Here is a 56,204-nt window from a genome sequence, read left to right on the forward strand (position 1 = left end):
GCGCGCGTGCTCGGCATTTCCGAAGTCGCGATTTTCTTTCGCGTCACCCTGCCGCTGGCCTGGCGCGGCATCCTGGCCGGCGTGCTGCTCGGTTTCGTGCGCGCACTCGGCGAATTTGGCGCGACCCTGATGGTGGCCGGCAGCATCCCCGGCAAGACGCAGACGCTGTCGGTGGCCGTATATGAAGCGGTGCAGGCGGGCCAGGACGAGGTCGCCAATACATTGGTGCTGATCACCTCGGTGGTCTGCATCGTGGTGCTGCTGGCCGCCGGCAAGCTGGCGCCGGGCCGCATCGTTCACAAGTAAAAGCCATGCAACTCGACCTCGACATCCGCGCCACCTTGCGCTCCGGCAAACGCAGCTTCGAGCTGCAGGTGCAGTGCACGTCAACCAGCCAGCGCATCGCCATGTATGGCCCGTCCGGGGCCGGCAAGAGCATGACCCTGAAAGCGATTGCAGGCCTGTTCACCCCGGACGCCGGCCATATCCGCCTCAATGGCCGTACCTTGTTCGACTCCGGGGCCGGCATCAACCTGGCGCCGCAGCAGCGCAATGTCGCCTACCTGTTCCAGGACTATGCGCTGTTTCCGCATCTGACGGTACGCCAGAACGTGGGCTTTGGCCTGGCGCGCGGCTGGTTCAATCCGCGCGCGCGTGAAAAATTGCAGAAGGTCGAGCACTGGCTCGACGCGTTTCATCTGCAGGAACTGGCGCACCAGTATCCCGACGAGTTGTCCGGCGGCCAGCGCCAGAGAGTGGCGCTGGCAAGGGCACTGGTGTCGGATCCGGCCGCGCTGCTGCTCGACGAACCGTTTGCCGCGCTCGATCCGGCGCTGCGTGTCACAATGCGGAAAGAACTGAGCCAGTGGCAGGAGCGACTGGGCGTGCCGATGATCCTGATCACGCACGATCCGGAAGACGCGCGCATCCTGGGCGAGCATGTGCTGACCCTGCGCGACGGGCAGGTCGACAAACAGCAGGAAACCCTGCACGAGGTGAAAATTGGATAAGGCAGAAATCGGCTTGCAAGGCTCGGTCTGGATGACGGTGGGTGGTGAACACCTGGGTGGCGCCGGGCGCGTGGAATTGCTGGGCGCGATCGCCGAATGCGGCTCGATTACGCAGGCGGCCAAGCTGGTGAAGATGAGCTACAAGGCCGCCTGGGACGCGATCGACGCGATGAACAACCTGGCCGGCGAGCCGCTGGTGGAACGCCTGACGGGTGGCAAGGGCGGCGGTGGCACCCGATTGACGCAGCGGGGACGCCAGCTGGTCGACAATTTCCGCATTATCGAGATCGAGCACGCCCGTTACCTGCGCCAGTTGGGCAGCCAGGCCGAGGGCATCGCCGACGACCTGTTACTGATACGGAGAATGGCCATGAAAACCACGGCACGCAATCAATTCCTGGGCAAGGTGGCGGCACTCAAGACGGGCGCGGTCAATGACGAAGTGATCCTGGAACTGCCGGGCGGCCAGCAAATCGTGGCCGTCATCACCCAGGGCAGCAGCGAAAGCCTGGGCCTGGCGCCGGGCGTGGAAGCGTTCGCGCTGATCAAGGCCTCCTCGATCATCCTGGTGACGGAGATGGCAGGCGCGCGCTTGTCGGCGCGCAACCAGCTGGCCGGCAGCGTCACGCGCGTGCAGACCGGCGCGGTGAACACGGAAGTGGTGCTCGATTTGCCGGGCGGCGGCACGATCGCCGCCATCGTCACCAACCAGAGCGCCAGCGAGATGGGGATAGTCATTGGCAGCGCGGTGACGGCGATCTTCAAGGCGTCGAGCGTGATTCTGGGCGTGCCCGCGTAAAATCGCACAGGTCGGATTGGCGGGGCGCAGCCACGCGTAATCCGACAACATTGTTGGCGCCGTTGGTGATGTCGGATTACGCGCAAGCGCTATCCGACCTACGCCGCTTCACGGTAATTCAATCCTCCAGCCGCGACAGCCAATCGGCCGCCGCCAGCAGCACCTGTTCCAGCTCCAGCACCGTTTGCGCCAGCAGCGCCGGTACCTCGCCATGGCGGCCTTCGTCGATCGCCTGTTCGGTGGCAAACGAGGCACGGATCAGGCGCTTGGTGCCCAGCGTTCCCACCGAGCCGCGCAGGCCGTGCAGGATGCGCGCGACGTCGCTGTGGCGGCCTGCCTGCAGCGCTTCCCCGGCCGTGCGCAGCGGCGCCATGCCCTTGCTCAGCGCGTCTTCCACCATGCGCCGCAGCACTGCCCTGCCCTTGGCGTCTTTGCCCATCACGCGCATCAGCGCGGCCATCGAAAACACTTCCTCGTCGAATACCGGCCGTGGTACTTCGGCGGGCGGCTGCGGCGGCCTGGGCAGGTAGCGGCCGATCACCTCCATCATCTCTTCCACCACCACCGGCTTGGCGATAAAGTCGGTAATGCCGGCCGTCATGCAGCGCTCGCGCTCGGAGGCCAGCACGCCGGCTGTCATGGCGATCACGGGCAGAGTCAGGCGTAATTCGGTACGGATGATGTGGGTGGCGCTGAAGCCGTCCATTACCGGCATCTGCATGTCCATCAGCACGATGTCGTAGCGCGGCGCTTCCGCGCGCAGGCGCTCGACGGCCAGCAGGCCATCGCCCACCACGTCCAGCGTGGCGCCCATGTGCTCGAGGATGCCGCGCGCCACCGCCTGGTTCAAATGATTGTCTTCCACCAGCAGGAAATGCACGCCGGCCAGTTCGGTGCCGGCCTGCTGCAGCGCGATATGCTGCTCGCCGTCCTGCTTGGCATTCAGGGCCTGGTGCAGCGCGTCGAACAGGCTCGAACCCGTGATCGGCTTCATCAGCACCACGTCCGCTTCGGCCGCGCTCGAGATTTCTTCCAGGTGGTTGCGGGCAAACGCGTTGACCATCACCACGATGGGCTGGCGCTGGCCGGTGGCCGCATGGCGGATCGCCTTGGCCGTGGCCAGGCCGTCCATCACCGGCATATGCCAGTCGGCCAGCACCACGTCGTACGGCTGCTGCTGCTCCAGGCGCTCGCGGTACAGCTCGATGGCGGCAAAGCCAGAATCGACTTCGTCGGCGGCCCAGCCCCAGGCTTCGATCAGTTTCACGATCAGTTCGCGCGTGGTGCGGTTGTCGTCGGCCACCAGCAAACGCAACTGGCCCAGCGCCGGCTTGCGCCGCTCTTCGTTCGGCTGCGCCAGCGCCTCGAACGGCACGCTGAACCAGAAGCGGCTGCCCTTGCCTTCGCTGCTGGCGACAGCGATATCGCCACCCATCATGTGGATCAGGTGCTTGCTGATTGCCAGGCCCAGGCCGGTACCGCCGAAACGGCGCGTGATGCTTTGATCGCCCTGCGAAAAGGCGGTAAACAATTGTTCCTGCTGCTGCGGCGTCATGCCGATGCCGGTGTCGCGCACTTCGAAGCGCAGCCAGGCCTGGTCGGCGGTTTGCTGGGCCAGGCCGACCGCCACCACCACTTCGCCGCTGGCGGTAAATTTGATGGCGTTGCCGGCCAGGTTGACCAGGATCTGCTGCAGCCGCTGGGCGTCGCCGACGAGGCGGCGCGGCACGTCCGCATCGACCGCGATGGCCAGCTCCAGCTCCTTTTCGCCGGCGTTCATGGTCATGGTGGTGGCCAGCGTGTTCATCACTTCGTCGAGGTCGAATTCGACCGGCGACAGGTCCATGCGGCGCGCCTCGATCTTGGAAAAGTCGAGCACGTCGTTGAGGATGCCCAGCAGCGATTGGCCGGCCACGCGCACCATGGTCAGGTATTTGCGCTGTTCCGTATCGAGCTTGGTATTGCCGAGCAAATACACCATGCCCAGCACGGCGTTCAGCGGCGTGCGGATTTCATGGCTCATGTTGGCGACGAAATCGCTTTTCGCGCGGTTGGCCGCTTCGGCGCGGTCGCGTTCCTGTTCCAGCTCGGCCGCACGCGCCTCGACTTCGTGCTGCAGGCGGTCGCGCTCGCTCATCAGGCTGTTGAAGGCCGCCGTCAGTTCGCCGATCTCGTCGCGCTGCTCTACCGGCAGCGGCGTGAAGCGCTGGCCGTTGTTGCGCAGCGCCAGCAGGGTGTTGCGCAGGCGCACCAGCGGCGACAGCAGGCGCACCGTCACCCAGCCCAGCACCAGCGCCGCCAGCAGCGAGGCGCAGGCGCTCCACAGCACCAGGCGGTACAGCACGCCGTCGAACGGCTCGAACGCATCGTCGATGGGCAAGGAGGCTGCCAGCAGCCAGTTGACCGATTTCAGGCGCTTGAAACTGTTGACGGCCTTCACGCCGCGGCTGTTGCTGCTGACCATGCTGCCTTCGCCACCGCGGGCGATCAGCGCGCTGGTGGTGGGATTGGCGTTGGGCGCGCGCGGCTGCAGCAGCTTGGCCGGGTCCGGGTGCAGCACATACAGCGGCACCTTGCCCTGGGTCAGGATGAAGTAATATCCGTTCTTGCCCACCTTGGCATGGCGCAGGTCGCCCAGCAGGTTATCCTTGTACAGGCGCAGCACGCCGATGATGATGCCGGCCACCTCGCCGTCCTTGCCCAGCACGGGCGCCACCATCTGCACGATCGGCAGGCCGCTGGTCTTGCCCAGCAGCGGCTCGGTGATCATCGGCTGGCGCGTGCGCATGACGGTCTGGAAATACTCGCGGTCGGCCACCTCGATGCCGCTGCGCCCCGGCACTTCGGGCACGTCGCTGACCACCTTGCCGTGTGCATCTAGCACCAGCACGTCGTCGAACAGGGCCAGCATGGCGCGCTGGGTGTAGTAGTCGCGCAGTTGCGCCGGTTGCTCCATCAGCGCGGCCGGCTGGCGGCGCGCCGTTTCGGTGATCACGTCGAGCAGCATGCCGAGCTTGTCGTCGAGTTCTTCGGCCGTGCGGTCGATCATGGCCGTTTGCTGGCTTAACAATACTTTGGTGAAGTCGTCGCGCATGCGCTGCACTTGTACCAGGGTCACCAGGGCGATCATGGCGACCGAGGTCAGGCTGGTCGCCAGCGCGACTTTTGCTTTGATGCCGAGTGGCTTCATAATTTCCTTTGCATGGCAAGCGGCATAGATGCTCTGAGGAATTCTCCTATCAATAGGTCAACTTGGCAAGCGCGGGCTTGTGGTGCTGATGCAATGGAAATACATGAAGAAAGTCATTCATTGGCCGCATTTCGCCGAAATTGGCACACGGGCCCGGCGGATACAGTAAACTTGTTGTTGTATTTTCTTAAAGGTACTCACCATGATACAAGCGCTATTGACCCCAACCCTGCCCACCGTGAACGTGGAAGCGTTGCGTGCGCGCTGCGCCACCTGCAGCATGCACCAGTTGTGTTTGCCGATGGGACTCGATGTGGGCGACATGGATCGCCTCGACCAGATCATCGGACGGCGCCGCAAGGTGGCGCGCGGCGCCTCGCTGTTCCGCATCGGCGATTCGTTCCAGAACCTGTATGCGATCCGTCTCGGCCACTTCAAGACCTACCAGATCAATCCGGGCGGCGAAGAACAGGTGACGGGTTTCCAGATGGCCGGCGAACTGCTGGGCATGGACGCCATCAGCGCCGACCGCCATCATTGCAATGCGGTGGCGCTGGAAGACAGCGAAGTGTGCGAGATCCCGTTTTCCAGCCTGGAGCAATTGCTGGGCAATATGCCGACCCTGCTGCGCCATTTCCACCGCATGATGAGCCAGGAAATCACGCGCGAGCAAAGCGTGATGCTGTTGCTCGGTAATATGCAGGCCACGCAGCGCTTCGCCGCCTTTATCGTCAACCTGGCGTCGCGTTACGAAGCGCGTGGCTATTCGGGCAGCAACTTCCAGCTGCGCATGTCGCGCGAGGAAATCGGCAACTATCTGGGCCTGACCATCGAAAGCGTCAGCCGCCTGCTGTCGAAATTCAAGAAGGAAGGCTGGCTGCGCGTGTCGAACCGCGAGATCGAGATCCTGCAGCCGGCCAAGCTGAAAGCGATTACGGCCGGCACCGACGTCTGCAAATAATCAGAGCTCGCTGTCGGCGCGCAAGGCAATGCTGCGCTGGGCCGGCCAGGTCCAGATGCCCGACAGGCGCCAGACCCGTTTGTTGTCTTCCACCAGCACCTGCCAGCGGCTGCGTTCGAGCATCGGCAGCGAGACGGAAAAATTGCCGTCGGCATCGGGCTGCACCATCAGGCGGATGTCTTTTTCAGGCAGGGTGGCATGCGCCAGGTGCAGCTGCAACGGCTGCAGGTAGGGCTTGCCGAAGCTGTGCACGGCGCCGGTCAGGCGCGATTGCGCCACGTCGTAGGCCAGGCTGGTATCCATCGCCAGGTCGCTGGCGACCGTATCGCGGCGCAGGTCCTGGTTGATCGCCTTGCCCTGCTTGTAGTAGTCGCCCACTACCAGCGCATCGGGTTGCGTGAAGGCGATATAGCCCATGAAGCTGCCGACCACGACAGACAGGCCGGGGCCGATCATCAGCAGCCACGGCCAGCGGTGCTTGTACCAGGGATCGGCGGGAGGTTGCAGTTTGGCGGTTTTGGACATTTGGATCTCCTTGAAGGTCAGACCCTGTGGGACTCGGCGTCCCCGTCTGACCCCAGCTCTTGCTTCCGGGTTAAAACTAACGTTAATTTGACGCACAATTTTTTTGTACCCCAACGGCGCAATGCCAGGGTCGGACCCACAGGGTCCGACCCCGAACATCGACATCACCTCGGCACAATGAATACCGCGCTTTCGCGCACATGCAGGGACGGCTCGTCGAGCGACTGCAGCTCGATCTGGATCTTGTTCGAGCCCTTCTCGCCCACGCCGTGCGGCACGCGCAGGCGCACCGGCCAGCCCAGCGTTTCGGTGGGCTGCAAGGTCACTTCGTCGCGCGTCAGCAAGGTCAAGCCGGGCAGGCCAGAGACCGCAATCTTGAAGTGCTGGCGCTGTTCCGAGGTGTTCATGATCTGCAGACGGTAGACGTTTTCGATCATGCCGTCTTCCACTTCGCGGCCCATCGAACCGCGGTCGCGGATCACGTCCATCTTCAGCGGCGTGCGCAGGAACAGCGAAGTACAGACGGCAATCACGATCAGCGCCAGGATCGAGGTATAGATCAGCACGCGCGGACGCATGGCCCGCTGGCGGATCTGCTTCGCGCTGAAGTTGTTCTCCATCGCATGGTCGGTGCTGTAGCGGATCAGGCCGCGTGGACGCTCGACCTTGTCCATCACGCTGTTGCAGGCGTCGACGCAGGCGGCGCAGCCGATGCATTCATACTGCAGGCCGTTGCGGATGTCGATGCCGGTCGGACAGACCTGCACGCACAGGGTGCAGTCGATGCAGTCGCCCAGGGTTTTTTCCGTCCCTTCCTTGGCCGCCTTCTTGTTCAGCGCACCGCGCGGCTCGCCGCGTTTTTCATCGTAGGTGATGATCAGGGTGTCCTGGTCGAACATCGCGCTCTGGAAGCGCGCATACGGACACATGTATTTGCATACCTGTTCGCGCAGCCAGCCCGCGTTGCCGTAAGTGGCCAGGCTGTAGAACAGGATCCAGAACCATTCCCACGGGCCGAAGTCAAAGGTGCGCACTTCCTGCACCAGGTCCTGGATCGGCGTGAAGTAGCCGACAAAGGTAAACCCCGTCCACAGCGCGATCGCGCCCCACGCCAGGTGCTTGGCCACCTTCTTGGCGGTCTTGCGCACCGAAGGGCCCTGCCGGTCGAGCGCCATGCGCGCGCTGCGCGTGCCTTCGATCTTGCGTTCGACCCACAGGAAGATTTCGGTGTAGACGGTTTGAGGACAGGAAAAGCCGCACCAGACCCGCCCGGCTATCGCCGTGACCAGGAACAGCAGGTAGGCTGCGATGATCAGCAGGGCCGCCAGATAGATGAAATCCTGCGGCCACAGCACGACGCCGAAAATGTAGAACTTGCGCGTGGTCAGGTCGAACAGCAGGGCTTGCCTGCCGTTCCAGTTGAGCCACGGCAAGCCGTAGAACGCCAGCTGGGTGAGCCAGACGCACACCCAGCGCCAGGTTGCATAGCGCCCTTTGGCCTCGCGAGGGTAGATCTGCTCGCGGGCCGCATACATCTTGATGACTTGGGGTTCCATCACATCACTTCACAGGGACCGCAGGCTGGGGGTTGGACAGGCTCCAGATATACGCCGACAGCACGTGCACTTTCGACTCGCCAAGGAAGTCGCCGAACGCGGGCATGGTGTTGTTGCGGCCCTTGCGGATGGTTTCCATGATGGTGTCGGCGCTGCCGCCATACAGCCAGATCTTGTCGGTCAGGTTCGGTGCGCCAAGCTGCTGGTTGCCCTTGGCGTCGGCGCCATGGCAGGCCATGCAGGCGCCGAATTTCGACTTGCCCAGCACCGATTTGACGGGGTCCGAAGTCGAGCCCGACAGGCTCAGCACGTAGTGGGCCACGTTCTCGATATCCTGCTCCGAACCGAGAGCGGCGCCCATCGGGATCATGATGCCGTTACGGCCATGCATGATGGTGGTCTTGATGATGTCGGGGTTGCCGCCATACAGCCAGTCCTTGTCGGTCAGGTTCGGGAAACCCTTGTTGCCGCGCGCGTCCGAACCATGGCACTGCGCGCAGTAGGTCAGGAACAGGCGCTGGCCGATGGCGTTCGCCTGCGGATCGGCGGCCACCGTTTTCAGGTCCTGCTTCAGGTACTTGTCGAACAGCGGACCGTATTCGGCTTCCGCCTTTTTCAGTTCCTGCTCGTACTGGCCCGACGATTTCCAGCCCAGCTTGCCGGCGTAATTGCCCAGGCCCGGATACAGGAACAGATAGGCCAGCGCGAACACGATGGTGATGTAGAACAGCCACATCCACCAGCGCGGCATCGGCGTGTTGAGTTCCTTCAGGTCCTCGTCCCACACGTGGCCGGTGGTGCCGTCGGCCGGCGCGCCCGGCAGCACCGTCACTTTCGACTGCGAGTACAGCAAAATGCCGCAGCCGATGATGCCCAGCAGTGTCAGCACGATGATGAAGAGGTTCCAGAAACCACTGGTAAAGTCAGCCATGTTTGCGCTCCTCTTGAGCTGCTGCGGCTTGCGCCGGATGGTCGAGCGCCTCGTCGGCGAACGGCAGGCGTGCCGCCGCGTCGAAGTCGCTATTGCTGCGGCGGAAGGTCCACCACAGGATGCCCACGAACGTCGTAAAGGAAACCACCGTCATGACGCTGCTGGCGCTGTCGAACAGATTCTCGATTGCCATGCTAATTCCTCGTTTTGATTAATGTGCCCAGGCCCTGCAGATAGGCGACCAGGGCGTCTTCTTCCGTCTTGTCCTTCAGCTGTTCCGGAGCGGCCTTGACTTCTTCGTCGCTGTACGGATCGCCCAGACGCTGCAGCGCGCGCAGCTTGGGCACGATGTCTTCCGGCACCAGCTTGGTTTTTGCCAGCCATGGGTAGGCCGGCATGTTCGATTCCGGCACCACGTCGCGCGGGTTGTTCAGGTGGGTGCGGTGCCATTCGTCGCTGTAGCGGGCGCCGACGCGGGCCAGGTCGGGACCGGTACGCTTGGAACCCCACTGGAACGGACGGTCGTAGACGAACTCGCCGGCCACCGAATAGTGGCCATAGCGTTCGGTTTCCGCGCGCAGCGGACGCACCATCTGCGAGTGGCAGTTGTAGCAGCCTTCGCGCACATAAATGTCGCGGCCGGCCAGGCGCAGCGGCGAGTACGGTTTCAGGCCGGCGATCGGTTCCGTGGTGCTCTTCTGGAAGAACAGCGGCACGATCTCGACGGCGCCGCCGACGCTGATCACCAGGGTGACCAGGCCGATCAGCAGCCAGGGGTTTCTTTCAATCCATGCATGTGAGAATTTCATTTGCTTTTGCTCCTATCAGGCGTGCGCCGCGTTCAGTTCCGGGATGCGTGCGACAGGCACCTTGGTGCCGCGCAGGGTCATGTAGGTGTTGTAGCCCATGACGCACATGCCGGTCAGGTACAGCAGGCCGCCGGCGGCGCGCACCACGTAGTACGGATAGGTGGCTTTCACGCCTTCGACGAAGGTGTAGGTCAGGGTGCCGTCCGGGTTGACCGCACGCCACATCAGGCCCTGCATCACGCCGGCAATCCACATCGCGGCGATATACAGCACGATGCCGATGGTGGCGACCCAGAAGTGCACGTCGACCAGGCGCGTGCTGTACATCTTCGTCTGGCCGGCCACGCGTGGCAGCAGGTAGTAGATCGAGCCCATGGTGATGAAGCCGACCCAGCCCAGGGCACCCGCGTGCACGTGGGCCACGGTCCAGTCGGTGTAGTGCGACAGCGAGTTGATGGTCTTGATCGACATCATCGGGCCTTCGAAGGTGGCGATGCCGTAGAACGACAGCGAGACGATCATGAACTTCAGGATCGGATCGGTGCGCAGCTTGTGCCAGGCGCCCGACAGGGTCATGATGCCGTTGATCATGCCGCCCCAGCTTGGCGCCAGCAGCACCAGCGAGAAGACCATGCCGATCGACTGGGTCCAGTCAGGCAGTGCGGTGTAGTGCAGATGGTGCGGGCCGGCCCACATGTAGGTAAAGATCAGCGCCCAGAAGTGGACGATCGACAGGCGGTACGAGTAGACGGGACGCTCGGCCTGTTTCGGGATGAAGTAGTAGACCATGCCCAGGTAGCCGGCGGTCAGGATGAAGCCCACCGCGTTATGGCCGTACCACCACTGGATCATCGCATCCTGCACGCCCGTGTAGGCCGAGTAGGATTTGGTAAACGAGGCCGGCATGACGGCGCCCTGCACCACGTGCAGGATGGTCACGGCCAGGATATACGCGCCGAAGAACCAGTTGGCCACGTAGATATGCTTGACCTTGCGCTTGATGATGGTGCCGAAAAACACAATCGCATACGAGATCCAGACAATGGCGATCAGGATGGTGATCGGCCACTCCAGCTCGGCGTATTCCTTGCCGCGCGTGAAACCCATTGGCAGCGAGACGACCGCGCACAGGATCACGGCCTGCCAGCCCCAGAAGGTGAAGGCGGCCAGCTTGTCCGAAAACAGGCGCACCTGGCAGGTGCGTTGTACCACGTAGTACGAGGTGGCGAACAGGCCACAGATGCCGAAGGCGAAAATCACGGCGTTCGTGTGCAGCGGCCGCAGGCGGCCGTAGGTGAGCCACGGTATGTCGAGGTTCAGGGCAGGCCATGCCAGTTGGGCGGCGATGATGACGCCGACCAGCATGCCGATGACGCCCCATACCACAGTAGCGACCGCGAATTGCTTCACGATCTTGTAGTTATAGTTCAGCGATTGATCCACAAAGACTCTCCCTGGAATTACTATTTATGATGGTGGCCAGAGAGTAAGGGTTGGGCCCTCAAAAAACTTTGATGTGGATCAAAATTCCCCAGATGAAACTTGCGTAGTGCGGCAGCAGCAAAATAATTCCTGACCTGGGTAAAAAAAGGCGGCACCGATCCCTGCCAGCGACAGGCAGCGTCGGCGTGACGGCCGCCGTTTCATCATGGCCGGTCAAGCAATCTCGCCATTTCTCACCATCATCGGAGGCCCATCGTGCGCGATGGTGCAGTGCAAAATCCGGCGAGCCAAAATAGTGCAATTTGATATATAAAGTTATTTAATAGTATCTTTACCGTATTAAATTTGCTGGCCCGCTTTTTGCATGGCTGTTAATTCAAAAAGGAGGGAGTCCACATGGCAAATCCACAGGCAATCGTTGATCTCACGCATCAGGTCCGTAAACTCGCCACCAGCAAGATCGGCGACATCAACGACATCAACCGCGAAGCCAATTTCCTGGCACTCAATGCGCTGATCGAGGCGGCGCGCGCGGGCAGCGCGGGGCGCGGTTTTGCCGTGGTGGCAAACCAGGTCAAGCAGGTGTCGCAGCGCATCGGCGAGGTCACCGACAGCCTGAACAAGGAGCTGGTCGGCTCGCTGTCGAGCCTGACCGCGCTCGGCGACGTGATGATCGGCCGCATGCAGTCGCACGAAGGCCAGCGCTGCGCCGACCTGGCCCTGAACATGATCGACATCATCGACCGCAACCTGTACGAGCGCTCGTGCGATGTGCGCTGGTGGGCTACCGACGCGTCGCTGGTGGCATGCCTGGCCGATGCCAGTGCGCAAGCCAGTGTCCATGCGTCGCAGCGCCTGTCCGTGATCCTCGACAGCTATACCGTCTACAAGGATATCTGGGTGCTCGACGCCGACGGCACCATCGTGGCCAGCGGGCGCGGCGAGCAGTATGCTGTGACGGGGCGCAATGTTGCGCGGGCGCCCTGGTTCAAGGCGGCACTGAACACGGCCAGCGGCGAAGATTACATTGCCGCCGACGTGTGCACCGCTTCGCTGCTGCATGGCGCCCAGGTGGCCACCTATGCGACGGCCATCCGCGAAGGCGGCGCGACGCACGGCAAGGTGCTCGGCGCGCTGGTGATCTTCTTCGACTGGACGCCGCAGGCGCAGGCGGTGGTCAAGGGGGTTCGCCTGAGCGAAGCGGAGTGGTCGCGCACGCGCTGCATGCTTCTCGATTCGTCGTTTCGCGTGCTGGCCAGTTCCGATGGCGAAGGCGTGCTCAGCGAAGTGTTTCCGCTGCACCCCGACCAGCGCCGCGCCGGTTTCTACCGCGACGGCGACATGACGGTCTCGTTCGCCGCCACGCCGGGCTACGAAACCTACAAGGGGCTGGGCTGGTATGGGGTGGTGTGCCAGCGGGCGGACACGCCGGCCGGCAGCTATTCGCGCTGATCCGGTCCTGGCGGAGCGGGCTGCGCCGGCGTCGTATCGTCATCCTGCAGCACGCGCAGGCCCGGGCCGACCAGGTCGTCGAACTGGCCGCCGTCGGAGGCCTTGAAAAAAATCCACAGCGCGATAAAGACGACCGCGATGCTGAGCGGAATAAGCAGGTACAGGGACTCCATCAGCTTTTCCTCAGGCGCAGCGCGTTGGCGATCACGACCGCCGAGCTGGCGGCCATGCCGACGCCGGACAGCCACGGGTTCAGAAAGCCCAGCGCGGCGGCGGGAATGGCGGTCAGGTTGTACAGGGTGGCCCAGCCCAGGTTTTCGCGGATGATGCGCATGCTGCGCGCGGCCGTTTGCGCCGTGTCGAGCACCGAGCGCAACTGGCTGGACAGCAGCACCGTATCGGCATGCGCCTGCGCCAGCGCGGCGCCGGAGCCCATGGCGAACGAGACGTCGGCCGCGCTCAGCACGGCGGCGTCGTTGATGCCGTCGCCGACCATCGCGACCACCGCGCCGGTGGCCTGCAGCTGCTGCACGAAATCGAGTTTTTCATCGGGCAGGCATTCGCCGCAGGCGGTGCCGATGCCGAGCTCGCGCGCCACGCTCTGCGTCAGCGCTTCCTGGTCGCCACTGAGCAGCACCACCTGCTTGCCATGGCGCTGGAAATACGCGACCACTTCGCGCGCTTCCGGGCGCAAGGCGTCGCTCAGCAGGAAACGCGCCAGCCATCGATCCTGCGTGCCCAGGTACAGCGGTGTCATGCCGTCTATGCCGATGGCCGTGTCGCCCAGCGGCGCGCCGGCCATGGCCGCTACAAACGCCGCATTGCCAAGGCGATAGCATACGCCGTTGACAACCCCCTCCAGCCCCAGTCCCTGCACCTCCTGCAGCTGCTGCGCATGGCCGTGATCGATGCTGCCTGCCGCCTCCAGAATGGCCTGCGCCAGCGGATGGGCGCTGCCTGTTTCCAGCGCGGCGGCCAGCTGCAGGCAGGCGTGCGCATCGAGCTCGCCCAGGCTGTCGGTCTGTTTCAGGACCGGGCGGCCCAGGGTCAAGGTGCCCGTCTTGTCGAACACGATATGGGTCGCGCGGTGCAAGGTTTCCAGCACATGCGGCTGGACGATCAGCACGCCGCGCCGCAGCAGGCTGTCGGTGGCGGCCGCCAGCGCCGTCGGCGTGGCCAGCGACAAGGCGCACGGACACGACACCACCAGCACCGCAATGGCCACCGGCCACGCCTGCGACGGATCGTGCCAGCTCCAGAAGACAAACACGGCGAGCGCGAAGATCAACAGGCCCAGCACGAACCAGGCCGCCACCTTGTCGGCCCACTGCGCGATCTGCGGCTTGCCGCTGCCGGCCCGCTCGATCAGTTTGAGCAGGTCGGACAGCGTGCTCTCGCGCGCCGGTTTCAAGACGCGCAGCAGCAGCGCGGCGCTGGCGTTGATGGCGCCACCGGGCACCCGCTCGCCGGTCTTGCGGCGCTGCGCCGCGCTCTCGCCCGTCAGCAAGGACAAGTCGAGCGCGCTGTTGCCTTCGATAATCACGCTGTCGGCGGCGATCGCTTCACCGGGTTTGACCAGGATCACGTCGCCCACCACCAGGCTGCCGGCCGGCACCAGCGTGGGCGCGCGGCTGTCGGGAAAGCCGGCCAGCAAAGTAGCCGATGCCGGCAAGGCATGCTGCAGCCGCTCCAGCGCCGAGGCGGCCTTGCGGCGCGCCTGCAGTTCAAAATAGCGGCTGCACAGCAGCAGGAAAATGAACATGGTGGCCGAGTCGAAATACACGTCGCCACGGCCGGTAACGGTGGCCGCCACGCTGCCGAAAAACGCCGCCAGGATGCCCAGGGTGACGGGCACGTCCATGCCCAGCGTGCGCGCGCGCAGGCTGGACCAGGCGCCCTGGAAAAACGGCAGCGCCGAGTAGCAGATGGCAGGCAAGGTCAGCAGCAGGCTGGCCCAGCGCATCAAGGACGCCATGTTCGGGTCCAGCGTGCCGTCCTCGGCCGCCAGGTAGGACGGCGCCACATACATCATCACCTGCATCATCGACAGGCCGGCCACGAACAGCTGGCGGCCCAGCGTCTTGCTGGCCTTCTGCAGCTGCTCGCCATGGCGCACGGCGTCGTACGGATAGGCGGTATAGCCGACCTGGCGCACCGCCTGCAGGATGTCGCCCGGCTCGCACTGCGCTTTGCTCCAGCGCACATACAGGCGTTCGGTGGCGACATTCAGGCTGGCCGCCTGCACGCCGGGCAGGCGCGTCAGCTGGCGCTCGATCAGCCAGACGCAGGCGGCGCAGCGGATGCCCTCGACCGACAGGGTCGCTTCGCAGCTGCTGGCGTCGCGCGCGAATTGCGCATCGTCATTGCTGTACAGGCGCAGCTCGGGTGGCACCATGGCGGCGTCCGCCGCGTTGGCGGCATAGTCGTCACGCTCGCGGTAGTAGCTGCTCTGGCCGATGTCGACGATGGTCTGTGCCACCGCTTCGCAGCCGGGGCAGCACATGGCGCGCTCCAGCTCGTCGATGGTGACGCGCCAGCGCGAGCCCGGTGGTACGGGCAGCCCGCAATGGAAGCAGTCGGTCGATTGTAAAACGGCGTTCATGGGATTCTTTTTTTCATGGATGGGGCGCCACGCACAGGGCGTCGAGCCAGCCCAGCGAGACGCCGTTGGCCGCGCGTAGCAAACCGAGCAGGCCGAAGCCCAGCACCAGCAAGCCGCTGGCGATGCGCACGGGGCGGCGCTGCAATTGCTGGCGCAGGCGCGCGCCCAGCAGGCCCATGCCGAGCAGCGTCGGCAAGGTGCCCAGGCCGAACGCCGCCATGGCGGCCGCGCCATGCACGGCGGAGCCCCCCATCATGGCCGTCAGCAAGGCGCTGTAGACCATGCCGCACGGTACCCAGCCCCACAGCCCGCCAACGGCCAGCGCCTTGAACGGCGTGTCCATCGGCATCAGGGGCGCCAGCAGCGGGCGCACGCGGCGCCATGCCAGGTTGCCGGCCGCTTCCAGCCGTGCCAGGCCGCGCCAGGCATCCATCAGATACAGGCCCAGCGCCACCAGCATCAGGTTGGCCAGCCAGTAGCCGGCTATTTGCAATGACGCCATCCTGACCATGCCGGCGCCGGCCAGGCCGCCGGCCAACGCGCCGGCCAGCATGTAGCTGCCGATGCGCCCGCCGTTATAGGCCAGCACGCGCAGCGCATTGCTGTCCGATACCGTACGCTGCGCGTGGATCGCGATCACCGCGCGTGGAGGCGAAGCCGGCACGCCCACCGACAGCGCGCCGACGATGCCGCCGCACATGCCGATGCAGTGCACGCTGCCGGCCAGGCCGACCATAAACAGCGGCAGGAGACTGAGGGCATTCATCGCTTGGCGTTACACCGTTTTCGAGTAGCGCAGCGGTTGCGGTGCATCCGGCGTGGCGTTGGCGCGCGCCCGCGCCAGATGGCGGTCGAACACCATGCAGATATTGCGGATCAACAGGCGCCCTTTCGGCGTTACCGTCAGCCAGTCTTCCTCGATCACCAGCAGGCCATCGCGCGCCAGTTCGCGCAGCTTGTCGAGCTCGTCGGCGAAGTAACTGCGGAAGATCACCGGATGGGCCTGCTCGATGGTGGCGATCGACAGTTCGAAATTACACATCAGCATCTGGATAATGATACGGCGCAGCATGTCGTCCGTTTCCAGCTTGATGCCGCGCGCGATCGGCAGCACGCCGGCATCGAGTTTTTCGTAATACGCGTCCAGCGTTTTTTCATTCTGGCTGTAGACGGCGCCCACCGAGCTGATGGCCGATACGCCACAGGCGATCAGGTCCGCTTCGGCGCGCGTCGAATAGCCCTGGAAATTGCGGTGCAGCCGGCCTTGCCGCTGCGCCACGGCCAGGTCGTCGGTCGGCTTGGCGAAATGGTCCATGCCGATATACACATAGCCGGCAGCCGTCAGGCGCGCGATGCACAGGCCCAGCATGGCCAGCTTGGTGCTGCTGTCGGGCATGTCGGCGTCCAGGATGCGGCGCTGCGGCTTGAACAGGTGCGGCATGTGCGCGTAGTGGTACAGGGCGATGCGGTCCGGGCTGGCGTTGATCACCTTGCGCAAGGTTTCCGTCATGGTTTCCATGCTTTGCTTGGGCAAACCATAGATCAGGTCGATGCTGACGGAGCGGAATCCCGCGTCGCGCGCGGCCTGCATCACGGCCACCGTTTCGGCTTCCGGCTGGATGCGGTTGACGGCTTTCTGCACGTCGGCGTCGAAGTCCTGCACGCCCAGGCTGATGCGGTTGAAGCCCTGCGCGCGCAGCGAAAACACGCGCTCGCGCGAGACCGTGCGCGGATCGATTTCGATCGAATATTCGCCATCGGCGTCGGCAGCGAAGTCGAAATGCTGGCGCAGGTGCGCCATCAGTTCGTCCATCTGCTTTTCGCTCAGGTAAGTGGGCGTGCCGCCGCCGAAATGCAGCTGCTCGATCTGGTTGATGCCGGCAAACAGCTTGGCCTGCATGGCGATTTCCTGCTTCAGGTAGCTGAGATAGGTGGCGGCCTTGCTGCGGTCTTTGGTGATGATCTTGTTGCAGGCGCAGTAGTAGCACAGCGTGTCGCAGAACGGCACGTGTACATACAGCGACAGCGGACGGCGTCCGCCGCGCATGCGCAGGGCGGCCACCGCTTCGAGGAAATTGCCATAGCCAAAGTCGGCGGTGAAACGGTCGGCGGTCGGGTACGAGGTGTAGCGCGGGCCTGACTGGCTCATCTTGCCGATAATGACGGGATCGAATTCGACCACGGCGTCGAGTTCGTTGGAAGCGGTGCTGAGTAATGTAGGCATGATGGTTCGTTTCTTGTAAAGATCAGGCGGCCAGGCGTTTCAGGCCGGCGCTCTTGCCGGCGGCACCGGCGTTGGCGGCGCCGCGTCCGGTGCTGGCCGGGATGACGCGGCGCGCTGGCGGCATCTTGCCGAAATTGAACAGGCTGACGGCCTGCGACAGGCTGGCCGCTTCTTCCGACAGCCGGGTAGCGGCGGCCGCCGCCTCCTCGACCAGCGCCGCGTTCTGCTGCGTCACCTGGTCCATGTGGGCAATCGCGTTGTTGACCTGGTCGACGCCGATGCTCTGTTCGCGCGAGGCGATCGAGATTTCCTGCATGATGGCGGTCACCTGCTGTACCGAGCTGACCACCTGTTCCATGGTGGTGCCGGCGCGGTTGACCTGCAGCATGCCGGCGCCGACCTTGCCGACGGAAATATCGATCAGCTGCTTGATGTCTTTCGCCGCCAGCGAGGAGCGCTGCGCCAGGTTGCGTACTTCACCGGCCACGACGGCAAAGCCGCGGCCCTGTTCGCCCGCGCGCGCCGCTTCCACGGCGGCGTTCAGGGCCAGGATATTGGTCTGGAAGGCGATGCCTTCGATCAGGCCGATGATGTCGACGATTTTCTTCGACGAGGTGTTGATTTCATCCATGGTGGTGATCACGTCGGCGACGATTTCGCCGCCCTGCACCGCCACTTTCGAGGCGGCCACGGCCAGGTCGCTGGCCTGCACCGAGTTGTCGGCGTTCTGCTTGACGGTCGAGGAAAATTCCTCGATGCTCGACGCCGTCTCTTCCAGGCTGGCCGCCTGCGATTCCGTGCGGCCCGACAGGTCCATATTGCCGACCGCAATCTGCTTGGTGGCCACGGCCATGGTTTCGACATTGATGCGCACGTCGCGGATGGTGGCGATCAGGTTGCTGTTCATCTGCTGCAGCGCGCGCAGCAGCTGGCCCACTTCATCGGTGCTGTCGGTTTCAAAACTGCCCGACAGGTCGCCGGCGGCAATCGCGCGCGCGCCGTTCAGCGCCTTGTTCAGCGGCTGCAGCACCGAAGTGCGCAAGGTGTACCACAGGAACACATTGATCAGGAAACCGACCAGGGTGGCGCCGAAGATGCCGTAGTTGGTTGCCGCGCCGCCGGCCGCAAACAGGGTGATCGCGCACACCAGCAGTTGCAGGCAGTTGACGGCACTGGTGGCCATCCAGATGCGCAGATTGAGCGACATATGGGTCAGCTTGTGCAGCACATGGGCCAGGCCCGGGCGCACGATCTGGCCATGCTTGATGACGATGCGCCCGCCTTCCTGGTTGCGGATCGCGTGATACGCCTCTTCGGCTGCCTTGACCTGGTCCTTGTCGGCTTTCACGCGCACCGACATGTAGCCGACCGTCTGGCCCGCCTCGCGGATCGGCGTGACGTTGGCGCGCACCCAGTAGTAGTCGCCATTCTTGCAGCGGTTCTTGACCAGCCCGGTCCAGGGCGTGCCGGCCTGCAGCGAGGCCCACATGTCGGCAAACGCTTCTGGCGGCATGTCGGGGTGGCGCACGATGTTTTGCGGCGCGCCCAGCAGCTCCGCTTCGCTGAAACCGCTGACCTGGCTGAAATACGGATTCACATACACGATGTTGCCGTTCAGGTCCGTTTTCGAGACGATCGCCTGGTCTTCGAGGACCAGGGTTTCACGGTTGGTAACTGGCAAATTCTGGCGCATGACGGCTTCCCGGACAGGTGCGTCAACGGCAAGTTGGACGCGGGTAAATGAACAAAGCTTGCAGGATTGCAAGAACGTGGATCAGTGTAAGGAGTCGCCGCTGCAAATTTATTGATATAGATCAAAATCCACAAAATTGAAGCGGCTAATTTGGCGGCGCACCGGCAGGGCTAGTCACTTCTGCCGGTGGCACAGTTGGTCGTCATGCCAGATTGACTACAGCTTTTGCTATGGTACGTAGCGGGTGCTCAATCCATCCCTGCCGTCAGCGGCCGCAAGTGACCCACCGCGTAGCCCTGCGCATAATCGACGCCCAGTTCGCGGATGACGGCCAGCGTGTCGTCGTTCTCCACGTATTCGGCCACCGTTTTCAGGCCCATCACGTGGCCCACCTCGTTGATGGCCTTGACCATGGCGCGGTTGATGGCGTTGGTGGCGATATCGCGCACGAACACGCCATCGATCTTCAGGTAGTCGACCGGCAAGGCTTTCAGGTAGCCGAACGAGGAAAAGCCGGCGCCGAAATCGTCGAGCGAAAAACGGCAGCCTAGCGCCTTGAGCTTGTGCATGAACACCTGCGCCTTGGGCAGGTTGGCGATCACCGCCGTTTCCGTGATTTCAAAGCAGATCTGTTCTGGCGCGATCGCGTAGTGCACCAGCTGCTCGGTGATATAACGCTGCAACCCGGTATCGGCCAGCGACATGCCCGACAGGTTGATCGAATACAGGGCCGGTGCGCGGCGCACGCTGTCGATCAGCGCCTCGACCGGCGGCAGGCTGTCGCGCACGGTCTGGATATGGTGGCAGACGGCGCGGATCACCCAGCGGTCGATCGAGATCATCATGTCGTAGCGTTCGGCGGCGGGGATAAAGGCGCCGGGCAAAATCAGGTCGCCCTTGCCGTTGCGGATGCGCAGCAGCACCTCGTCGTGGCTTTCCGGCTCGTCATGCAAGTGCACGATGGGCATTGCGTACAGGCGGAAATACTGCTGCTCGAACGCCTCGTTCAGGCGCGAAATCCACAGCATTTCGCCGTGCCGCTGGGCCAGCATCACATCGGCTTCCTGGTACACGTGGATGCGGTTGCGGCCCTGCTCCTTGGCCAGGTAGCAGGCCTGGTCGGCGGCAATCAGCAGCTCGCTGAGCGACTTGCTGTCCTGGTTGATTTCCACCATGCCGATGCTCACGCCCAGCTCGTAGCTGCGGTTGTCCCAGGCGAAGTGGAAATCGCGGATCGACTGGCGCAGCTGCTCGCCGATCTGGCGCGCATGCTCCATCGGACAATGCGGCAGCAGCACGCCCAGTTCGTCGCCGCCCAGGCGCGCCAGGATGTCGCTGTCACGCATTTGTGACTGCAGCAGCTTGGCCAGCAGTTGCAGCAGCAGGTCGCCGGCGCTGTGGCCGCAGGTGTCGTTGATGACCTTGAACTGGTCCAGGTCCAGGTACAGCAAGGCGTGTACATGGCCCTGCTCCTTGGAGGCGTGCAGCGCGTCGGCCACCAGGTGCTCGAACTGGCGCCGGTTGATCAGGCCGGTGAGATGGTCATGCGTGGCCTGCCACGATAATTGCTGGGTCAGCTTGCGTTCATGGCTGACATCGCGAAACACCACCACCGCGCCGAGGATCTCGCCGTCGCGCGACCAGATCGGCGCGGCCGTATCCTCGATGGCGAGATGGCGTCCGTCGCGCGTGACCAGTTCGGTATGCATGGAGGCGCCGATGGCCTGGCGCTGGTGCAGGCATTTGATGGCCACGTGTTCCAGCGCCAGGCCCGTATGCTCTTCTACCAGCGGCATGGTTTGCCAGATATCGAGGCCCAGCGCCAGCTGCGTGGTCCAGCCTGTCAATTGCTCGGCCATCCGGTTCAGGTAGCGCGTCTTGCCCTGCGGGTCGGTGGTGATCACGCCGTCGCCGATCGAGCTGAGCGTCACTTCGGCCAGTTCCTTGCGCTCGGCGATCATGATCTCGCGCAACTGGTGCTCGGTAACGTCCCAGATGATGCCCAGCGTGCGGTCGGGCTCGCCGCTGGCGTTCGTGAAGACATGGGCCTTGGCGGCCAGCCAGTGTTCGCTGCCATCGGGCCAGACCACGCGGTACTGCAGCGCATAGCCGCCGCGCCGCTCCACGCCGTCCTGCAGCACCTGCACCACGTGGTCGCGGTCATCGGCATGCACGCAGGCAAGAAAGGCGGGAAATGACTGCGTCAGCGCCCGCTCTTCCAGTCCCAGCAGGGCGGCGCCCCTGGCCGACCAGTTGACGGTGCCGCCAGTCACCTGGCCGGCGACAATGTGCGAATCCCAGATCGACATGTGCGCCGCTTCCAATGCCATATGTAAACGTTTTTGCTGGTCGCTCATGGTGTCTCCGGCCCTAAAAACCAGATAGACAAGCGCGTCGCGACTTGGTTCCCGGCGACCTGACGCAGCGCTAAGGCTGCGTTTCGGCGGCGCTGCCCGACGGGGCAGACAGGGCCATGTCGCGCACGTTCTTCTGCACCGCCACCGCCGCAAACAGACTCAGCAGGAAGGACATGGCATAGAAACCTTTTTCGCTGTTCTGCAGGCTGGCGTTGAACAGGCCCACCGTCAGCAGCAGCAAGGCCAGCAGCACGGAGATCCAGCACAGGCCGAAGTAGATGCCGGTGACGGCGATGCCTTCGTGGCGGTCGCGCACGGATTTTTGCAGGGAAATGGCGGCAAACAGGCCATACATCAGCAGGGTGAAGTAATAGCCTTTTTCATTGAGCGCCATGGCGGCGTTCCACAGGCCGCTCAGATAGGTGATGGCACCGATCAGCAGGGCGGCCCACGAGGCGCCGACAAAGGCGCTGCTGGGGCGTTGGACGGGCGTGGTATGCATGCGGTCTCCTTGACGGGGGTGCGCCGCCAGGCATGCCCGGCGGCGGCAGTCGCGGTTGCGGCTGCCGCCCCATCAGACCAGAAAGTTCATTTGACCGGCTTGACCATGCGCAATAAAGCCTGGGCGCCGCTGACCACCGCCAGCACCAGGGCGCCGGCGATCACGCCGACGATGGCGTTGACCACGCTGGGCAGGATGGCCGCCAGCACGCCGCCGGCCACGGCCACGCCGCCCACCGCGTGTTCCATCTGGTGCAGCATGCCGCTGGCCCACGGCCAGCCGTGCGTCAGGATGCCGCCGCCGACCATGAACATGGCCAGCGTGCCGACCACCGACAGGAATTTCATCAGCTTGGGCGCGGCCGCCACCAGCATGCGGCCAAAGCCGCGCACGCCGTTCATCAGTGCGCCGGCGCCCTTGCGCGCGGACAGCCAGAAGCCGGCGTCGTCGAGCTTGACGATGCCGGCCACCAGGCCATACACGCCGACTGTCATGATGATGGCGATGCCGACTACCACCGTCACCTGTTCGGCAAAGGTGGCGGTGGCCACGGTGCCCAGCGCGATCACGATGATCTCGGCCGACAGGATGAAATCGGTGCGCACGGCGCCCTTGATCTTGTCTTTTTCCAGCGCCACCAGGTCCACGTTCGGGTCGCGCAGCGCCTCGGCCAGCTCGGCCTTGTGGCTGTCGTCGGGATGCAGGAACGGATGGGCGATCTTTTCAAAGCCCTCGAAGCACAGGTAGGCGCCGCCCACCATCAGCAGCGGCGTGATGGCCCACGGCGCAAACGCGCTGATGGCCAGCGCGGCCGGCACCAGGATGGCCTTGTTCTTCAGCGAGCCGACGGCCACCGCCCACACCACCGGCAATTCGCGCTCGGCGCGCACGCCCGATACCTGCTGGGCGTTCAGGGCCAGGTCGTCACCGAGCACGCCGGCCGTCTTCTTGGCCGCCACCTTGGTCATCAGGGAAACATCGTCAAGGATGCTGGCGATATCGTCGAGCAGGGCAAACAGGCTGGAGCCGGCCATCTCAATACCCTCCCGTGCTGGTGGAGGGGATGGGCGCAAATAAAATGGAGGAAAGGTTCATCATGTTCTTATTGGTTGGGATGGTTGGGATGCCGTGTTGAGGGTTGACATGATCTTAACCCAAGCCCGGCCGGCACGGCCGCACGCAGCGCGGTAAAATCGCCGTCTTCCCTCTTTTCTGGATTTCGCATGAGCTTTGCCACCTGGTTCACCTTTGTCGTCGCCGCCTGCATCATCGCCGTCTCGCCCGGCTCCGGCGCCGTGCTGTCGATGTCGCATGGCCTGTCGTACGGGGTGAAAAAGACCAGCGCCACCATCCTCGGCCTGCAACTGGGCCTGCTGGTGGTGCTGTTCATTGCCGGCGCCGGCGTCGGCTCGCTGCTGCTGGCGTCCGAAGTGGCCTTCAATATCGTGAAAACCGTCGGCGCGCTGTACCTGATCTGGCTGGGGCTGTCGCAATGGCGCGCAAAAGTGGCCGTGGCGGGCGACCTGCATGCCGAAGCCGTGCTGCCGTCGCTGCAGCGGCGCGTGCTGACGGGTTTCCTGACCAATGTGACCAATCCCAAGGGCATTATCTTCATGGTGGCGGTGCTGCCGCAATTTATCAGCGCCAGCGCCCCTGTGCTGCCGCAGTTGCTGATCCTGGCCGTCACCATGTGCACCATCGACCTGATCGTCATGCACAGCTACGCCTTCCTGGCGTCATCGATGCAGCGCTTCTTCCGTGACGCCAAAGCCGTGAAGAAACAGAACCGCTTCTTTGGCGGCCTGTTGATGGCGGTCGGCGCGGCGCTGTTCTTTGTCAAACGCGGCGCGCATGCATCATGATGTAGCATTTGCAATTGTTTGTAAGCCGGCTTGTGATGCGGCGCAAATCGGCTTGTAATCAGGCTTTCCGCCCTGTTTGTTCCTTTCACTGGAGCGCTGCCATGCGTCCGACCTTGCTGCACACCGTGTTTGCCTTCGTGCTCACTTCCGCTTGCCAGCTGGCGCTGGCCGACCCGCCCGAGCGCGTCGGGCGCATTTCCACCGTCGAGGGACAGGTGCTGGTGCGCGCCGGCGACGGCGAAGCCGGGGAAGCGCTGCTGAACTGGCCCATCGCCACCGACAACCGCATCACCACCCTGCGCAATGGGCTGGCCGAATTTCGCGTCGGCGGCGCCGCCGTGCGCCTCGATGGCGACTCCGAGCTGGAAGTGACGGAACTCGATGACGACAGCTTCAAGTTGCATCTCGGTCATGGCAGCGTCAGCGTGCGCGTGCGCGATCAGGACGCCCTGCAAGGCCTGGAGCTGACCACGGCCCACGCGCGCGTGATCCTGACGCAGCCCGGCTGGGTGCGCGTCGACGCCGGGCGCATGCCGGGCACCAGCGTGGTCAGCGTGCTCGAAGGATCGGCCGATGTCGACGGCAGCACGGCCAGCGTGACACTGCGCGCCGGCAAGCGCGCCGAGCTGACGGACGAGGAATTGCGCACCGGCCCGCTGCAGCGCATCGCTTTTGACAGTTGGCCCGAAACGCTGCCGACGCTGCCGTCGGCCTCGCCGGCGCTGCGCTATGTGACCGAAGACGTCACCGGCTATGAAGAGCTGGACCGCTTTGGCGCCTGGCAGGAGGACGCCGAATACGGCCCGCTGTGGCTGCCGCGCACGGTGCCGGCGGGCTGGGCGCCGTACAGCGACGGCCGCTGGAGCTGGATCGCGCCGTGGGGCTGGACCTGGATCGACAATGCGCCGTGGGGGTATGCGCCATCGCACTACGGCCGCTGGGTACTGGTCGGCAAGCGCTGGGGCTGGACGCCGGGACGCGAACGCGCGCGCGGCGCCTGGGCGCCGGCGCTGGTGGGCTGGGTCGGCGGCGACCACGGCCCGCGGCCGGGCCAGGCGCATGGCCAGCGTCCCGGCCCGGGCGTGGGCTGGTTCCCGCTGTCGCCGCGCGACCGCTATGTGCCCGGCTACCGCGTCAGCCCGGACTACGAGCGCCGCGTCAACCGCATCGCCGACGGCCGCCGCCCCGGCGCCGGTGAACGCGAGCGGCGCGAAGGCCTGACGATGCTGCCGCAGGAGCGCTTCGGCGAGCGCCGCACGATCAATGTACCGCGCGGTTCGCGCGTGACGATGCCGGCGCCGCAAGTACACAATCTGCCGCTGACCACGGCGCCGCCGCCGAACGCCAGCTGGCAGCGTCCGCAAGGGCCCGCCGACGTGCGCCGCAACGACGGTCCTGTCCGCACCTGGCGCGGCGATGTAACGCCCCGCCCGGGCCGCCTGCAGACCGACGACGGGCAAGCTGCGCCGGTGCGTGAAGTCCGCGAACCGCGCGAGCCGCGCGAAGCACGCCGTCCGGCCATGCCCGAGCGCCCGCCCGTGCCTGCCATGCCCGTGTCGCCGCCGGCGCCGGCCATGCCTGCCTTGCCGCCGGTGCGCGATGCAATCGGCCAGCCCGACCGCATGCCGGGCTGGCGCGGCGAGCAGCGTCCACGCAATGACCGGCCCGACCGGCCTGAGCGGATTGAACGTGCCGAGCGCCTTGACCGTCCCGAACACCGTCCGCAGCCGCAGCAACCGGCTGCTGCACCGGTGGTGGTGCCGGCCGCGCCTGCACCGCGGCCCGAGCGGCCAGACCGTCCTGAGCGAGCCGATCGTCCTGAACGCGTCGATCGTGCCGAACGCCGCCCGCAGCCGCAGCAGCCTGCGCCTGCCCCGGTTGCCGCGCCACCGGCGGCGCCAGCGCCAGCGTCCCGGCCAGCCGCCGAGGCGCGTGCCGAGCGCAGCAATCCGGGCCGCGAACGCGCCAACCAGGGGCGCAACAATGGCCGCACGCAGGAGGCCGAACACTGAGCACTACCGTCTGGCGGCGATTTATCGAGCTTCATCCCCTCAAACCGACAGTTCGTCACATGCCGCAAGTAAAGCACCGGTGATTTCTCTACAGTAGCGTCATTGCAGAACAGCGCAACGCCGCACGGCGAGACAGCACCGATTTTTCCGGCTATTTTGTCCCAAACGAAATAGTTTTAGCCCGCTGACAAAGCGGGCTTTTTTTTGCCCTGCCGGCGGCCGGGCGGCGCCGGCTTCGCCCGCTGCCGAATTTCGCTACAATACGCACTTATGCAGGCGCTGCGCGCACCATGGCGCGCCGCCCGCCCTGACAGCTTCTGTATTGGAACCAGCATGCAAACCATCCCTCCCAGCGAATCGCTGATCGAATATCCGAGCGACTTTCCCATCAAGATCATGGGCCCGACGCACGTCGACTTCGCGCCGACCATCACTGCGCTGGTGATCAGCCATGATCCGACCTTCCATGACGGCCGCCTGGAAGTGCGTCCTTCAGGCAAGGGCAATTACACGGGCCTGACCGTTACCGTGCGCGCCGTCAGCCGCGAGCAGCTCGACGCCCTGTACAACGCGCTGTCGGCGCATCCGATGGTCAAGATCGTGATGTAATTGTTGTCAGTGCCGGCACTGCCGCCTGGTCGCGCGTTGCCAGGATGACGGCGGCAAATGCCGCGCTGGCGCCGGCCGTGATCCACAGCAAGGGCTGCGCGCTGCCGTCCGACAGGGCCGCCAGCAAGGCGCCGCAGGCGGACGTGATTGCCATCTGGATAAAGAAGAACAGGCCCGAGGCGCTGCCCGCCTGGGCGCCATACGGCTGCAGCACGGCCAGCTGGCAGGCGGGGATCGCCATGCCGACCGACACCATCACCAGCAGCATCGGCGCCACCAGCGACGCCAGCTGCTGCGGCGCCAGGCTGCCAGCCACCAGCAGGCTGGCCGCACCGGCCAGGTTCAGCGCCACGGCCAGCGCCAGCATGCGGTCCGGGCCATGGCGCGGCGCCCAGCGCCGGAACAGCGTCGAGCCGGCGATATAGCCGCTGACCGTCAGCGCAAACACCAGCGCATAGGCCAGCGGCGACAGGCCCATGCCCCGTTGCAGCAGCACCGACGATTCCGCAATGAACGGAAAATAAGTGCAGTACACAAACCCGATGGCCAGCGCATAGCGCAGGAAATACCAATCCCTCAGCAGGCGCCGGTACAGCGCCGGCACCGGTTGCGCCGGTGCCGCTTTGCCCGGCCGGGTTTCCGGCACATACGCGGCGATCACTGCCAGCGACAGCAAGCCCAGTCCACTCAGCACGCCGAACACGGCGCGCCAGCCGAAGGCGGCGTCCAGCACGCTGCCGGCCAGCGGCGCCACGATGGGCGACAGGCCCATGCCCATCGAGATGCGGCCCAGCATGCGCGCCTGGGTGGCGGGATCGAAACGGTCGCGCACCATCACGCGGCCGATGATGGTGCCGCTGCAGCCGCCGAATGCCTGCAGCAGGCGCGCCGCGATCAGCACAGGGGCGTCCGGTGCGCAGGCGCACGCGATGCTGGCCAGCACATAGATCGCGGTGCCGGCCAGCAGCACCGGACGGCGTCCGTACCGGTCGATCAGCGGCCCACAGACCAGCATCGAGGCGGCCGAACCGGCCAGGAACACGCTCAGCGTCAGCTGCAATTGCGCATCGCTGGCATGCAGGGCGTCGGCCATGGCGGGCAGCGACGGCAGGTACATGTCGATGCCGATGCGCGACAGGCAGACCAGCAACAGCAGGATGGCGCTCCAGGCCCACAGTGGCGGGGATGTTGTTGTCGGCATGTTTTCCACGGATAGCTCAGGCGGTACGCCGGGTTGGCGCACCAGAACGGTGAGAATAAAATGGTTGTGGTGTAATGCGAAGAGCCGGTTACGCAAAATTCCATTGGACCACTTGGACGCTATTTATGCCGCGAGGAAAAACACCGCTGGCGCTGGACTTGCCGCGCCCCACCAGCTGGCTCGATCATCCGGGCGTCAGCAAACAGGATGGCGCGTATGAGGCATTGCGCGCTGCCATCCTGAACAAGACCTTGCCGGCCGGCAGCCGCCTGCCGTCGAGCCGCGCCCTGGCCGCGCGCTGGGAACTGTCGCGCGGCACCATCGAAACCGTGTTCGACCGCCTGCACGCGGAAGCCTATGTCACGCGCATTCCCGGCTCCGGCACGCGCGTGTGCGCGGTGGTGCCGGAACGCTTCCTGATGGCTGGCCTGGATGCGCCCGGCCATCCCTCGGTGGCGCCACCGCCTGCCGCCGACACCGGCGTGCGCGACGGTCTGCCGTTCGTGGCGCGCCGCGCCGACGCCAGCCTGTTTTCCACCGCGTCGTGGTCGCGCTGCGCCGCCCGGGCCTTGGCCGCCGCCACGCCCGCCCAGCTGTGCAGCGCCGATCCGGCCGGCGCGCCGCAATTGCGCCGGCAGATCGCCGACTACTTGGCCAAGTACCGTGGCATCCGCTGCGATCCGCACGATATCGTGGTGACCACCGGCATCCGCCATGCGCTCGACCTGATCGCCCGCAGCATCGTGCGCGACGGCGACAAGGTCTGCCTGGAAGACCCGGGCTACCCGATGGCGCGCGCCCTGTTTGCGCTGGCCGGCGCGGTGCCGGTCGATCTGCCGGTGGACGCCGAAGGCATCGATTGCCAGGCCTTGCAGGTGCACACCGATGCCAGCCTGGTGTATGTGACGCCGGCGCACCAGTCGCCGCTGGGCGTGACCATGTCCGTCACGCGCCGCCTGGCGCTGCTCGACTGGGCCAGTGACAGCGGCGCCTGGGTGGTGGAAGACGATTACGACAGTGAATTCAATTACCAGAGCGCGCCGCTGGCGGCCCTGAAGTCGCTGGACCAGTACCAGCGCGTGATTTATTGCGGCAGCTTCAACAAGACTCTGTTTGCCGGCCTGCGCATCGGCTTCATGGTATTGCCGCCCGGCGTGCGCCCGCTGCTGCTGCGCACGCTGCAACTGACGGGCCGCTCGGTCGGCATGACGGAACAGCTGGCGCTGGCCGACTGGATGGAAGAAGGCGCGTTCGTGCGTCATCTGCGCCAGGCGCGCCTGGCCTACAAGGAGCGGCGCGACCTGCTGCTGGCCTGCCTGGAGCAGCAGGCGCCGGGCCGCTACCGCATCAGCGGCCAGCAGGCCGGTTTTCACTGCGTGCTGTGGCTGCCGCCGGGCAGCGATGAAACGGTTTTTTGCGCACAGGCGGCGCAGGCCGGGCTGGCCTTGCAACCGCTGGGCGAATTGTGCCAGCAGGCGCGCCTGGCACCTGCCGTGCTGATCGGCTATACGGCCTTGAGTCCGGCGCAGATCCGCCTGGCCGCGCCTGTGCTGGCGCAGCTGTTGTTGCACTCGGGTAACGATAATCTCGCCATTCCCGCCGCTACTACCGGGCTACGCTGACCCCAATGCCGGGCTGGCGGTATAATCACGGCTTCGCCGCAGCGTCCACCAGGCGCCGGCAGCCGACCACAGAATCTGTCATGACCACCACCCGAACCGAAGCGGCCCTGATCCGCGAGCTGGGCCGCGTCGATTACGAGCCGACCTTTGCCGCCATGCGCGCGTTTACCGATGCGCGCACGACGGAAACGCGCGACGAACTGTGGATCGTCGAGCATCCGCCCGTGTTCACGCTGGGGCTGGCGGCCGACCGCGGCCATCTGCTCGCTGGCGCGGACGCAATCCCGGTAGTGCAGACCGACCGCGGCGGCGAAGTGACGTTTCACGGCCCGGGCCAGGTGGTGATTTATTTGCTGATGGACCTGCGCCGCAACAAGCCGGGCGGCAAGCTGTATGCGCGCCAGTTCGTGCATAAAATCGAGCAGGCCATCATCAATGTGCTGGCGGCGTATAATCTTGCAGGCGAGCGCATCGATGGCGCGCCCGGCATCTATATCGCCGGCGGACCCGACAAGGGTGCGAAGATCGCCGCGCTGGGCTTGAAAGTGCGCGGCAACGGCTGCACCTACCATGGCGTATCGCTCAATGTGGCGATGGACCTGGCGCCGTTTTCCTGGATTAACCCGTGCGGCTATTCCGGCCTGAAAACGGTCGACATGCGCAGCATGGGCGTGGACGCGCCGCTGGCCGACGTGCAACGCGCGCTGGCCCGTGAACTGACCGTATTACTCGATGTACAGCAGAGCGCCGCAGGCGCGCCTCAGGCAGCGGATGCCTGAGCAAACAAACCAACACCGCCCGTCAAGGGCTTGCAGCCATGACTTCTGAGACCATTTCCAGCACCGCCCCCGTCGCCGCAGCCGCTCCCGTCTACAATCCGAGCGAAAAGCAAAAAGGCGCCAGCAAGACCTCGCGCATCCCGATCAAGATCATTCCGATCGAGCAAGTCGAGCGCCTGAAAAAGCCGGACTGGATCCGCGTCAAGGCCGCCTCGGCCTCGACCCGCTTCTATGAAATCAAGGATACGCTGCGCGAAAACAACCTGGTCACCGTGTGCGAAGAAGCGAGCTGCCCGAACATCGGCGAATGCTTCGGCAAGGGCACGGCCACCTTCATGATCATGGGCGACAAGTGCACGCGCCGCTGCCCGTTCTGCGACGTCGGCCACGGCCGCCCTGATCCGCTCGACAAGGAAGAGCCGGCCAACCTGTCGAAAACCATCGCCAAGCTGCGCCTGAACTATGTCGTCATCACCTCGGTCGACCGCGACGACCTGCGCGACGGCGGTGCCGGCCACTTCGTCGAGTGCATCCAGCAAACGCGCGCCCTGTCGCCGAACACCCGCATCGAAGTGCTGGTGCCCGACTTCCGTGGCCGCCTGGAAAAAGCGCTGAATTTGTTCAAGGACGGCCTGCCGGACGTGATGAACCACAACCTGGAAACGGCGCCGCGCCTGTACAAGGAAGCGCGCCCCGGTTCCGACTACATGCATTCGCTGAAGCTGCTGAAAGACTTCAAGGCCATGTACCCGGACGTGAAAACCAAGTCCGGCATCATGGTCGGCCTGGGCGAAACGGACGAAGAAATCCTGCAAGTGATGCGCGACATGCGCGAGCACGACATCGACATGCTGACCATCGGCCAGTACCTGGCGCCATCGAACAGCCACCTGCCGGTCCGCCGCTACGTGCACCCGGACGTGTTCAAGATGTTCGAGGCGGAAGCCTACAAGATGGGCTTTACCCACGCCGCCGTCGGCGCCATGGTGCGCAGCTCCTACCATGCGGATGAGCAGGCGCATATGGCTGGGGTGGAGTCGGCGCTGAACAATTAAGCACCAGCCGCAGCGAGATCGAGCCGCCCCGCGCAAGCCGGGCGGCTTTTCTTTATAGAAATGTAAAGCAGAAATATTAGCTGGCAGTCTATACTCGGCTGGCCAAAAAACTATGGAGTTGTCATGGAAGTACGCATCGAACCATCGTGGAAACAGCGGCTGCAGGCCGAATTCGAGCAGCCCTGGTGGACCAGCCTGGCGGCGTTCGTCAAGGAAGAATATGCGGCCGGGCCGTGCTTCCCTCCCGGCAAAGCCATCTTCCGCGCGTTCGACCTGGCCCCGTTCGAGCAGGTCAAGGTGGTGATCCTGGGGCAGGACCCGTACCACACCCCGGGCGCGGCCATGGGGATGTGCTTTTCGATACCGGAAGGCACACGCCCGCAGCCGAGTCTGCAAAATATCTTCAAGGAATTGAAAAGCGATGTGGACGTACAGCGCACCAGCACGGATTTGAGCGACTGGGCCGAGCAAGGCGTGTTCCTGCTCAACAGCGTGCTGACCGTGCGCTCGGGCGCGGCCGGCTCGCATGCGGGCAAGGGCTGGGAAAAGCTGACCGACAGCGCGATCCGCCATCTTTCCGAGGAGCGCGAAGGCATTGTCTTTATTCTGTGGGGCGCGTATGCGATCGCCAAGCGCGCGCTGATTGACGAGGGCAAGCACAAGGTATTGACGGCGCCGCACCCGTCGCCGCTGTCCGCGCACCGCGGCTTCTTTGGCAGCAAGCCGTTCAGCCAGGCCAATGCCTATCTGCAGGAACACGGCCAGCAGCCGATTGCCTGGGGCTGAATCGACGGCAACCGACAGCGGCAGGCGTTGCTCCCTGCCGCTGTCTTCGCACGTAACTTTTAGAAACTCGTGGACAGTCCCGCATACAGGCTGCGGCGCGCGCCATACTGCGGGGCACCGACGCCCACGCCGGAACCGTCGCGCAGCAGGTACGATTTGTCGAACAGGTTGATCAGCGCCAGGCGCCCTTCCACCTTGCCAACCGGCGTGTTTTTCCACGTATGCGTCAAGGTCGTGTTAACCGTGAAGTAGTGCGGCAGGTGGCCCGAGTTCGGCGCCGCGTCGTCCGGCGTCATGCGCAGGCCGCTGCCGTACAGGAAGTCAGCACTGACTTGCGAATCGCCAAAGTGATAGTGGCCGCCACCGGACATCGTGTAGGTCTGGTCATGGTCGAGATACACATAGTTGTTTCTGATGTAAGAGATCTCGTCCGCACCGAACAGGGCCTGGCCGGAATTGATATTGCGGCCCTGCGCCTTTTGCGTGCTGGCGTTCAGGAACACGCCCCAGTTTTTCTCGCTGTAGATGGCCGACAATTCCAGGCCCTTGGCATACCCTTGCGCGTAATTGAACGGCGTCAGTATCAGCGCCTGGCCGAACTGGCCTTCGTCGAGCAGGTTGCTGATTTTCTTGTAGTAGGCGTCGGCCGTCAGCGTCAGCTTGGAGTTGACCTGGTGGCTGATGCCCACGTCATAGTAATGCGTGCGCTCGGCCTTGACGTTGTCGGAGGTGGCAATTTCCGGCGCATTGGTGGTGTTCGCATACAGGTCGATGCTGCCCTGCGCGGCCAGTTCCTGCGGTGGCGGCGTGAAGTAGCGCGAATAGCCGGCGTGCACGGCGGTGCCTGGCGCCATCTGGTAGGCCAGGTTGACGCGCGGGCTCCATTGCTGCTCGCTGGTATACGCCGACACCTTGTCGTAGCGGGCGCCGTAGTTCAGGGTCAGCGGCTTGCCGATATGCCATTCGTCCTGCAGGTAAAAGCTCGACAGCGTGCCGGTCTTGCCGCTGTTGTCGATAATCGAGATCGGCGTGGCCGAGGTCTGTCCGTTGTCGTCTGCCGGGAACACGGCCACCGTATTGTCGCTGCCGGTTTTCTGGCGCGTGTAGGCCAGGCCCGCGCGCACCGTATGGTCCTGCTGCAATTTGTAGCTGACATCGAACTGCGCACCGGAGGCGCTGTTCGAGCGGCGCGAGTCCGAAGCGACGCCGTTATAGATCAGGTCGCCAATCGAATCGGGCGTGAAGTGCAGCTGCGAATACTGGTGGAAGGCGGACACCTGGTAGTTGAGGTCGCCCAGGCTTTTCTGCAGCGACAGCACCACGAAGCGGTTCACCTCGCGCTGGTTTTCATCGAGCTGGGACGACGGCAAGGTGGCGCTGCCGGCCTGCGCATCGCTGCGGCCAGCCAGCGTGAAGCCGGGCGCCTGGTCCGGATTGTTCGGAATCTGGAAGCGGCCGTTGTAGGTGCCGAACATGGCGCCCAGGCGCGTATTGTCATCGAGGAAGTACGACAGGTTGCCGAACGATTTGTTCTGGCGCGTCTTGTCGTGCAGCGCGTTGCGCGTGTCCTGCGGATTTTCCACGCCCAGCGAATTGCCCAGGTAGCTGCCGGACAGGTAGTAATTGAACTTGCCGACGCTGCCGAAGAACTCGGCGCTTGGTTCGATATGGTTGTGGCTGCCGACCAGGATGCCGATCCGTCCGCCGGGCGTCAGCCCGCCTTCCTTGGTTTCGATATCGACAATGCCGGCCGTGCGCAGCCCGAACTGGGCCGGCAAGGCACCCGTCATGAAATCGGTCTTGTCGATCAGGCGCGTGTCGATCGACTGGCCAAAGCCGCTGATGCTTTCGGGCAGCTGCACGCCATTGATGCGGTATTGCACGTTCGCATGGTCATCGCGCACGTGCAGGGCGCCCGAGCCTTTCGAGTCCTGCGACACGCCTGGCAGGCGCAGCAGCACTTCATTGAACGGCGTATTGTCGCCCTGGCCCAGCATGCCGATCATGTGGCTGTCGATGCTGTAGATGGTGGTGCCCACTTTCGGCGACAGGTCGATGCGCGCGCTTTTCAGGTGGGCCGAGGTGACTTCGACCGTCTGCATCTCTGGTGGCGCCGCCTCGGTGGCGGTGTCGGGTGTGGCATCGGCCGCATGGGCGGAAATGGTAAACAGGCTGGCAATGGCGAGCGACAGCGCGCTCAGGCGTGGAGTGTGTTGCATGGTAAACCTCGAAATAGTAAACGCCAGGCGGCACGGCACGATTCTGTGGACGTGCGGCATGCAGCCTGCAAAAGAAAAACGGCGTGGGAACTACAGCGAGGTGGATGGCGGGCCGCGCACGGGCGGCAACAGCAGGGTAATAACGGGAGCGGGCAGTGCCGGCAGCACCGCCAGCAGGCGGTACGGCAGCAATTGCGCCGGCGGTTCGACCAGCGCCGGCGGCACGGCAATGTCCGCCACCTTGTCGATGGCGGTGGCGCACAGCGCGCACTCTTCCGCGTCGAGGCTGGTCTTGTGCAGGTGCGAGGCAGCCGTCGACAGCAGGAACACCAGCGCCAGCGCACTGAACAGCGCCACGCACAGTTGCCACGGCGTGCGCGCGAGGGCGGACGTCCTGGTGACTGGCTTGCGGGTGGGCTGGCGGGTAGACATGTGGCGCATAGTAGCAAGAAACACGCTGGCTTGTCAGCGTCTGTTGCAATTGATTTGCTTCTGGTGCAACGCCGGTGGCCTACCCACAACAGGGAAAGTTGCTATCATCATAGTGTTTTCACACCCTACAAGAAAGACAGAGACAGACCATGAGCAATCCAGACATTACCCTCGACGTATTGAACCAGCGCGGCATTGGCCGCCTGCCCGGCCACCTTGGCATCGTCATCACCTCCGTCGGCGACGGCAAGGTGACGGCCGAGCTGCCCGTGCTGCCGCACCTGCTGGCGCCGAACGGCTACCTGCACGCCGGCAGCGTGGTGACGCTGGCCGACACGGCGTCCGGCTATGGCTGCATCGCCAACCTGCCCGAAGGCGCGAACAATTTCACCACCATCGAGCTCAAATCGAACCACCTGGGCACGGCCCGCGATGGCACCATCGTGTGCACGGCAAAAGTCGAGCACAAGGGCCGCAATACGCAGGTATGGGATGCCGTGGTGACGAGCAAGGAAACGGGCAAGACACTGGCGCTGTTTCGCTGCACGCAGATGATTCTTTATCCTAAATAAACCCGGGGTCAGACCCCCTCGACCGTTGGCGCTAGCCTCTGCGTTTGCGGTATTGAGGGTCCGATCCCGGCAGTTGCGCCGTGCGGGTTACAACCTTACCCAATTACCCTTGTACAAAATCGGCCCGGTCGGTCCATTCGGATCGGGCGAGCCGCCGCGCGGCTCCAAGGTCACGGCCAGCAGCGCCACATCGCCGCCGATCGCGCGCTCGGACAGGGCCAGCTTCACGCTGCCCTTGTCGGCCAGGAGGCCCAAGGAGCGCGGGTTGCCGCTTTTCGGCACGGCCCACAGTTCCAGATCGCGGTCAGCAGGCACCGGGGCATTGCCCACCATGCGCACTTCCAGCGTGTCGTGGCGGCTGTCGGCCGTCAGCAGCAGGGCCGTCTGCGATTTCTCGTCCATTAACGTGGCCACATGGCTGATTTGCGGCGCGTTCACCAGCTGCGTCGACAGCACGATCACCAGCAGCGCGGCGATCGCGCTCGAGGCCAGGCCCAGCGAACGCCAGAAGGAGACCGACTCGCGCCACCGTGTCCAGCCGCCCTGTGGTGTCAGGTGCAACCGTTGCTCGATCTGCTGCCAGACGCGCTTGGGCGGCGCCACCGGCGTGGCGAATTCCGCCATCGGTTCGAGGCGCTGGCGCCATTCGGCCGTGATATTGCGCAGGTCGGCGTCGTTGTACAGCCAGCCCTCGAAACGGCGCCTTGCACCGCCCTTCAGCGTGCCCAGCACGTATTCGGACGCCAGCTTCTGGCGCAATGGGTCGTTGCCGCGGATATTCATGGCGCCTCCCGTTTGGCCAGGCAGGTGCGCAAGCGCTCCAGGCTGCGCCGTATCCAGGTCTTGACGGTGCCGATCGGCAGCGACATCTGCTGCGCCACTTCGCTGTGCGACAGGTCGTGGAAGTACGCCAGCGCGACCACCTGCCGGTGCAGCCCTTCCAGGGCCGACATGCAAAACGCCAGCGCTTTCGCATCGCCGCTGATCTGCAGCGACTCGATCGGCGTGGCCTGGGGATCCCGTAGTGCGTTCATGACTTCGCCATCAAATTGTTCCGCATCGATTTCAACCGTGTCGTCGCTACGCCGCAGCACATCGAACGCCTTGTTGCGCACGATGGTGGCCATCCAGGTCATCGGCGCGGCCAGATGACTCTGATAACCGGCGGCGTTGTTCCAGATGGCGACGAAACCCTCCTGCAAGGCTTCTTCAGCGAGCTCTTGCTTATGCAATATACGCAGCGCGAAGCCAAACAGTTTCGATGAGGTAGCGTTATAGAGGTGGCGGAACGCCTTGGCGTCCTTGTTGCCGGCCGCAAGCAGCCAGGCTTTCAGTTGTTGCGGGTCGAGCGATGAGGCGTCAGGAGACACGGCTAACCTTCACAAGGTGAACGGGATTCACGAAATGGAAGGTTATATCAATCAGGCAATCATTTGCAACAACGTTATGTGTTGTGCGCGGATGTTTATCCCGCGATGGCCGTTTCCAGCAGTTTGTGCAGTTCGGCAAACTCGGGTTTGCCCACATAGCGCTTGAGAATCTTGCCCTGCTTGTCGAGCACGAAGGTGGTCGGCGTCATGGCCACGTCGCCATAGGCCTTGGCCGCTTCGCCCGTCACGTCGAGCGCGACCTTGAACGGCAGCTGGCGCGTCTGCGCAAAGTTCAGCACGTAGTTGGCCGGATCGTATTGCATGGCCACTGCCACGAATTCCAAGCCTTGCGACTTGTATTTGTTGTAGGTGTCGACCATCTCCGGCATTTCCGCCACACAAGTGGTGCACGAAGTGGCCCAGAAATTGACCATGACTACCTTGCCGCGCAGGCTGGCGGACGAGATCTTTTCGCCGTCGATGGCGTGGAAGGTGACGTCCGGTGCGCTCTGCTTGTTGTTCAGCGACAGATAGCCGGCTGCGGCCACGCCGGCGACCAGCACGGCAATCAGGGCAGGCTTGATCCAGGACTTCGAGCTCGATGTTGACATAGTTTTACACACCAGATACGTAACGATGGGGCCATTATAGCCCCATCATCACATGCTTGCCGCAGGTCGGATGGCCCAGGGTTTTATTGCGCGGCAGGAGCGCCGGTGCGCGCCGGCGCCGCCTGGAACTGCTTGAGTTCCTCTTCCGAGATGTAGTCGAGCAGCTTGACCACTTTCTGCACGCCGCCCACGCCGCGCGCCACATCGGCGGCCACGGTGCCTTCGCGCTGGGTCACGCGGCCCATCAGGAACACGGTGCCGCTTTCGGTAACGACCTTGAACGAGGCGGCCGAGATGGTTTTCATGTCGACCAGGCTGGCCTTGACCTTGGTGGTGATCAGCGCATCGTTCGAGCGCGAGGTATAGCTGGCCGGGCCGGCGATGACCAGTTCGTTGTAGACGGACTGCACGCCATCGATGGTGCGCACTTCGCGCTCGGCCGCAGCTTTCATCGCTTCATCGCGCACTTCGCCCGACAGCAATACGCGGCGGTTGAAACTGGTGACATTGACATGGCCGACATCGCCCGTAATGGCGGGCATGCGTGCCTCGCCTTTTACGGCGATCGCCTTGTCTTCGGTCTGGGCGCCCAGGGTGCGGCGGTCTGCCGCGGCGACACCGCTCATCACCGCGCCACCGACCATCAGTTCGATGCAGCCTGTCAGCGAGGTGAGCATGGCGCCGCACAGCAGGGCGGTCGCCAATGGGCGTTGTACGCGTTTCCAGCCTGGGCCAGTACCGAATTTAGTCATTCACGTCTCCTCCGAATAGTGCGACGTCGATGCCGTCGCAAATGCAATGTATGGTGGTCAGATGGACTTCCTGGATGCGCGCCGTGCGTTCGGCCGGCACGCAGATATGCACGTCGGCATCGGTCAGCACTTTGCCGATCGCGCCGCCGTCCTTGCCCGTCAGCGCCACCACGCGCATTTCGCGCTCGAGTGCCGCCTCGACCGCCGCCAGCACGTTGCCGGAGTTGCCCGAGGTGGAAATGGCCAGCAGGATATCGCCGGCCTGGCCGAAGGCCTGCACCTGTTTCGAGAAAATCTCGCGGTAGCTGTAATCGTTGGCGACCGCCGTCATGATCGAGGTGTCGGTGGTCAATGCCAGCGCCGGCAGCGGAAAGCGTTCACGCTCGAAACGGCCGACCAGTTCGGCGGCAAAATGCTGGCAGTCGGCGGCGGAACCGCCATTGCCACAGGCCAGGATTTTGTTGCCATTCGACAAGGCGGAAAACATCAGCTCGATCGCCTGCGCAATGGAAGGGGCCAGCACCGTGGCGGCCTGGATCTTGAGTTCGGCACTTTCGTGGAAGTGCGAGAGGATGCGTTGATTATTCATAGTCTGCCGATTATAGTGCAGGCGCGCGGCGAGGCGGACAAGCGCTGTTAAAAATGCTTACATATCGAGGATGTTTTTCAGCCATTCCATGCGCTTGCCATCGATGACGACGGCGTCGAAGCGGCACGCTGGCAGGCTCTTTTGCGTCAGCAGCCAGGTCTGCGCGGCGCGCACCATGCGCCGCTGCTTGGTGGGCGTGATGCTGGCCAGGGCGCCGCCAAAGTTCTGGCTGCTGCGCTGGCGCACTTCGACAAACACGATGCTTTTGCCGTCGCGCATGATCAGGTCCAGCTCGCCGCCCTGGCACAGGAAATTGCGCTGCACCAGTACCAGCCCCTGCAGCAGCAGATAGGCCAGCGCATCGTCTTCGGCCAGCCGCCCCAGCGCACGCTTGTCCTGCGGGGTCCGCGGCATGGCGTTTCTCTTACTGCGCCAGTGGCAATGCCGCAGGCTGCGGCAGCTCTTTCGGCGGCCAGGTGCCCAGCACGCCCTGCTGGTACGTGGCGGCCTGCTCGGTACGCTCGAAACGAATCTGCCCGGCTTCCTGGCGCACAGCCAGGCGGCCCGTCACGCCATCGAGCGTAAACGGCGCGTTCGGACGCAGCGCCACTTCGCGCGCCACGCGGAAGGCGTCGATGCCCAGCGCATACAGGCGTTCCATGTCGGCCGTCAGGCGTCCGTCGGCCGGTTGTGGCGGCTGCGGATAGACCATCACCTGCGGATGGTCGCGCTGCACCTGCCATGGCAGGTCGAGCAGGCGCGCGCCGTCCAGCTCCGGGCCGCTGGCGCCGCGGCCGATGCCGGGGTTCAGCGACGAGGTGCCATACAGCGGCAGGTCGGGGCCGATCGCCACGCGCAGCTGGCGCGCCTGGTCGGCGTCGAGCGCGGCAAACAGCAGCGCCGGCGGATTGGTGCCGAGGCGCGCGCGCAATTGCACCATTTCGGCGTCGCTCAGGTAGCCATTGGTGGCCGTCAGGTCGACCTGGTCGGCGCTGCCGCCCTGGCGCAGCCATTCCTGTTTGAAGGCGGTGCTGGTGCGGCGCTGCGAGGCCGAGCCGGCCGACAGAATCAGGGCATTGGCGCGCGGCTGCTCGCTGGCGGCCCAGGCGGCGACCTGCCGCGCTTCCGCTTCGATCGACAGGCCCATTACCAGCAGCTTGGCCGGCAGGCGCGCTTCGCCGCGGTTCTCGGGATGGTTCAGCGCGATCGTCGGCTTTTTCACCAGGTCGCTGTTGGCCACCGCCGTGACGGCCGAGCGCGACAGCGGGCCGACGACGATATCCTGTTCCTCCTGCGCTTGCGCAAACTTGTTGAGCACGTCGGCGCTACCGTCACCCGTATCGATCACGGTCACCTCGAAGCCGCTGCGGTCGCGTTCGTAGGCGGCCATGAAGCCGGCGCGCAGCAGCGATGCCGCCGGGCCCAGGGTTTCCGAGCGCAGCGGCAGCAGCAGGCCGATATGATGCTGCTTGCCGTCGGACGGCGCCGGCGCCGTGGCGGCCGGCAGGTCCTGCGCGGTGCCGGTGGCCGGCTTGCCCGTGATCGGCGCGACATTGGCCTTGCCGCTGTCGTCATACGAGGTGATGTCGGGCACGGCCACGGCGAAGGTCACAGGCTCGGGCACGGGCGGTTTCGGCAGCGGCGCGGGCACCGGTGCGGGTGCCGGCAGGGAGCGCGGCGGCGGTACTGCCCTTGTGTTTGATTCAATAGGCGCGCACAATTGCCCGGGCGCGTCGCAAGGCGTGCTGCAAGCGCTCAGCATGCCGGTCGCGGCACAAACAAGCAGTAACTTCACACTATTAGCAAGCATTTAACCTCCAAAATGACCGTACAAGAAATCAGTTCCATCGCCAGCCTGCCCATCATGACAGAGGCCGCGCACCAGGTCTATCCTATCGCAACATTGTATGTAGTGGCCACGCCCATCGGCAATGTCACCGACATCAGTCTGCGCGCCTTGCACTTGCTGAGCCTGGCTGACGCCGTCGCCTGTGAAGATACCCGCAATACGGCGCACCTGCTGACGCGTTTTGGCCTGAACAAGCCGTTAATTGCTGCTCATCAACATAACGAGCGCGAAGTGGCGCAAACCCTGATCGCCCGCCTGCATGCCGGCGAGCGCATCGCGCTGGTCTCCGATGCGGGCACCCCGGCCGTGTCCGACCCCGGCGCACGCATCGTCGACGCCGTGCGCGCCGCCGGCCTGCGCGTGTTGCCGCTGCCGGGCGCCTCGGCGGCGATTACCGCCATTTCCGCCAGCGGCCTGCTGAACGACCAGTTCTATTTTGTCGGCTTCCTGCCGGCGAAATCGAAGCAGCGCGAAAACATGCTGCACAGCCTGCGCGGCGTGACCGCCACCATGGTCTTCTATGAAGCGCCGCACCGCATCCTCGACTGCGCCACGGCCCTGGCCGAGGCATTCGAGCCGGCGCGCCAGGTGGTGTTCGCGCGCGAACTGACCAAGCTGTTCGAAGAAATCCACCGCTGCCCCCTGTCCGAGGCCGAAGCCTGGATCCGCGCCGACGCGCACCGCGAAAAAGGCGAATTCGTGATCCTGCTCGAAGGCGCCACCGAAGCGCAGGACGCGGAAGACGTGGAAGCCGAGCGTATCCTCAATATTTTACTGGCCGAATGCAGCGTCAAGCAGGCCGCCAACCTGACGGCGCAAATTACAGGGCGCAAGAAAAACGCCTTGTATGAGCGGGCGTTGCAGTTGAAGGGACAGGAGTAAGTCCACCCAACATGGGCATGATCGTACCCATATTGGGTAGGTTGTCAGGCCCCTACCACTTGCAGCCGCTATCTTTTTTATCCAACAGCATCATCACGGGCGCCAGCAGCCCTGCCCCTGCATAGGCGGTACGGCAGTCGCCGCGCTTGCCACTGGCGATATCGCGCGCCAGCTGAGTTTCCGTCTGCAAAGGTTTATCGGGAATCTGGCCAACTGCCGTGCCGACCCTGGACGGGTCGCGCTCGCCGGCCACCTTGCGCGCTGTTGACAGTGCCGCTGCCATATCGAATTTCGGTGTTTCGGCGGCCGGCGTCTCGGCTGGCGTAATTGCGGGCGCCAGCTTGATGGCATTCGGGCCCGGTTCGGCTGGCGGCGCGACGGATGGCCTGGCCCTGGCGCTGCTGGCGCTGGCCGCACGCACCGGCTTCGGTTCGCGCTTCGGCTCCACCGTGGCAACCGGCGGCGGTGGCGGCTTGATCGCCAGTGGCCGTATCCATACGGCGACCGATTCCACCCTGGGGCCGGAATCGGGCAGCGCTGGCGGCCTGGCGTCGCGCCAGCCGTACAGCAACGCCACATGCAGCAGCAAGACGCCGGCGCCAAGCAGCAGGCGGCGCCGGTGCGCCGGGCCACGGTAATCATCAGAAGAATAGACCAAGGGTAGTGCCGTCATGTTTTCGCATCCTGTGAGAGAAAACTGGCGCTCAGTGTCGCATACTTTTTTGGCATCAAAACAGAGATGGCGGCCAGCGGCGTAAATTATTTTCGCGAAGTTTTGCCGGACCCTTGACCGAATTGAATATGGTCTGTATTATCTTGGTCTTCGGAGTGTGGCGCAGCCCGGTAGCGCACCTGGTTTGGGACCAGGGGGTCCAAGGTTCGAATCCTTGTACTCCGACCAAATATGTAGAAAAAAACCCGAGAGTTACGGCTCTCGGGTTTTTTTTCGTCCGTACAATTCATGCGTGTTGGCCATGGTGATGTCGGGTTACGGCCTGCGGCCTGACAATTGGGGTAATCTGGGCGGTGTGGGTGATGTCGGGTTACGGCCTGCGGCCTAACCCGACCTACGAAAGCCGCGTAGGTCGGATTAGGTCCGACGGGCCGTAATCCGACACCATTGCTGGCCAAAACCCCGGTGACGCCAGATTATGCCGCCGCCCGCTTCGCCGCCAGCGCATTGCCCGCCCGGCTCGATCCCTTGCGCCCCAGCTGCTGCGAAATGAACTGGCCCGCGTCGACCACCAGGTCCAGGTCGATGCCGGTGGCGATCCCCAGCCCGTTCATCATGTACAGCACGTCTTCGGTGGCGACATTGCCGGTGGCGCCCTTGGCGTACGGGCAGCCGCCCAGGCCGGAGACCGACGAGTGATAGATGGCGATGCCCAGCTCCAGGCTGGCGTAGATATTCGCCAGCGCCTGGCCGTAGGTGTCGTGGAAGTGGCCGGACAGGCCGTCCACGTGAAACGCCTCGATGGCGCGCGCCATCACTGCCTGGGTTTTTCTCGGCGTGGCCACGCCGATGGTGTCGGCAATATCGATTTCGTCGCAGCCCAGGTCGCGCATGCGTTTCACCACGTCGGCCACGGCGTCGAGCGGCACCTCGCCCTGGTACGGGCAGCCAAACGCGCAGCTGATGCTGCCGCGCAGGCGCAGGCCATTGTCTTTTGCCGCTTTTGCCACCCCTTCGAAGCGGGCGATCGACTCGGCGATCGAGCAGTTGATGTTCTTTTGCGAGAAGGCTTCGGAGGCCGAGCCGAAGATCACCACTTCATCGGCCCTGGCCGCCAGCGCTGCCTCGAAACCCTGCATGTTGGGCGTCAGCGCGGAGTAAATTGTGCCGGCGCGGCGCGCGATGCCGGCCATGACCTCGGTGCTGGTAGCCATCTGCGGCACCCATTTCGGCGACACGAACGACGCCGCTTCGATATTCGCAAACCCCGCTTGCGTCAGCCGGTCGACCAGTTCGATCTTGACGGCGGCGCTGATGGTGTCCTTTTCATTTTGCAGGCCATCGCGCGGGCCCACTTCGACGATCTTGACCTGTTTCGGCAGATGCGGTTGGCTGTTCATTTCAGTATCCTTGCAAACGGTTGACGGTGCCGGCGACAAGTTCGCCGGCCTGCAGGCGGCGCATCTTGGCGGCGATCTGTGCCACGCTTTCGCGGCGCAGCGTATTGGCGGAAATATGCGGCGTAATGGTAATGCGCGGCTCCTGCCAGAACGGGTGCTGCTGCGGCAGCGGCTCGTTGCGGAACACGTCCAGCGTGGCGCCGGCGAGATGGCCCGAACGGATCAGGCTCAAGAGATCCGGCTCGGCCAGATGCGCGCCGCGCGCCACGTTGATCACATACGCGCCCGGCAGCAGCATCGACAGCCGCGTGCGGTCCAGCAGGTTGTGCGTGTCGGGTGTCAGCGGCAGCAGGCAAATCAGCAGACGCGTGCCGCGCAAGAAGGTTTCGAGTCCCTCCTCGCCCGCAAAGCATTCGACGCCATCAATGCGCTTCTGGCTGCGGCTCCATCCGCGCAGCGGAAACTCGAACTGCGCCAGCGCATCGAGCACGCGCGTGCCCAGCACGCCCAGGCCCAGCACGCCGACGGGAAAATCGACCTTGTCGAACGCGGGCAGCGGCTGCCAGATGCCGGCGCGCGCCTGCGCCTCGTAATCGTCGAAACGGCGGAAGTGGCGCAGCACGGCGTGGCTGACATACTCGGCCATCTGCACGCCCATGCCCGCATCGTCGAGGCGCACCAGCGGGATATGTGCCGGCAGTGCGTCGCCGAATTTCAACAAGGCATCCACGCCGGCGCCCATATTGAAAATCGCTTTCACCTTGACCAAGGCATCGAGCATGGCGTCTGGCGGCCGGAACACGACCGCGTAGTCGCAGTCCGGCGCAGCTTCGCCCTCGCGCCAGGCGATCACCTCGGCCTCGGGCAGCTGTCCGGCAAACTCGCTGATCCACTCCGCTTCCTTGCCGTCCAGGCGTTGCAGCAGTATGCGCATGGCGGCCTCCTATGCCGCGGCCTTGAAGGCCAGCAGCGGCGCGCCATCGGCCACCTGGTCGCCCACCGCATACAGCACGTCTTCCACCAGGCCGTCATGCGGCGCGGCGATGGTGTGCTCCATCTTCATCGCTTCCATGATCACCAGCGGCTCGCCTTTTTTCACGTCCTGGCCTTTGTTGACCAGCACCGCGACGACCTTGCCGGGCATCGGCGCAGTCAGGCGCCCGCCTTCGGCTTCCGCTTCGCCCGCATGCGCCATCGGGTCGTTGTAGTGCAGCGTGTAATGCGCGCCGCCGGTAAATACGTGGAACTGTTCGCCGTCGCGGTGCACGGTGCCATGCACGGCGCGCTCGCCCAGTTTCACATGCAGTTCCTGGCCATCGCGCGCGCTCAGGCTCAAACGCTGGCCGTTGAACAGCCAGCCGTCCTGCCGGTAGGCGATGCGCACCGCATAGGCCTTGCTCTCGCCGGCCAGCGCGAAGTCGTCGGCGAACGACAGGGTGCGCCCCAGCGTGCTATTGAGACGCCAGCCCAGCGCATCGCCCCACGGGCCGCTGCCATGGCTGGCGGCGGCTTCCTGCGTCAGCAGCGCCACCGCCGCCAGGGCCAGCGCCGTATCGGGCGCCGCCTGCAGGACCGGGAACAGCGCTTCCTGGTTGCGTTCGATCAGGCCCGTATCGAGGTCGGCGTTGCTGAACGCTTCCCCTTCGACCAGGCGCTTCAGAAAGGCGATATTGCTGGCCAGGCCGACGATCTGGTATTCGGACAGCGCCTGCGCCATGCGTGCCAGCGCCTCGCGGCGGTCCGCGCCCCAGACGATCAGCTTGGCGATCATCGGATCGTAGAACGGCGAAATCGCGTCGCCCTCGCGCACGCCCGAATCGATGCGCACGCCGGCCGGCATGCTGGTGCCACCGAGCTCGAACGCCACGGCTTTGGGCGAACGCATATGGCGCAAGGTGCCGATCGACGGCAGGAAACCCTTCTCCGGATTTTCCGCATAAATGCGCGCTTCGATGGCGTGGCCGTGGATCGCCAGCTCATGCTGTTTTTTCGGCAGCGGTTCGCCAAACGCGACACGCAACTGCCACTCCACCAGGTCGGTGCCGGTGATCATTTCGGTCACCGGATGCTCGACCTGCAGGCGCGTGTTCATCTCCATGAAGTAGAACGAGCCGTCCTGGTTGGCGATGAATTCCACCGTGCCGGCGCCCACGTAGCCGACAGCTTTTGCGGCGGCGACGGCCGCCTCGCCCATGGCCGCGCGGCGCTCGGGCGGCATGCCGGGCGCCGGTGCTTCTTCCAGCACTTTCTGGTGGCGGCGCTGCACCGAGCAGTCGCGCTCGAACAGGTAAATACAATTACCCAGGGTGTCGGCAAACACCTGGATCTCGATATGGCGCGGGCGCGACAGGTATTTTTCGGCCAGCACCTTGTCGTCGCCGAAAGAGCTGATCGCTTCGCGCATGCACGAGGCCAGCGCGGCCTTGAAATCATTCGAATTGTCGATCACGCGCATGCCCTTGCCGCCGCCGCCGGCCGAGGCCTTCAGCAGTACCGGGTAGCCGATCTGGTCGGCCTGCGCGTGCAAAAAGTCCGCATCCTGTTCCTCGCCGTGGTAGCCGGGCACCAGCGGCACGTTGGCCTTTTCCATCAGCGACTTGGCCGCCGATTTCGAGCCCATGGCGCGCATGGCGGACGCCGGCGGGCCGATAAATACCAGGCCGGCTGCCGTACAGGCATCGGCAAAGTCGGCATTTTCGGACAAAAAGCCGTAGCCGGGATGAATCGCCTGCGCGCCGGTAGCCAGCGCCACGGCGATGATCTTGTCGCCGCACAGATAGCTTTCCTTGGCTGGCGCGGGGCCGATCAGGACGGCTTCGTCGCAGACTGCCACATGCCTGGCATTGGCATCGGCTTCCGAATAGACGGCGACCGTACGGATGCCCATGCGGCGCGCGGTAGCGGCCACACGGCAAGCGATTTCGCCACGGTTGGCGATCAGGATTTTTGTGAACATGGTCTCTCTCTATTCTCTCAAAGGTGCAGCGGTCTCTTGATGGACCTGGTCTGCTGGCTTGTCGGCTTACGCGCGGGGCGCCAAGCCGACCTACGGATGGGATGCTGGCTATCGTAGGTCGGGTTAGCCGGCACGGCGTAACCCGACATGACTGCGATCAGCAGCCGCACTTCTCTTTCTGTACCGATTCGAGCATGGCGCCGCGCGTCTGCAGGCCCAGTTTATTGAGCAGCGTGCGGTCGTCTTCCGCTTCCGGGTTGTCGGTGGTCAGCAGCTTGTCGCCGTAGAAGATGGAATTGGCGCCGGCCAGGAAGCACATCGCCTGCACCGCTTCGCCCATCTGGCGGCGGCCAGCCGACAGGCGCACGCGCGCTTTCGGCATGGTGATGCGGGCGACCGCAATCGTGCGCACGAATTCAAACGGGTCCAGCGCTTCGAGGCCGTATAACGGCGTGCCTTCCACCTGCACCAGGTGGTTGACCGGCACCGATTCCGGATACGGATTCAGGTTGGCCAGCTGGGCGATCAGGCCGGCGCGCTGCAGGCGCGTCTCGCCCATGCCGACGATGCCGCCGCAGCACACTTTCAGGCCTGCTTCGCGCACGCGGCCCAGGGTGTCCAGGCGGTCCTGGTATTCGCGGGTGGAGATCACGTTGTCGTAGAACTCGGGCGCCGTGTCCAGGTTATGGTTGTAGAAATCGAGGCCGGCGTTTTTCAGGCGGTCGGCCTGTCCCTCTTCCAGCATGCCCAGGGTGGCACAGGTTTCCAGGCCCAGGGCCTTGACCTTGCTGACCATCTCCTCGACCTTTTCCATGTCGCGATCCTTCGGGCTGCGCCAGGCGGCGCCCATGCAGAAACGCGTGGCGCCGTTGGCCTTGGCCTGGCGCGCGGCGTCCAGCACGGTGTCGATATCGAGGATTTTTTTCGCTTCCACGCCCGTGTCGTAGCGGGCCGCCTGCGGACAGTAGCCGCAGTCTTCTTCGCAGCCGCCGGTCTTGATCGACAGCAGGGTTGCCAGTTCCACGTCGCCGTCCGGGAAGTTGACGCGGTGGGTTTGCTGGGCCTTGAACATCAGGTCGTTGAACGGCAGGTCGAACAGGGCCAGCACGTCGGCGACGGGCCAGGTGGCCGCTTCCGGCACGGTGATGCGCGCGGTTGGGCGGTGCAGTTCGACGGTCTTTGCTGCTTCTTGAATGAATGACATCGTGATTCCTTGGTTTTCAGTTACTTCAATTGTTTTGTATCAGTTGTTCGTTTGCTGCGCCGGCCAGTTCGGCAGGCCGGTGAAATCGAGATACGAGGCCGCTTCTTCGGCGCTCGCTTGCGCCAGGCGCGGCACCTTGCCCAGCAGCGGCGCCGGGATGCGTTCGATCAGTGCATCGATATTTTCGTCGATAAAGCGCATTTCCACTTCGAGCGTATTGGCGACCCAGCCGATCACCTTCAAGCCGCGCGCCTCGATCGCTTCGAGCGTCAGCAAGGCCTGGTTGATGCAGCCCAGGCGCATGCCGACCACCAGGATCACGGGCAGGTCCAGCTGCTGCGCCAGGTCGGCCGTGTCGAAAGTGTCGGACAGCGGCACGCGAAAGCCGCCCACGCCTTCGACCACCACCGCGTCCGAGGCGGCCGCCACTTCCAGGTAGGCGGCCAGAATCGGCACCGACTCGATCGTCACGCCTTCGAGCGCGGCGGCGATATGCGGCGCGGCCGGTTCCCTGAACATGTAGGGCGTGGTCAGATTGCGCAGCAGCGTGACATTGCCGGCCGCCTTCAGACTGTCGGCGTCTTCGTTATGCAGCTCGCCATCGCGCAGTTCCGCGCCGGCGGCTACCGGCTTCATGCCGCAGGCGCGCACGCCGCGCTGCACCAGCGCGTGCAGCAGCGCCGACGAGGTCAGCGTCTTGCCGATTTCCGTGTCGGTGCCGGTGACAAAACAGGCAAAGCGCGACGGCAGGCCGGCAGCCACTGGCGCCGGCTCCAATGCCGGCTCCAGCACCGCTTCCACTTCATTGACTTCGGCCGTACCGATGACGATGGGATCATCAAGACTCATGGCGCGTCCTTTCCAGGTTGTTGACTGCATTGATCAAGAGTGCCACGTCCTGCTCCGTGTGGCCGGCCGACAGCGTCACGCGCAGGCGCGCCGTGCCCACGGGGACGGTCGGCGGACGGATCGCGCCCACCCACAGGCCTTCGCGGTACAGGCTGGCCGCGATGTCCATCATGGCGGCATTCTCGCCGATGATCACGGGCTGGATCGCGGTGCTCGAGGCCAGCGGCTGCCAGTGCCGCAATTGCAGGCCGCCGTTCCATTGTGCCACCAGCGCGGCCAGGTGCGCGCGGCGCTGCCGGCCTTCCTCGCCGGCGATGATGTCGACGCTGGCCAGCAGCGCATGCGCGACTGCCGGCGGCGCGGCGGTGGTAAAGATATACGGGCGCGCCTTCTGGATCAGCGTTTCGATTACGGCTTCATGCGCGCAAACAAACGCGCCGCCCACGCCGGCCGACTTGCCCAGCGTGCCCACATACACCAGGTTGGGCGAATGCAGGTCAAAGTGCTCGAGCGCGCCGCGTCCGTGCTCGCCCAGCGCGCCAAAGCCGTGCGCATCGTCGACCACCAGCCAGGCGCCATATTGTTCGCACAGCGCCAGCAGTGCGGGCAGCGGCGCGGTGTCGCCATCCATGCTGAACACGCTGTCGGTAACAACGATTTTTGTGGCCGCCGTGCTGGCCGCCAGCAGGCTTGCCAGCGCAGCGAGATCCGCGTGCGGATAGACGCGGGTGGCGACGCGCGCCAGGCGCGTGCCGTCGATCAGCGAGGCGTGATTGAGCGCTTCCGAAAAAATCTCGGTGTCCTTGTCGCCCACCGCCAGGCCCGTCAGCACGGCCAGGTTGGCCATGTAGCCGGTGCAGAAATACAGCGCGCGCGGCGATTCCAGGTTGACGCCGACAAACTCCGCCAGCCGCTCTTCCAGCAGCGCATGCGCGCGGCTGTGGCCGCTGATCAGGTGCGAAGCGCCGCTGCCGGCGCCATACAGATCGGCGCCTTCCTTGAGCGCGGCAACGATCTTCGGATGCGAGGCCAGGCCCAGGTAATCATTGCTGCAGAAGGCCAGCATCGCGCGGCCATCGACCGTGATGCGCGGCGCGCACGGCGTCTCGACCGTGCGGCGCCGGCGGATCAGGCTGCGCTCTTCCAGTGTGCTTAACTGCTGCCGCAGTCGCGTGATCAGTTCCATCTCACGCTCCCATCACGTGATTGAAGACTGTCAGCATCTGCGTGCCCAGGCCATCGATCTGCTCGTCGTCGAGGATATACGGCGGCATCAGGTAGACGGTGGAGCCGATCGGGCGCATCAAGAGTTCATGTTCCAGCGCGGTGGTGAAAAAGCGGCGTGAAAAATCGGGCGACGCATCGATGGCGTCAAACGCCCAGATCATGCCCTGCTGCCTGAAGTGCTGGACCTTGTCGTGCTGCGCCAGCGGCGCCAAAGCCTGCGTGATTTTATCGGCGCGCAAGCGGTTGGTGGCCAGCACATCGTCTTCCTCGAAGATGGCCAGCGTTGCCAGCGCCGCGCGGCAGGCCAGCGGATTGCCTGTGTACGAGTGCGAATGCAGAAAGCCGCGGCGCACGTCGGTGCTGTAAAACGCCTGGTAGATCTCCTCGCGCGTCATCACCAGCGACAATGGCAGATAGCCGCCGCTGATGCCCTTTGAAAGACAGACGAAATCGGGCCAGATACCGGCCTGTTCGCACGCAAAGAAGGTGCCGGTACGGCCGCAGCCGACGGCGATTTCGTCGAGGATCAGGTGCACCTGGTAGCGGTCGCACAGCGCGCGCACCAGCGACAGGTAGAGCGGGTCGTGCATGGCCATGCCGGTCGCGCACTGCACCAAGGGCTCGATGATGATGGCGGCGATTTTGCCGGCTTTTTGCTGAAACAGCTGTTCCACTTCGGCCGCCGCGCGGCGCGCCACGTCCTGGGCCGTTTCGCCCTCGCCCGCCTGGCGCAAGTCCGGCGACATCACCGTCTGCGTGGCGCGCAGCAGCGGACCATAGGCATCCTTGAACAGCGCCACGTCGGTGACGGCCAGCGCGCCGACGGTCTCGCCGTGGTAGCTGCCCTTCAGGCAGACGAATTCCTGTTTGTCACTCTGGCCGCTGTTGCGCCAGGCGTGAAAACTCATCTTTAAAGCGATTTCCACGGCCGAGGCGCCGTCGGACGCATAAAAGCTGTGACCGAGCACGCCGCCCGTCAGGGCCGACAGTTTTTCCGACAGTTCGATCACAGGTTCATGTGTAAAACCGGCCAGCATGGCGTGCTCGAGCCGGTCCAGCTGGTCCTTCAGTTCCGCATTGATGCGCGGATTGGCATGGCCGAACAAATTCACCCACCAGGAGCTGATGGCGTCCAGGTAGCGCCGGCCTTCGTGGTCGTACAGCCAGGCGCCGCGGCCATGGCTGACGGGGATGAGCGGGACGGACTCATGATGCTGCATCTGCGTGCACGGATGCCACACGCTGCGCAAGCTGCGTTCGACCCAGCCCGATTGTTTTTCTGATTTCAAAACTGCTCCAATGATTTTCTTAGTCCATGCGCTAGCCCATGAGCCAACCCGGCTTGCGCTTGTCCAGGAACGATTGCACGCCTTCGCGCCCCTGTTCCGAGGCGCGGATCTGCGCGATGCGTTCGGCGGTGTCGGCCAGCAGCGCATCATCGACCGGCAAGCCGGCGATCTCGCGCACCAGCGTTTTCGCTTGCGCCACCGCGTGCGGGCTGTTGCCCGTCAGTGATTTCAGCACCTCGGCGGTTTTCGCGTCCAGTGCGTCGGCCGTGACAGTCTCGTGGACAAAGCCGATGCGCAGCGCTTCCTGTGCAGAGAAGCGCTCCGCGGAGATAAAGTAGCGGCGCGCCGCCTGTTCGCCCATGGCCTTGATGACATACGGTGAAATGGTGGCGGGGATCAGTCCCAGCCGCACTTCGCTCAGGCAGAATTGCACGTCTTCCGCAGCCAGAATGATATCGCATGCGGCCACCAGGCCCATGCCGCCGGCATAACAGTCGCCCTGCACCTTGGCCACCACGGGCTTCGGGCATTCGTAGATCGTGCGCAGCATCTGCGCCAGCTGCAGCGCGTCGGCCTGGTTTTCGGCATGCGTATAGCCGGCCATTTTCTTCATCCAGTTCAGGTCCGCGCCGGCGCAAAACGCGGGGCCATTCGCGGCCAGCACGATGGCGCGCACCATCTCGCTGCGGCCCAGGCCTTCGAACGCGCGCGCCAGTTCGGCGATCGTGGTTTCATTGAAGGCGTTGCGCACGTCCGGGCGATTCAGGGTCACGGTGGCGACATTGCCTTCGATGACCAGTTTCAGGGTTTCAAATTCCATTGTTGCTCTCCCTTACATCCGGAACACGCCGAACTTCGTCTCGGGAATTTCCGCGTTGAGCGCGGCCGACAAGCCCAGGCCCAGCACCATGCGCGTGTCGGCCGGGTCGATCACGCCATCGTCCCACAGGCGCGCAGTCGCGTAGTACGGGTGGCCCTGGTGCTCGTATTGATCCTTGATCGGCTGCTTGAAGGCGGCTTCCTCTTCGGCTGACCATGCGCCGCCCTTGCCCTCGATGCCGTCGCGCTTGACGGTGGCCAGCACCGACGCGGCCTGGTCGCCGCCCATCACGGATATGCGCGCATTGGGCCACATCCACATGAAGCGCGGCGAGAATGCGCGGCCGCACATGCCGTAATTGCCGGCGCCAAAACTGCCGCCGATAATCACGGTGAACTTCGGCACGGCAGCCGTCGCCACGGCAGTCACCATCTTGGCGCCATTGCGCGCGATGCCTTCGTTCTCGTATTTGCGGCCCACCATGAAACCGGTGATATTTTGCAAAAAGACCAGCGGGATCTTGCGCTGGCAGCACAGTTCGATGAAGTGCGTGCCCTTCAGCGCCGACTCGGAAAACAGGATGCCGTTGTTGGCGATGATGCCAACCTTGATGCCATGGATATGCGCAAAGCCGCAGATCAGGGTGGTGCCGTAGCGCGCCTTGAATTCGTCGAATTCGCTGGCGTCGACGATGCGGGCGATCACCTCGCGCACGTCGAACGGCTTGCGCGTATCGACCGGAATCACGCCATACAGTTCCTGCGGCGGGTAATGCGGTTCAATCGATTCGCGCAGCGCCATCTGCTGCGGCTTGGTGCGGTTCAGGTTCGAGACGATGGTGCGCGCCAGCGACAGCGCATGCAGGTCGTTCTGCGCCAGGTGGTCGACCACGCCGGACAGGCGCGTATGCACGTCGCCGCCGCCCAGGTCTTCGGCCGTCACCACTTCGCCGGTGGCCGCTTTCACCAAAGGCGGGCCGCCGAGGAAAATCGTGCCCTGCTCCTTGACGATGATCGACTCGTCGCTCATGGCCGGCACGTAGGCGCCGCCGGCCGTGCAAGAGCCCATCACCACGGCGATCTGCGGAATGCCCTTGGCCGACAGGTTGGCCTGGTTGTAGAAGATGCGGCCGAAATGGTCGCGGTCCGGGAACACGTCGTCCTGGTTCGGCAGGTTGGCGCCACCCGAGTCGACCAGATAGATGCACGGCAGGTTGTTCTGGTCGGCGATTTCCTGGGCCCGCAAATGTTTTTTGACCGTCATCGGGTAATAGGTGCCGCCCTTGACGGTGGCGTCGTTACAGACGATCACGCATTCCTGGCCCGAGACCCGGCCGATGCCGGTGATGATGCCGGCGGCGGGCGCCGCGTCAATACCATTGGCATCCTGGTACATGGCGTAGGCCGCCATCTGCGAAAACTCGAGGAACGGCGTGCCGGGATCGAGCAGCATCTGCACGCGGTCGCGCGGCAGCAGCTTGCCGCGCGCCAGGTGCTTGGCGGCAGCCGCTTCGCCGCCACCGGCCGCGATCTTTTCCACCTTGTCGCGCAAGTCGTCGACGATGGCTTGCATGGCGGCCACATTGGCCTTGAAATCGTCGCTGCGCGGATTGAGTTTGCTTTCGATGTGCGGCATTGCTGTTCCTTTTTATTATCGCCCGGTCTCTCGGGTCGCGCTATTCGGGAAAACTGCCGTCGAGATACAACCAGCGCACGGTGCCGCCAGTGTCGGCTTCGCGCACGAAGCGGCTCACTTCATGCAGGCGGTGCGCGCGTCCCCCGACCTTGTAGCGGGCCACGAATTCGACGGTATCGCGGTTGGTCACTTCGGCGTGTTCGGCAGATTCTGCTTTACGTTGACGTAAACGTAAAGCAGATTTTACCTCAAGTCCCAGCCACCGGACTTTTTCTTCTTCGGCAAATAAAGCATCGGGCGGGCAGGTGCTGGCGTGCCAGGTAGCGCGCAGATACGGCTCGTCGCGCAGGGTAAACGCCGTATAGCGCGAGCGCATCAGGGTTTCGGCCGTCGGCGGCAGGGCGGCGCCCGCAATATACGGGCCGCAGCAAGTGGCATAGGCGCCGCCGCCGCAAGGGCAGGCAGCGGATTTCGAAGGTGTGGACATGCGGTAGGCGGCAAGAGCGGAAAGTTCCGCAATTATCCGCCATAAGAGACAGGCGCGTGGCCGCTAGCGTCGCGGCTGCAGGAAGTCCAGCGCGAACGGTGGCGCCTTGCCGGCCATCAGGTCGGCCAGGATGCGCGCCGTGCCGGCCGCAAAGGTAAAGCCCAGTGGGCCGTGGCCCACGTTCAGCCACAGATTATCGTATTTGCTGGCGCCGACCAGCGGCGCGCTGTTCGGCGTGGCGGGCCGCAAGCCGGCCCAGGCCGTGGCCTGCTCATAGTCGGCCGCCTGCGGCATCGCTTCGCGCGCCAGCCGCATCAAGCCGGCGATGCGGGCCGGATCGATGCGCGTATCGGCGCCCACCATATCGACCATGGCCGCCACCCGCAAGGATGAGCCAATGCGCGCATACAGTACCTTGCGCTCGAAATCGGTAATGCTGATCTCGGGCGCGCGGTCCTGCGCGCGGATCGGCGCGGTCAGGCTGTAGCCCTTCAGCGGATACAGCGGCAGGTAGATGCCGGCGGTGGCCGCCAGGTCGCGGCTCTGAATGCCGGCGGCCAGCACGTAGTGGTCGGCCGCCAGCTGGCCCAGGCTGGTATTCACACCGGCAATCTTGCCGTTGCGCAGCACCAGGCCATGCGCATCGCCTTTGAGCAGCAGCGAAAAATTCGGATGCTGGCGCAGCCGCGTTTCCAGCGCCAGGCAGAACGCATGGCAGTCGGCCACCGCTTCGCCTTGCGTCAAGATGCCGCCCGCCAGCGCGCCTTGCAGCTCGGCCAGCGCCGGTTCGCGTTCGACCGCCTGCGCCGGTGTGAGCACCACGCGCGCTTCTTCCGATTCCGGACGGGCCACGGCGCGCTGGAAAATGTCGGGTGAACGGTAGACGATCAGCTTGCCTGCATCGCGCCAGGCATACGCTTCAGGCGGCACGGCCAGTTCCAGCTGGGCCATGCCGGCGCGGCTCAGCTCGCCCAGCTCCAGCAGCTTGGCCGTGGTGCGCGCATTGCTGGCCGCATTGCAGTTGCGCAGGAAACTGGCCATCCAGCGCCACTGGCGCCAGTCCGCCTCGGGGCGGAAACGCAGCGGCCCGTCTTTCCGGAACAGCCATTGCAGCGCTTTCAGGGGCACGCCGGCGTCCGCCAGGGGGGCCACATAGCGGTAGCTGAGCTGGCCGCCATTGCGGTAACTGGCGGCAATTGCGACCTGCTCATTGCGTTCCAGGACCGTGACCCTGTAGCCGGCTTCGGCCAGCCACCAGGCCGACGTCAGGCCGACGACGCCGGCACCGATAATGATGACTTGTTGCTGCTGCATGGTGCCTCGCTGCGTAGGTACTCCCATGGCATGGGAGCATTCGGTGAGAGCTTAGAGGCTGGCCATAATCGGGGCCAATGAAACATCATGGTGCAGCCATAACTTACAGGAATGCACTACTTTGGTGCGCATTGCTCAATATTGACAATGGCGCCATGGTAGAGCGCATCGAGCACCGCCGCCTCTGGCCGCGACAGCGCCGTCTGCCGGCCGCGCTGCTGCGCTGGATCGCTGCCGGTACCGCCAATCAGGTAAATCATGCCGTTCTTGTTGGCAAAGTCGAGCACGAAGCCGGACAGCAAGCCATATGCGTCGCCCAGATGTCCCACGGCCGAAAAGGCGGCGCCCGCCACCAGGCCATTGCCGTGTGCGCCATCTGGATCGAATTGCTGGTTGCCCAAACCCCAGGCGCGAAACAGGCCCTGGCCGCTGTCGCCATTGCTGCCGTCGGCCGCCAGTTGCCATTGCCGGGTAAACATCAGCGCGATACTGGCGGGTTGCAACAATTGCTGGCCATGATGGCGTCCGCCGGCCAGCAGCATCTGCATGACCTTGCCCAAGTCCGTCGCCGAGATGCGCAATCCGCCCGTCGGGCTGAAGATGGTCGCGTTGCTGCCAATCACATAATTGTCGAGGCCCGCCGGCGGCACGGGTGCCTGCAGATGCATATCATCGGTTTGCGCAATCCAGGGGCCGTCCGGCTGCCAGGTTTCGCTGTCGACCGGGCGCTTGCGGTACAGCGTGGCCATGTCGTTCAGCTCGGCCGGCGAAAACTCGGCCGGGTTGTAGCCGCCGCGCAGTCCCATCGGTGCCAGCAGCAAGCGCCGCATCAGGCGGTCGAATCGTTCGCCCGTGACCTTTTCCATGACGGTGCCGATTACGCCCCAGTTCAGATTGGCGTAGCTGAAATACTGGCCCGCTGCGGCGTTGCCTGCCCACATGGCGTTGCCACCAGCCGTAAACACGTCGCGCAGGCTGCGGTCGGGGCCCCAGAAGTAGCCGCCCGCATCGCGCAGCGAGGAGGTATGGCTGAGCAGGCTGCGCAGCGTAATCGCCTGTCTGGGGAAATGCGGGTTGCGCAGGGAAAAGCCCAG

52 protein-coding genes and 1 tRNA gene (2 of these 53 cut by a window edge) are annotated in these 56,204 nt (G+C 64.4%); 15 read left to right on the forward strand and 38 right to left on the reverse strand.

Translation table 11 applies throughout. The features are described from left to right. The 3 genes in view from modB to RTQ46_RS08665 are tightly spaced (at most 31 nt apart) and all read left to right on the forward strand, a layout consistent with a single transcriptional unit that may run on beyond the window. Positions 1 to 306 carry the 3' portion of a molybdate ABC transporter permease subunit gene (modB, locus tag RTQ46_RS08655; RefSeq protein WP_312435904.1) on the forward strand. The gene continues 366 nt to the left of window position 1, outside the view, so the window shows 306 of its 672 coding nt (coding positions 367-672); the start codon falls outside the window, past its left edge; it ends in the stop codon at positions 304 to 306. A 5-nt stretch (positions 307 to 311) separates the two neighbouring features. Continuing rightward, entirely contained in the window at positions 312 to 1,010 is a 699-nt protein-coding gene (locus RTQ46_RS08660; protein WP_312435906.1) for an ATP-binding cassette domain-containing protein, read from the forward strand. Between the two features lie 31 nt (positions 1,011 to 1,041). Beyond that, positions 1,042 to 1,809 carry a TOBE domain-containing protein gene (locus RTQ46_RS08665; protein ID WP_312435999.1) on the forward strand — a complete coding sequence of 256 codons (768 nt, stop codon included), beginning with the start codon at positions 1,042 to 1,044 and terminating at the stop codon, positions 1,807 to 1,809. 118 nt (positions 1,810 to 1,927) lie between these two features. On the opposite strand, the gene RTQ46_RS08670 is transcribed toward RTQ46_RS08665, so the two are convergent. After that, positions 1,928 to 4,999 (reverse strand): response regulator, encoded by a 3,072-nt coding sequence (locus RTQ46_RS08670; protein WP_312435907.1) that lies wholly within the window; start codon positions 4,997 to 4,999, stop codon positions 1,928 to 1,930. Between the two features lie 202 nt (positions 5,000 to 5,201). On the opposite strand from RTQ46_RS08670, the gene fnr reads away from it, so the two are divergent. Then, positions 5,202 to 5,960, forward strand: coding sequence for a fumarate/nitrate reduction transcriptional regulator Fnr (fnr, locus tag RTQ46_RS08675; protein ID WP_312435909.1), 759 nt, complete (start codon positions 5,202 to 5,204; stop codon positions 5,958 to 5,960). On the opposite strand, the gene RTQ46_RS08680 is transcribed toward fnr, so the two are convergent. The 6 genes from RTQ46_RS08680 to ccoN all read right to left on the reverse strand — a co-directional run bounded on the left by RTQ46_RS08680 (position 5,961) and on the right by ccoN (position 11,224). Continuing rightward, entirely contained in the window at positions 5,961 to 6,485 is a 525-nt protein-coding gene (locus RTQ46_RS08680; protein ID WP_312435910.1) for a FixH family protein, read from the reverse strand. A 164-nt stretch (positions 6,486 to 6,649) separates the two neighbouring features. Then, on the reverse strand, positions 6,650 to 8,041 hold the full coding sequence (gene ccoG / locus RTQ46_RS08685; RefSeq protein ID WP_312435911.1) for a cytochrome c oxidase accessory protein CcoG: 1,392 nt from the start codon (positions 8,039 to 8,041) through the stop codon (positions 6,650 to 6,652). 4 nt (positions 8,042 to 8,045) lie between these two features. Further along, positions 8,046 to 8,972: a cytochrome-c oxidase, cbb3-type subunit III gene (ccoP, locus tag RTQ46_RS08690; RefSeq protein ID WP_312435912.1), complete on the reverse strand. Its 927-nt coding sequence runs from the start codon at positions 8,970 to 8,972 to the stop codon at positions 8,046 to 8,048. Further along, a complete protein-coding gene (locus RTQ46_RS08695) occupies positions 8,965 to 9,165 on the reverse strand; it encodes a cbb3-type cytochrome c oxidase subunit 3 (protein ID WP_312435913.1) in 201 nt (66 codons plus the stop codon). The genes ccoP and RTQ46_RS08695 overlap by 8 nt, the downstream gene beginning before the upstream one ends. A gap of 1 nt (position 9,166) precedes the next feature. Then, entirely contained in the window at positions 9,167 to 9,781 is a 615-nt protein-coding gene (gene ccoO, locus RTQ46_RS08700) for a cytochrome-c oxidase, cbb3-type subunit II (RefSeq protein WP_312435914.1), read from the reverse strand. Positions 9,782 to 9,796: 15 nt separating this feature from the next. Beyond that, complete coding sequence (gene ccoN, locus RTQ46_RS08705) at positions 9,797 to 11,224, reverse strand: cytochrome-c oxidase, cbb3-type subunit I (protein ID WP_312435915.1); 1,428 nt, start codon at positions 11,222 to 11,224, stop codon at positions 9,797 to 9,799. A gap of 396 nt (positions 11,225 to 11,620) precedes the next feature. Here ccoN and RTQ46_RS08710 point away from each other — a divergent pair, with 396 nt between their 5' ends. Beyond that, positions 11,621 to 12,676 (forward strand): methyl-accepting chemotaxis protein, encoded by a 1,056-nt coding sequence (locus RTQ46_RS08710; protein WP_312435917.1) that lies wholly within the window; start codon positions 11,621 to 11,623, stop codon positions 12,674 to 12,676. Here the strand turns inward: RTQ46_RS08710 and ccoS are convergent. From ccoS to RTQ46_RS08750, 8 genes are all read right to left on the reverse strand, one after another. Beyond that, positions 12,664 to 12,849 carry a cbb3-type cytochrome oxidase assembly protein CcoS gene (gene ccoS, locus RTQ46_RS08715; RefSeq protein WP_312435918.1) on the reverse strand — a complete coding sequence of 62 codons (186 nt, stop codon included), beginning with the start codon at positions 12,847 to 12,849 and terminating at the stop codon, positions 12,664 to 12,666. The genes RTQ46_RS08710 and ccoS overlap by 13 nt on opposite strands. Then, the gene (locus RTQ46_RS08720; protein ID WP_312435920.1) at positions 12,849 to 15,278 is read right to left on the reverse strand and encodes a heavy metal translocating P-type ATPase; all 2,430 of its coding nucleotides are present in this window, start codon (positions 15,276 to 15,278) and stop codon (positions 12,849 to 12,851) included. Before RTQ46_RS08720 ends, ccoS begins: the two co-directional genes overlap by 1 nt. A gap of 13 nt (positions 15,279 to 15,291) precedes the next feature. Next, positions 15,292 to 16,044, reverse strand: a complete 753-nt coding sequence (locus RTQ46_RS08725; protein ID WP_312435922.1) for a sulfite exporter TauE/SafE family protein — start codon at positions 16,042 to 16,044, stop codon at positions 15,292 to 15,294. A gap of 9 nt (positions 16,045 to 16,053) precedes the next feature. Then, positions 16,054 to 17,502 carry an oxygen-independent coproporphyrinogen III oxidase gene (gene hemN, locus RTQ46_RS08730; RefSeq protein ID WP_312435924.1) on the reverse strand — a complete coding sequence of 483 codons (1,449 nt, stop codon included), beginning with the start codon at positions 17,500 to 17,502 and terminating at the stop codon, positions 16,054 to 16,056. A 22-nt stretch (positions 17,503 to 17,524) separates the two neighbouring features. Then, positions 17,525 to 19,195: a methyl-accepting chemotaxis protein gene (locus RTQ46_RS08735; protein ID WP_312435926.1), complete on the reverse strand. Its 1,671-nt coding sequence runs from the start codon at positions 19,193 to 19,195 to the stop codon at positions 17,525 to 17,527. A 248-nt stretch (positions 19,196 to 19,443) separates the two neighbouring features. Then, a complete protein-coding gene (locus tag RTQ46_RS08740; protein ID WP_312435927.1) occupies positions 19,444 to 21,552 on the reverse strand; it encodes an EAL domain-containing protein in 2,109 nt (702 codons plus the stop codon). A gap of 70 nt (positions 21,553 to 21,622) precedes the next feature. Continuing rightward, positions 21,623 to 22,054, reverse strand: coding sequence for an inner membrane protein YiaA (yiaA, locus tag RTQ46_RS08745; protein WP_312435928.1), 432 nt, complete (start codon positions 22,052 to 22,054; stop codon positions 21,623 to 21,625). Positions 22,055 to 22,140: 86 nt separating this feature from the next. Continuing rightward, a complete protein-coding gene (locus tag RTQ46_RS08750; RefSeq protein WP_312435930.1) occupies positions 22,141 to 23,088 on the reverse strand; it encodes a DUF808 domain-containing protein in 948 nt (315 codons plus the stop codon). 189 nt (positions 23,089 to 23,277) lie between these two features. On the opposite strand from RTQ46_RS08750, the gene RTQ46_RS08755 reads away from it, so the two are divergent. The 3 genes from RTQ46_RS08755 (at position 23,278) to RTQ46_RS08765 (ending at position 26,537) form a co-directional block, all read left to right on the forward strand. Beyond that, entirely contained in the window at positions 23,278 to 23,916 is a 639-nt protein-coding gene (locus RTQ46_RS08755; RefSeq protein WP_312435931.1) for a LysE family transporter, read from the forward strand. Between the two features lie 101 nt (positions 23,917 to 24,017). Then, positions 24,018 to 25,928: a DUF6600 domain-containing protein gene (locus RTQ46_RS08760; RefSeq protein WP_312435933.1), complete on the forward strand. Its 1,911-nt coding sequence runs from the start codon at positions 24,018 to 24,020 to the stop codon at positions 25,926 to 25,928. A 333-nt stretch (positions 25,929 to 26,261) separates the two neighbouring features. After that, complete coding sequence (locus tag RTQ46_RS08765; protein WP_312435935.1) at positions 26,262 to 26,537, forward strand: DUF493 family protein; 276 nt, start codon at positions 26,262 to 26,264, stop codon at positions 26,535 to 26,537. On the opposite strand, the gene RTQ46_RS08770 is transcribed toward RTQ46_RS08765, so the two are convergent. Further along, positions 26,521 to 27,738: a multidrug effflux MFS transporter gene (locus RTQ46_RS08770; protein WP_312435937.1), complete on the reverse strand. Its 1,218-nt coding sequence runs from the start codon at positions 27,736 to 27,738 to the stop codon at positions 26,521 to 26,523. The two genes, RTQ46_RS08765 and RTQ46_RS08770, sit on opposite strands and share 17 nt — an antisense overlap. 125 nt (positions 27,739 to 27,863) lie before the next feature. On the opposite strand from RTQ46_RS08770, the gene RTQ46_RS08775 reads away from it, so the two are divergent. From RTQ46_RS08775 to ung, 4 genes are all read left to right on the forward strand, one after another. Next, a complete protein-coding gene (locus tag RTQ46_RS08775; RefSeq protein ID WP_312435938.1) occupies positions 27,864 to 29,360 on the forward strand; it encodes a PLP-dependent aminotransferase family protein in 1,497 nt (498 codons plus the stop codon). A gap of 80 nt (positions 29,361 to 29,440) precedes the next feature. After that, positions 29,441 to 30,139 (forward strand): lipoyl(octanoyl) transferase LipB, encoded by a 699-nt coding sequence (lipB, locus tag RTQ46_RS08780; protein WP_312435939.1) that lies wholly within the window; start codon positions 29,441 to 29,443, stop codon positions 30,137 to 30,139. A 38-nt stretch (positions 30,140 to 30,177) separates the two neighbouring features. After that, positions 30,178 to 31,194, forward strand: a complete 1,017-nt coding sequence (lipA, locus tag RTQ46_RS08785; protein WP_312435941.1) for a lipoyl synthase — start codon at positions 30,178 to 30,180, stop codon at positions 31,192 to 31,194. A gap of 123 nt (positions 31,195 to 31,317) precedes the next feature. Then, on the forward strand, positions 31,318 to 31,980 hold the full coding sequence (ung, locus tag RTQ46_RS08790; RefSeq protein WP_312435943.1) for a uracil-DNA glycosylase: 663 nt from the start codon (positions 31,318 to 31,320) through the stop codon (positions 31,978 to 31,980). Between the two features lie 59 nt (positions 31,981 to 32,039). Here ung and RTQ46_RS08795 read toward each other — a convergent pair whose 3' ends face one another. After that, positions 32,040 to 34,199, reverse strand: a complete 2,160-nt coding sequence (locus tag RTQ46_RS08795; RefSeq protein WP_312435945.1) for a TonB-dependent receptor domain-containing protein — start codon at positions 34,197 to 34,199, stop codon at positions 32,040 to 32,042. A gap of 90 nt (positions 34,200 to 34,289) precedes the next feature. Then, positions 34,290 to 34,631: a hypothetical protein gene (locus RTQ46_RS08800; protein WP_312435947.1), complete on the reverse strand. Its 342-nt coding sequence runs from the start codon at positions 34,629 to 34,631 to the stop codon at positions 34,290 to 34,292. A gap of 149 nt (positions 34,632 to 34,780) precedes the next feature. On the opposite strand from RTQ46_RS08800, the gene RTQ46_RS08805 reads away from it, so the two are divergent. Then, positions 34,781 to 35,203 carry a PaaI family thioesterase gene (locus RTQ46_RS08805; RefSeq protein ID WP_312435949.1) on the forward strand — a complete coding sequence of 141 codons (423 nt, stop codon included), beginning with the start codon at positions 34,781 to 34,783 and terminating at the stop codon, positions 35,201 to 35,203. 87 nt (positions 35,204 to 35,290) lie between these two features. Here the strand turns inward: RTQ46_RS08805 and RTQ46_RS08810 are convergent, their stop codons facing one another. From RTQ46_RS08810 to RTQ46_RS08840, 7 genes are all read right to left on the reverse strand, one after another. After that, the gene (locus tag RTQ46_RS08810) at positions 35,291 to 35,986 is read right to left on the reverse strand and encodes an anti-sigma factor domain-containing protein (protein ID WP_312435951.1); all 696 of its coding nucleotides are present in this window, start codon (positions 35,984 to 35,986) and stop codon (positions 35,291 to 35,293) included. Then, positions 35,983 to 36,573 carry a sigma-70 family RNA polymerase sigma factor gene (locus RTQ46_RS08815; protein WP_312435952.1) on the reverse strand — a complete coding sequence of 197 codons (591 nt, stop codon included), beginning with the start codon at positions 36,571 to 36,573 and terminating at the stop codon, positions 35,983 to 35,985. The genes RTQ46_RS08810 and RTQ46_RS08815 overlap by 4 nt, the downstream gene beginning before the upstream one ends. Positions 36,574 to 36,668: 95 nt before the next feature. After that, entirely contained in the window at positions 36,669 to 37,184 is a 516-nt protein-coding gene (locus RTQ46_RS08820; protein ID WP_312435954.1) for a TlpA disulfide reductase family protein, read from the reverse strand. An 83-nt stretch (positions 37,185 to 37,267) separates the two neighbouring features. After that, a complete protein-coding gene (locus tag RTQ46_RS08825; RefSeq protein WP_312435956.1) occupies positions 37,268 to 37,936 on the reverse strand; it encodes a BON domain-containing protein in 669 nt (222 codons plus the stop codon). Continuing rightward, positions 37,929 to 38,525, reverse strand: a complete 597-nt coding sequence (locus RTQ46_RS08830; protein ID WP_312435957.1) for a phosphoheptose isomerase — start codon at positions 38,523 to 38,525, stop codon at positions 37,929 to 37,931. The genes RTQ46_RS08825 and RTQ46_RS08830 overlap by 8 nt, the downstream gene beginning before the upstream one ends. A 57-nt stretch (positions 38,526 to 38,582) precedes the next feature. Further along, positions 38,583 to 38,939, reverse strand: a complete 357-nt coding sequence (locus tag RTQ46_RS08835) for a YraN family protein (RefSeq protein ID WP_312435959.1) — start codon at positions 38,937 to 38,939, stop codon at positions 38,583 to 38,585. 10 nt (positions 38,940 to 38,949) lie between these two features. Beyond that, positions 38,950 to 40,149, reverse strand: coding sequence for a penicillin-binding protein activator (locus tag RTQ46_RS08840; protein ID WP_312435960.1), 1,200 nt, complete (start codon positions 40,147 to 40,149; stop codon positions 38,950 to 38,952). Between the two features lie 198 nt (positions 40,150 to 40,347). Here RTQ46_RS08840 and rsmI point away from each other — a divergent pair, with 198 nt between their 5' ends. Then, the gene (gene rsmI / locus RTQ46_RS08845) at positions 40,348 to 41,256 is read left to right on the forward strand and encodes a 16S rRNA (cytidine(1402)-2'-O)-methyltransferase (RefSeq protein ID WP_312435962.1); all 909 of its coding nucleotides are present in this window, start codon (positions 40,348 to 40,350) and stop codon (positions 41,254 to 41,256) included. A gap of 52 nt (positions 41,257 to 41,308) precedes the next feature. Here rsmI and RTQ46_RS08850 read toward each other — a convergent pair whose 3' ends face one another. Further along, positions 41,309 to 41,929 carry a hypothetical protein gene (locus tag RTQ46_RS08850; RefSeq protein ID WP_312435963.1) on the reverse strand — a complete coding sequence of 207 codons (621 nt, stop codon included), beginning with the start codon at positions 41,927 to 41,929 and terminating at the stop codon, positions 41,309 to 41,311. A gap of 151 nt (positions 41,930 to 42,080) precedes the next feature. On the opposite strand from RTQ46_RS08850, the gene RTQ46_RS08855 reads away from it, so the two are divergent. Then, positions 42,081 to 42,157 (forward strand) — tRNA-Pro (locus RTQ46_RS08855). A gap of 248 nt (positions 42,158 to 42,405) precedes the next feature. Here the strand turns inward: RTQ46_RS08855 and RTQ46_RS08860 are convergent. The 12 genes from RTQ46_RS08860 to RTQ46_RS08925 form a co-directional block, all read right to left on the reverse strand. Then, complete coding sequence (locus tag RTQ46_RS08860; RefSeq protein ID WP_312435965.1) at positions 42,406 to 43,329, reverse strand: hydroxymethylglutaryl-CoA lyase; 924 nt, start codon at positions 43,327 to 43,329, stop codon at positions 42,406 to 42,408. A 1-nt stretch (position 43,330) separates the two neighbouring features. Next, complete coding sequence (locus RTQ46_RS08865) at positions 43,331 to 44,263, reverse strand: glyoxylate/hydroxypyruvate reductase A (RefSeq protein ID WP_312435967.1); 933 nt, start codon at positions 44,261 to 44,263, stop codon at positions 43,331 to 43,333. Between the two features lie 9 nt (positions 44,264 to 44,272). Continuing rightward, positions 44,273 to 46,285 (reverse strand): acetyl/propionyl/methylcrotonyl-CoA carboxylase subunit alpha, encoded by a 2,013-nt coding sequence (locus RTQ46_RS27120; protein ID WP_409518309.1) that lies wholly within the window; start codon positions 46,283 to 46,285, stop codon positions 44,273 to 44,275. A 157-nt stretch (positions 46,286 to 46,442) separates the two neighbouring features. Beyond that, the gene (gene bioB, locus RTQ46_RS08885; protein ID WP_312435968.1) at positions 46,443 to 47,489 is read right to left on the reverse strand and encodes a biotin synthase BioB; all 1,047 of its coding nucleotides are present in this window, start codon (positions 47,487 to 47,489) and stop codon (positions 46,443 to 46,445) included. 39 nt (positions 47,490 to 47,528) lie between these two features. After that, positions 47,529 to 48,338: a dethiobiotin synthase gene (bioD, locus tag RTQ46_RS08890; RefSeq protein ID WP_312435970.1), complete on the reverse strand. Its 810-nt coding sequence runs from the start codon at positions 48,336 to 48,338 to the stop codon at positions 47,529 to 47,531. After that, positions 48,328 to 49,524 carry an 8-amino-7-oxononanoate synthase gene (bioF, locus tag RTQ46_RS08895; RefSeq protein WP_312435971.1) on the reverse strand — a complete coding sequence of 399 codons (1,197 nt, stop codon included), beginning with the start codon at positions 49,522 to 49,524 and terminating at the stop codon, positions 48,328 to 48,330. The genes bioD and bioF overlap by 11 nt, the downstream gene beginning before the upstream one ends. Position 49,525: 1 nt before the next feature. After that, positions 49,526 to 50,854: an adenosylmethionine--8-amino-7-oxononanoate transaminase gene (gene bioA / locus RTQ46_RS08900; RefSeq protein WP_312435973.1), complete on the reverse strand. Its 1,329-nt coding sequence runs from the start codon at positions 50,852 to 50,854 to the stop codon at positions 49,526 to 49,528. Positions 50,855 to 50,885: 31 nt separating this feature from the next. Next, on the reverse strand, positions 50,886 to 51,674 hold the full coding sequence (locus tag RTQ46_RS08905; protein WP_312435975.1) for an enoyl-CoA hydratase/isomerase family protein: 789 nt from the start codon (positions 51,672 to 51,674) through the stop codon (positions 50,886 to 50,888). Positions 51,675 to 51,686: 12 nt separating this feature from the next. After that, a complete protein-coding gene (locus RTQ46_RS08910) occupies positions 51,687 to 53,309 on the reverse strand; it encodes a carboxyl transferase domain-containing protein (RefSeq protein ID WP_312435976.1) in 1,623 nt (540 codons plus the stop codon). Between the two features lie 40 nt (positions 53,310 to 53,349). Then, positions 53,350 to 53,796: a YchJ family metal-binding protein gene (locus RTQ46_RS08915; RefSeq protein ID WP_312435978.1), complete on the reverse strand. Its 447-nt coding sequence runs from the start codon at positions 53,794 to 53,796 to the stop codon at positions 53,350 to 53,352. Positions 53,797 to 53,859: 63 nt separating this feature from the next. Further along, positions 53,860 to 55,137, reverse strand: coding sequence for a D-amino acid dehydrogenase (locus tag RTQ46_RS08920; RefSeq protein WP_312435979.1), 1,278 nt, complete (start codon positions 55,135 to 55,137; stop codon positions 53,860 to 53,862). Positions 55,138 to 55,226: 89 nt separating this feature from the next. Next, a protein-coding gene (locus RTQ46_RS08925; protein WP_312435981.1) for a serine hydrolase domain-containing protein crosses the window boundary here: on the reverse strand, positions 55,227 to 56,204 show its 3' portion. The gene runs 363 nt beyond the window's last position; the window shows 978 of its 1,341 coding nt (coding positions 364-1,341); its start codon lies beyond the right edge, outside the window; it ends in the stop codon at positions 55,227 to 55,229.

Origin of the sequence: Janthinobacterium sp. (genome assembly GCF_031995485.1) — a bacterium.
In the GTDB taxonomy this organism is placed as follows: Bacteria; Pseudomonadota; Gammaproteobacteria; order Burkholderiales; family Burkholderiaceae_D; genus Janthinobacterium.

Coding starts and splice junctions, on each gene's coding strand:
- fnr (WP_312435909.1), top strand. CDS start 5,202: ATGATACAAGCGCTATTGACCCCAACCCTGCCCACCGTGAACGTGGAA.
- ccoG (WP_312435911.1), bottom strand. CDS start 8,041: ATGGAACCCCAAGTCATCAAGATGTATGCGGCCCGCGAGCAGATCTAC.
- RTQ46_RS08765 (WP_312435935.1), top strand. CDS start 26,262: ATGCAAACCATCCCTCCCAGCGAATCGCTGATCGAATATCCGAGCGAC.
- RTQ46_RS08680 (WP_312435910.1), bottom strand. CDS start 6,485: ATGTCCAAAACCGCCAAACTGCAACCTCCCGCCGATCCCTGGTACAAG.
- RTQ46_RS08865 (WP_312435967.1), bottom strand. CDS start 44,263: ATGCGCATACTGCTGCAACGCCTGGACGGCAAGGAAGCGGAGTGGATC.
- bioB (WP_312435968.1), bottom strand. CDS start 47,489: ATGTCATTCATTCAAGAAGCAGCAAAGACCGTCGAACTGCACCGCCCA.
- RTQ46_RS08740 (WP_312435927.1), bottom strand. CDS start 21,552: ATGAGCGACCAGCAAAAACGTTTACATATGGCATTGGAAGCGGCGCAC.
- RTQ46_RS08660 (WP_312435906.1), top strand. CDS start 312: ATGCAACTCGACCTCGACATCCGCGCCACCTTGCGCTCCGGCAAACGC.
- hemN (WP_312435924.1), bottom strand. CDS start 17,502: ATGCCTACATTACTCAGCACCGCTTCCAACGAACTCGACGCCGTGGTC.
- RTQ46_RS08910 (WP_312435976.1), bottom strand. CDS start 53,309: ATGCCGCACATCGAAAGCAAACTCAATCCGCGCAGCGACGATTTCAAG.
- RTQ46_RS08695 (WP_312435913.1), bottom strand. CDS start 9,165: ATGGCAATCGAGAATCTGTTCGACAGCGCCAGCAGCGTCATGACGGTG.
- RTQ46_RS08665 (WP_312435999.1), top strand. CDS start 1,042: ATGACGGTGGGTGGTGAACACCTGGGTGGCGCCGGGCGCGTGGAATTG.
- rsmI (WP_312435962.1), top strand. CDS start 40,348: ATGACCGTACAAGAAATCAGTTCCATCGCCAGCCTGCCCATCATGACA.
- RTQ46_RS08770 (WP_312435937.1), bottom strand. CDS start 27,738: ATGCCGACAACAACATCCCCGCCACTGTGGGCCTGGAGCGCCATCCTG.
- lipB (WP_312435939.1), top strand. CDS start 29,441: ATGACCACCACCCGAACCGAAGCGGCCCTGATCCGCGAGCTGGGCCGC.
- RTQ46_RS08835 (WP_312435959.1), bottom strand. CDS start 38,939: ATGCCGCGGACCCCGCAGGACAAGCGTGCGCTGGGGCGGCTGGCCGAA.
- RTQ46_RS08710 (WP_312435917.1), top strand. CDS start 11,621: ATGGCAAATCCACAGGCAATCGTTGATCTCACGCATCAGGTCCGTAAA.
- RTQ46_RS08850 (WP_312435963.1), bottom strand. CDS start 41,929: ATGACGGCACTACCCTTGGTCTATTCTTCTGATGATTACCGTGGCCCG.
- RTQ46_RS08735 (WP_312435926.1), bottom strand. CDS start 19,195: ATGCGCCAGAATTTGCCAGTTACCAACCGTGAAACCCTGGTCCTCGAA.
- RTQ46_RS08795 (WP_312435945.1), bottom strand. CDS start 34,199: ATGCAACACACTCCACGCCTGAGCGCGCTGTCGCTCGCCATTGCCAGC.
- RTQ46_RS08860 (WP_312435965.1), bottom strand. CDS start 43,329: ATGAACAGCCAACCGCATCTGCCGAAACAGGTCAAGATCGTCGAAGTG.
- ccoO (WP_312435914.1), bottom strand. CDS start 9,781: ATGAAATTCTCACATGCATGGATTGAAAGAAACCCCTGGCTGCTGATC.
- yiaA (WP_312435928.1), bottom strand. CDS start 22,054: ATGCATACCACGCCCGTCCAACGCCCCAGCAGCGCCTTTGTCGGCGCC.
- ccoP (WP_312435912.1), bottom strand. CDS start 8,972: ATGGCTGACTTTACCAGTGGTTTCTGGAACCTCTTCATCATCGTGCTG.
- RTQ46_RS08915 (WP_312435978.1), bottom strand. CDS start 53,796: ATGTCCACACCTTCGAAATCCGCTGCCTGCCCTTGCGGCGGCGGCGCC.
- RTQ46_RS08760 (WP_312435933.1), top strand. CDS start 24,018: ATGCGTCCGACCTTGCTGCACACCGTGTTTGCCTTCGTGCTCACTTCC.
- lipA (WP_312435941.1), top strand. CDS start 30,178: ATGACTTCTGAGACCATTTCCAGCACCGCCCCCGTCGCCGCAGCCGCT.
- ccoS (WP_312435918.1), bottom strand. CDS start 12,849: ATGGAGTCCCTGTACCTGCTTATTCCGCTCAGCATCGCGGTCGTCTTT.
- RTQ46_RS08805 (WP_312435949.1), top strand. CDS start 34,781: ATGAGCAATCCAGACATTACCCTCGACGTATTGAACCAGCGCGGCATT.
- ung (WP_312435943.1), top strand. CDS start 31,318: ATGGAAGTACGCATCGAACCATCGTGGAAACAGCGGCTGCAGGCCGAA.
- RTQ46_RS08725 (WP_312435922.1), bottom strand. CDS start 16,044: ATGAATGCCCTCAGTCTCCTGCCGCTGTTTATGGTCGGCCTGGCCGGC.
- RTQ46_RS08800 (WP_312435947.1), bottom strand. CDS start 34,631: ATGTCTACCCGCCAGCCCACCCGCAAGCCAGTCACCAGGACGTCCGCC.
- bioD (WP_312435970.1), bottom strand. CDS start 48,338: ATGAGTCTTGATGATCCCATCGTCATCGGTACGGCCGAAGTCAATGAA.
- bioF (WP_312435971.1), bottom strand. CDS start 49,524: ATGGAACTGATCACGCGACTGCGGCAGCAGTTAAGCACACTGGAAGAG.
- RTQ46_RS27120 (WP_409518309.1), bottom strand. CDS start 46,285: ATGTTCACAAAAATCCTGATCGCCAACCGTGGCGAAATCGCTTGCCGT.
- RTQ46_RS08670 (WP_312435907.1), bottom strand. CDS start 4,999: ATGAAGCCACTCGGCATCAAAGCAAAAGTCGCGCTGGCGACCAGCCTG.
- RTQ46_RS08830 (WP_312435957.1), bottom strand. CDS start 38,525: ATGAATAATCAACGCATCCTCTCGCACTTCCACGAAAGTGCCGAACTC.
- RTQ46_RS08755 (WP_312435931.1), top strand. CDS start 23,278: ATGAGCTTTGCCACCTGGTTCACCTTTGTCGTCGCCGCCTGCATCATC.
- RTQ46_RS08920 (WP_312435979.1), bottom strand. CDS start 55,137: ATGGGAGTACCTACGCAGCGAGGCACCATGCAGCAGCAACAAGTCATC.
- RTQ46_RS08820 (WP_312435954.1), bottom strand. CDS start 37,184: ATGTCAACATCGAGCTCGAAGTCCTGGATCAAGCCTGCCCTGATTGCC.
- RTQ46_RS08825 (WP_312435956.1), bottom strand. CDS start 37,936: ATGACTAAATTCGGTACTGGCCCAGGCTGGAAACGCGTACAACGCCCA.
- RTQ46_RS08750 (WP_312435930.1), bottom strand. CDS start 23,088: ATGGCCGGCTCCAGCCTGTTTGCCCTGCTCGACGATATCGCCAGCATC.
- RTQ46_RS08775 (WP_312435938.1), top strand. CDS start 27,864: ATGCCGCGAGGAAAAACACCGCTGGCGCTGGACTTGCCGCGCCCCACC.
- RTQ46_RS08905 (WP_312435975.1), bottom strand. CDS start 51,674: ATGGAATTTGAAACCCTGAAACTGGTCATCGAAGGCAATGTCGCCACC.
- RTQ46_RS08810 (WP_312435951.1), bottom strand. CDS start 35,986: ATGAATATCCGCGGCAACGACCCATTGCGCCAGAAGCTGGCGTCCGAA.
- RTQ46_RS08720 (WP_312435920.1), bottom strand. CDS start 15,278: ATGAACGCCGTTTTACAATCGACCGACTGCTTCCATTGCGGGCTGCCC.